The sequence below is a fragment of the Mycobacterium asiaticum genome (genome assembly GCF_001673635.1).
Classification (GTDB): Bacteria; Actinomycetota; Actinomycetes; order Mycobacteriales; family Mycobacteriaceae; genus Mycobacterium; species Mycobacterium asiaticum_C.
Genome location: NZ_LZMH01000082.1, coordinates 110,790 through 167,573 on the forward strand (window position 1 = coordinate 110,790; position 56,784 = coordinate 167,573).

Below are 56,784 nucleotides of genomic sequence, written 5' to 3' on the forward strand. Positions count from 1 at the left end.
GGGTCCTTGGTGCCGCGACGACCGTCGTGCTGGCCATTTTCTGCGCGCAGTGGGCACCGGCGATGGCGGCCAGCGCCGCGCTGGTCCTCCTGTTGGCCTGGCTCGTGCTCTATACGCGGGTAAGCGCACCGATCAACCGGGAACTCACGGCCGCCGCCGACACCGGTCGGCCGTTGGCGAACGGGCGTGTGCTGCAAGCGAAGTGGGATCGCATCATCGGTGCTCGTGCGACGCTGCAAGGCCTGGCGCTGGCCGCTCTGTGCGTGGCACTGACTGTCTGAGCAGCCCGATGTTTCAACTCAGGATCTACAGCCTGCGCTCACCAGAAGCCCTGCGGCGGTATGCAACCGTTCATTGGGCCCGGCACCTGGCGACCTTCGAAGCCTTCGGAGTGAGCACCCACGGCGTGTGGACGGAACGAAGCGGCGGCGCGAATCGCCTTGTCGCGCTGATCCGCTACCCGTCCGGCGCCGACCCCGACCAGGTAACGCGGGAGTGCATGAGCAGCCCCGAATTCGCCTCCGACCTGGCCGGTTTCGATCCCGACGAAATCATCGATGTCCAGTCCGTGCCGCTCGAACCGACAACCTTCTCACCGATGCGCTGACCACCTAGGAGTGCTCACCATGACCATCACCGCCTACACGCTCGCCGGCCTGATAGCGGCGGCCATCGTCTTCATCGGCGCTCGGTTCATTCTCGCGCCGCGCGTTGCCGCCGCCGGTTACGGCGTCCTCCCGGACCTCGGCCAACCCGGCGTCCGCGCCTACCTGAGCATCAAGGGCGTCCGCGACATCGCGTCGGGACTCTTCCTCGTCATCCTGATGGTTGCGGGCGCGACTCACTTGCTCGGCTGGATCATATTGGCCGCCACCATCATTCCGGTTGCGGACACATCCATCGTGCTCAACAACGACGGCTCGAAAGCGGTCGCCTGGGGAGTTCACGGGTCAACCGCCGCCGTCATGCTCGTGACCTCGGCGCTGCTCCTTATCGCCTGAAGCGATAGCGATTAGCATCGGCACACAGTAACCCGATGCGCTTGGGGGCCCGATGGCAGATCGTGCGGTACTCGAACTCCGCATTCACGGCATAAACAACACCAGCCCCGAGAGCATGCTCGACCTGCCCGGCGAAGACGTCGAGAAGTTCGCCGGCGACGCACTGGGCAGCTTCTGGCGTCCAAGATCACCTGGGGTGAACGCACCGACCCAACTCGAGGCCTACAGCTGGGGCGGTATGGCCCGCAGTTCGGTCGGTGGGGCCATGGGAATCGGCCGGATCGTGGGGGCAATCGCGAGGATCGGTTGGGCCCTGCTCATCCCGTTCGGTTTGGTGAACGTCGCGTATTGGTCCAGGAGATTCGATGACGGCCCCGATCCCGGCCAACGGCCGGGGCGCGACGGCTGGCGGCACGGCCGCGGCGCTGCCTCACTGCGCATCGCCGGACTGATGATGACACTGCTGCTCGCGGTGTCTGCAACGAGCATCGCGCTCGACCTCATCGGAGTACAGTGCTACGCAAGTGATTCCACCAGACTGTGCACGAACCTGCCGTCGCAACTCGACTTTCTGGGCAGCCTGACGCAGAGCCGCCGCCTTGCGGTTTTGAGCGTGGTGCCCGTCTTGTTGATCCTCGGATTGGCAATGCTGTCCGCAGTCACGCGGGTGCGCTACGAACAGCCCGACCCCTCAACACCAGAAAATTCGCGCAAGAAGCCCGAGGCGTCGGAAGTGACGACACCGAAGTGGCCCATCCTTTCCACCCAAGGTTTCTGGGCACACCGGGAAAGCACCAAGGTCACGTCGCGGATGCATGTCGCCGCGACGGCCACATTGATCGCCACTGGCACGGCTTTTCATGTCGCCTTCGGTCGTGGTGAGTCGTGCGGAAGCCGAGACAGATTTTTCAGTGCTGCGTGCCGACGAGAAGTCCTTCATGGTGACGGCACCGTCATCACCGAACTTGTGGTCGTCGCGATAGGCATCGCGATCCTGGCGTTCACGTTTTACAGCGTCGGCTTCAGATCCGATTGCGCAGCGGATGTTCCGAGGCGATCATCGCGTCGCTGGGTGCTGGACTGGGGTCCTGTCGTGATGGGCGCCGTCCTGTTCGTCGTGCAGGCGGCATTGCTGTGGCGTGACCAGCCCGACCCAAAACCGCGGCAGCTGCTCGGCGTCGCGTTCACACCGACCTTGTTACTCGCTGCCCTGCTGGGTTTGGCGCTGGCTGCGCTGCTGTGGCGTCCGAGTGTCAAGACGGCCTGGGATGGACTCCCCACGGCGCTGGGGCTCGGCTTCGCGAGCCTGGTCATCGTCTCGGGATACGCCAACAGCATTCGATGGTGGTTCCCGGTATGGCTCGGGGCGGCCGCTGTCGTGCTGGGTGTCCTGCTGGTGGTGCGACACATGGTGGCCGAGAAGTGCAAGCATGAAGCGTGGAACGGCGGCGGGCCGGGCGTGCTGCTGCTGACGGCAGCAGCCTTCGCCATGCTGCTGTCGAGCGCAGTGGTGACGGCCGCCGGCGACTGGCTCAACGGCAACAACTCCGCGAGCAACTTGGCCGACGGTGTGTCGGGTTCCGTGCCCGACCTTCAAGTACCCCTGCCCTACGTGTGGTCCGGCGCATCGGTGATACCGGTGATAGCTGGGATGTTCGCAGTCGGCACATACGCATTCGCCAGATCATGGCGGGGGCGAAAGGCGCTCGATTACGGGCAACCGATGACCGCTAACGCGGCCGGGTTTGCCGCCTTCGCGCAGCGCGCGGAGAGGTTCGTCGCAGCCCTGGCTGCCCTGAGCGCAATCGCGATGACGCTCACTCTGATTGCGTCGGTGCGAGCACTCACTCCGAAGCATTTCGGATCGTCCTGCCTCGCCACAACTCTGGACCGGTTGCTATCGATCGGCATGTGGGCACTCGCGGGGACGGGCGTCTTGGTGATCGGCCTTGCCGTCGGCGGTACCGCCGTGGGCGGTCGACCGTTGGGCCTCGTCTGGGACCTGATCTGCTTTCTGCCTCGCACGGGGCATCCCCTCGCGCCGCCCTGCTACGCGGAACGAGTGGTCCCCGAACTCGCCGCCCGCTGCGCGGACTGGTTCGAAAAGGACCGGGGTGAGAGAGCCATACTCTCCGCGCACAGCCTTGGTTCCGTGCTAGCGGTCGCGGTGATCCTGTCGCCCCGGTTGGACAATCACCGCGATCGGGTGGCATTGCTTTCATACGGCAGCCAGCTGCGCACATACTTCGGCCGGATATTCCCAGAACTATTGGGGCCAAGGGTGCTTGGGTGCCCGCCTTGCCTTTCTGCCGACTTGCGAACGCCTGACCCGTGGGCCAGGGAACGGTGCGCGGAACACGGACCGGCACCGGTGCCGGACCCTCGTTCGGTCCACGGACTCTTGGCGCCTGGGCCGCGGTGGCGCAGTCTCTGGCGCCGGACCGACTACCTCGGCTTTCCCGTGTGGACCTACGCCGAAGATGAGAACCCGGTCGATCGAGTGGCCGAGCGGGTGGTCAAGGTCGGCTATCTCTACGAAATCCAAACCCACAGTGGCTATCCCCGTACCGAGCAATACCGAAGCGCCCTTACCGAACTCAGCCGGGGCGCCAATGGGCCTTCAGGGCCGGCCGAGCCGGGCGCGGACCCTAGCTCGGCTCCGGCACCTCAGTAAGCCACCGGTTACGTCGCTCCTCCTGCGTCTGCTCCCACCACGGGGGCTGGCCGCGTTCGCCCAACGCGACCTTCGCCGCGTGCACACCCGCGCGGGCCCTCGGCTCCTGCGGTGTTCCCTTGGCGCGGCGCACTTCTCGACGCCATGCCATCAGAATCTTGACCAGCTCGGCCCGTCGATCCTCGGGGATCAGCGGATCGGTGGCCCGCCACCTACGGCCGTCGACGACGATGTAGCGCCCGTCAGCCGTTGTCTCTGGCACTCAACGACCCTACTCGGCTGTGGTGGAGTTGCTGAGCAGCGGAGGAACCCGCACACGAGCTAAGGCTAATGCGGGTACTTCTTGTTGTCGTACCCCGAGCTATATGCCACCGCGACGTGTTGACCAGTGAGGTCTTCAATTACGACGGCGCCGAGAGGTTGAACCTCATAATAAGTGCGAACTAGGCCCTGGGCGTCCGGGGCGGTGGTGCAGGGGCCGTTAGGGCATTGCCTCTTTACCGGCCACACAGCGAACGCGATCACCAGGATTGCCGCAACGGCGATCAAGGAAGCTTTGAGGTATTTCACGTAACGCTCTCCGACAAATCGATCCACTGAACAACGCGGCTGACAATGCAATGTCTTTGCTGATCGAATCTATCGGTTGCGGCGCAGCCTGTCACTCGTCTTCCTTGAGCTGGTACCGCACAATTTGCCAGACGGGAGACTTGCCGATCAAAGCGCGGTAAAATTCCAGGTCCCGTCGGAGGGAGACTTGCCGTGAAAATGTCGCCATTCGACTACCACCGACCGGACACGGTCGACGAGGCGGTCGCACTCCTCGAAACCTGCGGCGGGGACGGGAAAGTGCTCGCCGGTGGGCAGAGCCTCCTCCCGGTCCTGGCACTGCGGTTGACCCGTTTGGGCCATCTCATCGACATCGGCAGAGTGCAGAGCTTGCAGTCAATCGACATCGGCGACAGCGGCGTTGTCTCGGTTGGCGCGGCAGTAACTCATGCCCGCGTCGAGAGATCCGACGCCCTGGCCGCCGCCGCGCCGGCGGTAGTTGGGGCCATGCCATACATCGGTCATCGGGCGATTCGGAGTCGGGGAACGGTGTGCGGGAGTTTGGCCCATGCCGATCCGTCGGCCGAACTTCCTGCGGTTGCCCTGGCGGTCGGCGCGGAGATGATCGTGCGAGGCCCGACGGGACAGCGGACGGTCGATGCGGCTGACTTTTTCGAGGGTTATCTGTCGTCCGCGCTGGCCGAGGACGAGCTGCTCGTCGGGGTGCGATTCCCCGCCTGGCCACCACGCGCGGGATGGTCGGTGCTGGAGATCAGTAGGCGGCACGGCGATTTCGCGTTGGCCGGCCTGGTGACAACGCTCGTGGTCGACGACGCCGGATTGCTGCGGCGACCGGCGTTGTCTTACTTCGGGATAGCGAGCACTCCGGTTCGGGTCGTCGAGGCCGAGCAGCTGCTCGAAGGCAACCAGCCTGACTCGGCGCTGTTTGCGGAGGCGGCACACGTGGTGTCGGGCGCGTTGCGGCCGCGCGCCGATGATCACGCGTCGTCGGAGTACCGGGCGCATGTTGCTGGGGTGCTCACCCGGCGCGGGCTCGCCGAGGCCACAGAGCGCGCCACGGCACGGACTACCCAGCGGGCGGGTGTGTGATGCGGGAAATCACCTTGCGGGTCAACGGTCGCGACGAGCGCGCGGTGGTCGAGGGCCGCACGACCCTTGCCGAGTTGCTTCGCGACAACCTCGGGCTCACCGGCACCCACCTCGCGTGCGAGCACGGTGTTTGTGGGGCGTGCACGGTCGCGGTCGACGGTCAGCCCGTCCGTTCCTGTCTCATGCTGGCCATGCAGGCCGAGGGGGCGGCCGTCGAGACCGTCGAATCACTGAGCGACGGTGATGATATGGGGCTGATCCAGCGGGCGATGTGGGAGCGCCACGCGTTCCAGTGTGCCTTCTGCGCACCGGGATTCCTCATGACAGTGCGGTGCCTGCTGGCCGACAATCCGTCGCCGACGATGGCGCAGATCAAGCAAGAGCTCTCCGGAAACCTCTGTCGTTGCACGGGATACGCGTCGATCCTGGACGGTGTGGCCGAAGCCGCGACCAAGCTGGCTTCCAACGCAGGAGGTGTGAACGACGATGCGTGAACAGATCATGGGGCGATTCGTCGGCGCCCGGGTCCGCAGGGTTGAGGATCGCCGCCTGCTGCGCGGGCGCGGAAGGTATGTCGACGATGTCGTCGTCCCGGACATGGCCCACGCCGCGTTCGTCCGGAGTCCCTGGCCCCATGCCCTGATCCGCGGCATCGACATCACCCGCGCCGCAGCCCTGTCCGGGGTGTACGCGGTCTTCACTGGTCGCGACATGGCGGCGATGACCAATCCGCTGATGGGGATGTTCGCCTTCCCGGGTCTCTACGACCCGTGGCACTGGGCCCTGGCCGTCGACCGTGTTCGTTTGGTCGGGGATCCGGTTGCGATCGTGATAGCGACGTCACGCGCGGTAGCCGAGGACGCGGCTGAACTGGTCGACGTGGAATACGAAGAGCTGCAACCGATCGCAACGTTGGCCCACGCCCACGATCCCGGCCGGCCGGCGATTTGGCCGAAGGCCAACGGCAACGTCGTCTACACGGAGTCGCAGTCGTTCGGCGACGTCGAAGCGGCGTTTGCCGGGGCGGATCGAGTGATCAGCGAAACCTTCCGCCAGCACCGGCACGCCAACCAACCGATGGAGACCAGGGGCACGGTGGCCGAGATCGACGCCGACGGCAACCTCATGTTGCACGCGGCCCATCAGGCCGCGCACGCGTTCAAGTGGGCCATGGCAATGTGCCTGGCCCGTCAGCCGGTGTGGATGTCGGTCCGCGACCTGTTCCGCCAACGCGAACAGACCAAGGCGATCTTCACCGGGGCTCGCGAGTTCATCCGCAGCAACCCGGCGATGATGCAGGACACCAAGCAGATAATGCCGATCATGCTGCGTCAGATCGCTCGGGATCCGATGCGGATGGTCCACCTGAGCCGAACATTCTTGGGCTTGATGGCGACGCCGAAGGAACACCTCCCGCGCGTCGTTACCGGCGATATCGGCGGCGCATTCGGAGCGAAGACCACGGTGCTGCGCGAGGACATCGCCCTGGGCGCCGCCGCACTGCGACTTGGCCGATCGATCAAGTGGATCGAGGACCGCAACGAGCACCTCCTCGTCGGCGCGCAGGCTCGTGACGAGCGGGTCGCCGTAGAGGCTGCGGTGCGCAACGACGGGACGGTGCGGGGCCTGCGGGCCAAGCTCACGATGGACGGGGGTGCGTATCCGGGATTCCCCTTCGGTGCACCGATGTTCTGCCGCATCATCCAGACGATGTTCCCCGGCCCGTACCGGTTCGACGCAATGCAGTTCGATATCGAACTCGTCGCGTCCAACAAACCGACATACGTCGCCTACCGGGGCCCGTGGGCGGTCGAAACCTGGGTCCGCGAACGGCTATTCGATGTGATAGCTCGCGAGCTTGGGCTCAGCCGCGCCGAGATCCGGCTACGAAACATCGTCGGGCCCGACCTACTCCCGACCAAGATGATCACCGGCCCAATCCTCGATGTGCGCATGTCTGCCCGGGCGACGCTCGAAAAGGCTTTGGAAATCGCCGATTTCGAACACTGGGCAGAACACCAGGCGGCGGCGCGGGCACAGGGACGGCGCCTCGGCCTCGGGATCTCGACCTACATAGAGGCGGCTCCGGGTCCGCCCGGGTACATGGACTGCATCATGCCGGGCTTCTCCGTGTTCGCCGGCGGCGAGCCCATCCAGGCAGTCCTCGAAGCCGACGGCAATGTCACGGTCCACACCCGGCAAATACCCCATGGCCAAGGTCACGAGACGACGCTCGCGCAGGTAGCCGCCGACGAGCTCGGGGTCCCGGTGGAGGCAGTCCGAGTGCGCTACGGCGACACAGACTTCTCGCCGTTCGGGATCATGGGCACCGGCGGAAGCCGGTCGGCGGCGATGGCGGGCGGCGCGGTGGGCGTGGCAGCACATACGTTGCGTGAACACATTGTCGACATCGCCGCGGACCTGCTGGAGGCTTCGCCGGCTGACATCGTCATCGAAGACGGTGAGATTCACGTCGCGGGCGTCCCGGCGATGTCGCGGACCTTCCGAGAGGTCGCCGAGGAGGCGATGCGACGGGGCTCAAAAGGCGGCACAGTGAGCAACACCGACCGACTGGGCCGTGATGAGGCGATCCGGGTGCACCGAGACTGGAACGGCGGCGAAGGAGGATGGGCGCAGTCCACGCACGTGTGCTGGGTCGACGTGGACCTCGAAACCGGCCAGGTGAAGATTCCTCGCTATGCGGTCGTGGAGGACTGCGGCGAGATGATCAACCCCGCAATCGTCGAAGGGCAGATTCGTGGTGGCGTCGCGCAGGGCGTGGGCGCCGTGTTTTACGAGAAGACCACGTACGGCGAGGACGGGCAGCCGCGGTCGGGAACGTTCATGGACTACCTGATCCCAACCACTATGGAGATCCCCGAGATCGAGATCCACCACATCGAGACGCCGTCAGACATCGCCTACAACTATCGAGGCGTCGGTGAAGGGGGGATGATCGGCGCGCCGGCGGCGATCACGAACGCGGTGGAGGACGCATTGGCCGACCTCGGTGTCCGGATTACCGAACAGCACCTGCCGCCCACCAGGATCCTCGAGCTCGCGGGCGTCATCCCCGAACGTACGGACTAGCCGATGACCGCAATCAGCTCGTCCAATGCGTTCAGGTTGTGACCGCCGATGAATTCGTCGATGTGCGGTAATGCTGCGGCCATACCGCGGGCCAGGGGTGCATAACCCGGCGACGCCTTGAGCGGGTTGACCCACACCACCTTGTGCGCCACGCGCGACAGCCGCGCCATCTGTTCAGCGATCACGCTCGGGTCGCCCCGCTCCCAGCCGTCGGAGAGGATGACCACCACGGCGCCACGAGACATGCCCGGCATCCCCCACGCATTGTTGTAGTCGCGCAGGGTTTCCCCGAGTCGAGTGCCCCCAGACCAGTCGGGCACCGCCGCGCCAGCGCGCCGCAGCGCTTGCTCGGGGTCGCGCAACAACAACTCCCGCGTCAGCCGGGTTAGACGTGTTCCCAACGCGAAGGCCTCGACGCGACGGCGGCCGGCGACCGCGGCGTGCATGAACCGCAACAGTGCCCGGGAGTAGGCGTCCATCGAACCGCTGACGTCACATAGCAATACCAGCCTGCGGGGATGCTGGGTCGGCGCATTCCAGGCTCGGCGGATTGGTTCCCCACCGGTGCGCAACGCACGACGCACGGTAGCCCGGATGTCAGGTTGCGAGTGCCGCCGCCGCTTGGCGGGCCGGCGCCGCCTGCTGCGTCGCATCGCCGCCGTCGCGCGAAATTGGGCCATCAACCGCTGGGCATCGATAAAGTCTTTCGCGGTGTACTCGCCGAAGTCCTTGCTGCGCAATACTTCTACTGGGCTGTAGCGAACTTCGGTGGTGGACGGCGCGCTCGGCTGCTCGGCCGGGGTCTCTGAGTCGAGGTCGTCGTGACGGGCAACCGGGGCTTTGTGGAGCCAGAACGAACGGAATACCCGGTCGAAGGTGTCGATGTCCTCGGGACGCTTGACCAATACGGCACGCCCCGCCCAATACAGGGTGTCGCGGTCGGTCGGATCGATCTCGCTCAGGGCCGATACGAACAGCGCGACCGAGCCGCTGGGAACGGCCAACCCCTCGGCTCGGAGCCGGTGCGCGAACACCACCGTAAGCCGGTCCGCGTTGTCATACATCGTCGTCGGCGAGTCGCACTAAGGCGTCGAGCCCTGCCGCCCTTGCCTTTTCGATGTCTTCGCGATACTTCAACACCCAGCCGAGGGTGTGCTCGACCTCGGTGCGCGGCAATTCCGGCTCCCCCAGCGCAGCAAGCGCTCGTGCCCAGTCGATCGTCTCGGCCACTCCCGGGGGCTTGTAGAGGTCGAGGCCCCGCAGCTCCTCGACGGCTGCCGCGACCCGCCGCGCCAACCGCTCGCTCGCCTCGGGCACGCGCAGTCGTACGATGGCCACTTCCCGCTCGATGCCGGGGTGGTCGACCCAGTGATAGAGGCAGCGTCGTTTGAGAGCGTCGTGCAGGTCTCGGGTTCGATTGGAGGTCAATATCACCGTGGGCGGCACCTCGGCCGCGAACGTACCGAGCTCCGGCACCGTCACCGTGTAATCGGACATGATCTCCAGCAGGAACGCCTCGAACTCGTCATCGGCACGGTCGATCTCGTCGATCAGCAGCACCGGCGGCGGGCCGTCGCCGTTGGCGAGGGCTTGCAGGAGCGGTCGCCGAACCAGGAATCGCTCAGAGAAGAGTTCATCCTCGGCGGCAGCGACGGCCCGCGCACCGCCGGTTTCCGCGGCTTTCAGGTGCAGCAGCTGGCGGGCGTAATCCCATTCATAGACCGCCTGCGACACATCGATGCCTTCGTAGCACTGCAGGCGCAATAGCTTTGCACCGGACAAGCGTGAAAGGGTCTTGGCGACCTCGGTCTTGCCCGCGCCAGCCTCACCTTCGAGCAGCAACGGGCGCCCGAGCCGCACGGCCAGATGAATGGCGGTGGCCAGCCCGTCGTCTGCGAGGTAGCCGAAGCGAGCGAGATCAGCTTTGAGTTGGTGGACCGCGTCGGTCGTCACGGATGCACCTCCTGACACGCCCCGAACGAGCCGTCGCGCGGGTCCGCACTGCTGACTCTACGAAGCGGCGCGGCCCATTGCACGCTGTTTGCGGCGCCGATCATTCCCGTAGCGGTCGGGGACATCCCTTTCATCATCGCCATGGAGCCGAACGGTCTGGTCGGGCGCCTGCCGCATCACGCCGGACGCCGCCAAGCCCTTGACCCCCGACCACGTGAAAGGAGTGCGGGGCCAGCATGATCGCTGGTCCTGGTCACAACACAGATCAATCACGAAAGCGACTGTGCACGCAGGGTTTGTGGCGCGGCCAGCGCATACGCAAGGGGGATCTCCCAGTACCTGTATCGCCAGAGTCTCCCGGACGTCCGAAATGCCGGTCAGCCTGGTTGAGTCGGGGAGCCTGGTCGGCGCATGGCACCACTGAAGGAACGGAGACCAATGACGAACAACCAAACGACAACTCACACCGAGCTTTTCGATCTGAGCGGGAAGTGCGCACTAGTCACCGGCGGCACCAGAGGCATTGGGATGATGATCGCGGGTGGCCTTCTCCGCGCGGGCGCCCGCGTCGTCATCAGCTCACGCAAAGCAGACGCGTGCGCCCAGGCGCAGCGTTTACTGTCTGAATTCGGCGACGTTCAAGCAATCCCGGCCGACCTGTCCAGACAAGACGAGTGTCAACGCCTCGCTGATCTGGTCACGGTTGACTCGGACCGCTTGGACATCCTCGTCAACAACGCAGGAGCGATGTGGCGCGAACCGCTGGCGACGTTCCCGGACGAGGCCTGGGACATAGTGATCGACCTCAACCTCAAGTCACCGTTCTGGCTGGTGCAGGCGCTGCTCCCCGCACTTCGCAGGGCGGGCACCGCCGATGACCCCGCGCGAATCATCAACATCGGCAGTATTGCCGCCATCCACGTCGCCGCGTCGCCCAACTACTCGTACGCCAGCAGCAAGGCGGCACTGCATCAACTCACCAGAGTGCTTGCCAGAGAACTCGGCCCACAGCACGTCACGGTGAACGCGGTAGCACCGGGGGTGTTTCCATCGCAAATGATGGCATCCACCCTCGATGCCGTCGGCGACACGATCGCGGCGGGGGCTCCGCTGCGCCGGCTCGGCCGCAACGATGACATGGCGGGCATTGCCGTGTTTCTCGCCAGCCGAGCTGGGTCCTACCTCACCGGCACCATCATCCCGGTAGACGGCGGCGTCGCGACGACCGCAACGGGTACCCCCTAGACGTTCCGCGTGAATTCGCGGGGTACCCGCGGTGCCTCCCTCAGCCTGCCGGACACACTTACGGTGGGGAGATGGCCACGATGGATCTACGCGCCGACATCCGGGAGTTTTTGAGCTCGCGTCGCGCCCGTATCGCACCCGAGCAGGCGGGCCTTCCTGCTTACGGCGGCAATCGTCGGGTCAAAGGTCTGCGTCGCGAAGAGGTAGCGCTACTGGCAGGAGTATCAGTCGACTATTACGTGCGCATGGAGCGCGGTAGCCTCGCTGGTGCCTCCGATGGCGTGCTCAACGGGTTGGCCTCGGCGCTGCAACTCGACGAAGCCGAGCGCGACCACCTGTTCCACCTCGCGAGGCAATCCCGGGCACGCGGCGGCTCGCGGCGGCGCAGGCCTGCCGCGACGGTGCGCTCGACACTGCAGCAGGTACTCGACGCCTTCTCTGATGCGCCGGCCTGGATTCGTAACGGACGTTATGACGTACTCGCCATGAATCAACTTGCGCGTGCGCTGTATTCACCCGTGCTGGCCGACCCGCGACGACCCGCGAACACTGCGCGGTTCGTCTATCTGAATCCCGAGGCGGCCAGAGATTTCTTTGTCGATTACGATCAGCTTGCCGCTGACGCGGCCGCGAAACTACGTATGGAAGCCGGCCGAAATCCGCACGACGAGGAGCTGATAACCCTAGTCGGCGAACTGTCAACGTGCAGTGAGCTATTCCGGGAGCGGTGGGCATCTCAGGACGTGCGGCTGCAGCGCTCCGGGCGCAAGCGGGTGCACCATCCAATCGTGGGCCAGCTCGACTTGGACGTCGAATCCTTTGAACTGCCGGCGGATCCCGGCCTGCACCTCAACGTCTACACTGCGCCCGCGGGCACCCCGACCGCTGACGGTCTGGCGCTCCTGGCGTCGTGGGCGGCCACTCAACAGAGGCTGGCGACCGAGCTCGAAGCACCTAGCGGATAGTGTCAGGGCCAGCCTCGGCCACCCAGCCACAGCGGCGGTTCCTGGTCGTTGTACATGCTGTTGGGCCGCCATCGCTGTCTGTGCATCAGCCGACCGGCGTGGTGTTCGGCCACGTCCTTCAGGTACTCGACGTCGTCGCTGGTCCACGGGTGCTGGCCGGTGCCGTCCAACCACCATCTCGGTTGGCCGTCCTGCTCGTAGCGGGTTATCCGGTAGCGCCAGGCGACGTGCCTTCCCTTGGCGTCAAGCTGCCAGTCCAGCAGCCGCGGGCGGATGGCCTCGGGTGTCGGCTCGACGTATTCCCGAGGGTAGGTGATCCGGATCTCGGCGAACTCACCGCCCATGAATCAACTCTAGTGGAAGTGGCAATGTGCTGGAACGGCTTTCACCCGGCCCACACGTCCTCGACGTAATGGTCGGATTCGATGAGTCCGTTCAGCCACTGGCGGGCCTGACCGTCGTCGGCCCCCGTCCGCGCCCGATAGATGTCGAGGAACGAACCGCGCACGGCCGGCGCCATCCGCGCACCGTCACCGCACACATAGACGTGGGCGTCCTTGGCCGGGTCGCCCAACAGGTTCCACACGTCATCGGCGTCCGCGGCGATCCGGTCCTGGACGTAGCGAACACCGTCTTGCGGCGCGCGCGAGAACGCCGGGCGCATCTGCACGATGCCGATGGCTTCGGCCTGCTCGAACCGCTCACGGAAGATGTAATCGACCTCCGGGTCACGCACTCCGAAGAAGCAGAGCGCGGGCTCCACCGGGGCTCCCGCGCGCTGTGCGGCAAGTCGGTCACCCAGGAAACCCAGGAACGGTGCGACGCCGGTGCCGGCACTGACCAGGATGACGTTCTTGGCCGGATCGGCACCGGCCCGAAACGCCTGACGGGCCGGATCGACGCGGGCCCGGATCGTTTGTCCGGGTTGAACTGTCGCGAGGTAGTTGGAAGCGACCCCTTTGAACAGGCCGCGCCCGGATCGGGCCGGCGCGTCGAGCACACTGACGACCAGTCCTACCGTGCGTGGTGACAGCATCGACGACGATGCGATGGAATAGTGCCTCGGCACCATGGGGTCGAGCAGTTCCAGAAGCTCAGCACCGGTGAGCACGCAAGCCGGATACTCGTTGAGGCATTCCAGCACGCTGAGGGGGCAGCCGTCCGGGGCCTCGGCCAGTTCGGCGAGCCGTTGGTGTTCGGCAGTATTGCTGTTGGCCGCCGCGAGACGGCGTAATTGACTGCTGGTCACGGGTTTCTGCAGTTCCACGAAGTGGGTGAGCAGTTCCCGGACACTGACCTCCCGATCCAGTGCGATGAGTCGTCTTGAGCTGCGCCGAGGGTTGATCGCGAGCCGCAGTCCAGGGTCGAGGCCAAGTTGGGTCAAAACGGTGTCGACGACCTCGGGCGGGTTGTCGGCCATCACCGTGAGGTGATCACCGGTGCGGTAGTCGAGGCCGTCCGGAAGCTCTACGCGGACATAGGTTTTGGCTTGACCCAGCCCAGGGCTGACCAGTTCGGTTCTCTCGACGACGGTCATTGGGATCACCGCCGACCGCGCGTCCATCGCCGCCGTGACCGGTCCGATGATCCGGCGCAACTCGTAGAGCGGTTCGGCCCCGTCCGTGACCGGCGCGGCGTTGGGGTCACCAAAACGTTCGGCCAGCGCCGACCACAGTGCGGCGGCGAACTCCTCAATCGCACCGACCATGTCCCCCGAGGTATCGGCCGCGGCCAGCGGGACCAATCGGTTGGCGTGCAGCTCCCCGAGCCGCTTGTCGATGCGCCGCGGAACCGCCTGGTAGGTGTCTGCCCAGTTGTGGTCACCCACACCGAGGACCGCGACGTTGGGTGTCGGGTTCAGCGCGGTATCGGCGTCGAGCAGCCAGGTGAGGAAGGCCCGCGCATCGTCGGTCGGTTGTCCGTTGTAGGACGATGCGATGATCAGGATGGCCTCGGCTTCCGGGAAACCACCGACAGCGTCGTCGAGTGGCGCCACCGTGACACTGCATCCCAAAGCCGCTGCATCGCCGTCGAATTGACGGGCTAGTGCGCGGCAAGTGCCGAGGTTTGAGCCGTGCAGGATCGCGAGTCGGGTGCCGGCCGTGATCGCCGTTGGTTGTTGCGCTGTGCTCTGTGTACCGGCAGCAGCGCCGGGTGTGTCGGTCCTACGGTCCTGCGGGGTGCGCCGGAGGACATCGAGACGGAATCCAACCGCTCGGCGGCTGTTCGGAGTCTCCCACTGCGGCACATAGTGGTAGGTGTCGATGAGGCGGTAGCGATGGATAACCCGGGCCAGCGCCATGGCCGCCTCATGTAGCGCGAATTGCCGCCCGATGCATGATCGTGCTCCCGTTCCGAAGGGCTTGAACAACGCGCTCGGCCTGGCCGCCGAGCGTTCGGGAGCGAACCGGTCGGGATCGAACAGCTCGACGTTGTCGCCCCACTGCGGCTGGCGGTGCAATGCGCCGGTGAGCACCGTGACCGCCTCGCCGCGCTTGATCGGGTACTTGTCACCGATCACTGTGTCTTCCAGCGCCATTCGGTCGAAATGCAGCACCGGTGGGGATAGCCGCAGGGTTTCCTCGATGATCTGCCGCAAGTAGGTCAGCTTGCCGATGTCGTCGTAGCCCGGCAGATAGTCGTCGTTGGTTCCGAAAACGGTGTCCACCTCGGCCTGCACCCGGCGCAGCACGGCCGGATCACTGACGATGTTGTAGAGCGCGTTCGGCATCAACTCCGATGTGGTGAGCTGACCGGCGATCAGAAAGGTCAGGATCTGATTGCGGATGTTGTCGATCTCGAGCACGGGATTGCCGTCCGGATCCTGTTGCAGCATCAGCGCAAGCAGATCCTCGGACTCATGACCAACGAATCTGTGCTCGGCTATCAACCCGTCGATGAAGGTGTACAGCCTAGCCATTTCTTCGTTGAAGACCGGCGTTGGCGCGTCAAATGCCAACTCCCCCAGGGCTCTTGTAAAGCTCTGCGGGATCGGAGCCAGGCCGGAACACTCGAAGGAGTCAAACCGCGAACCGAATCCCGCGAGCGCCACGGTGTCCATGGCCAGCTTCTGCAGGTCATTGGACACATCCACCGGCCCTATTCCAACGCTGGCATCCCACCGGTCGATCAGCTTGCAGTTGATGTCCAGCATCGCGTCGTGATAGGCGCGCAAGCCGGCGTAACTGAAACCCGGCAGCAGGACATCATGGGCGCGTTGCCAATTGGGTTCGCCGTGGTAAGCCGTGAACAAACCGTCACCGGCCAAGGGCCTGACCCGGGCGAGAGTTGCCGTGAGGTTTTTGGCGAAGCGGCTTTCGTCGCACAGCTCTGTGACGAGGTCCAGCGAGCACGCGTAGAGCTTTCTTATGCCGCCGTTGAAATCCGCATAGAACAGCGGGCCGTGCAATTCACCGAGTAAGTCCACGGCCAAAGCGCGGGGCCGGCCGATCAATTTGTCCGGGCCGGGCAGGGACCCTTCCGCCGACGGGACGCCGGGAAGGTCCGGCGGCGCGGACACCTGAAACTCGCTCATGTCGGGCAGCATAGGTTTCGACGCGACGGCCTGGTTCGCGATCCGCGAATGTCTTCTGTCGCGCGGCCAACTACGTGGCAGGACCGCTTCGGCGCCTTTCCCCCGGATCCGCATTTCGACATGGAAGAAGGGGCTTCCTCACCCAGCGCGAGCAGGCGCAGAATCGCATAGAAACCGCGGGTTTCATGCGATTCTGCGTCTGCTCGCCGGGGAGAATTACAAGAAAAACAATGGCGAAAGCAGCAGTGCAAGAGCTACCGACGGCGCATCGGTTTGCACCTCGGTAATGATGCCGCCGACCTCAAATGGCATCGGAACGGTAACCGGTGCCTGGCCCGCAAATTGGCCTCCGAAAGTCACCGTCGCCGTCATGGGCTGGATAGGGGCCAGCACACCGCCGAAGGGAATGTTCAGCGCCAGCGACACACCCGGAACATTCGACGGCAGGGGTACCGAGACCAAGTTCTGGCCGTAGAGGAACGCGCTCCCGAGGTTGGGGCCGACGTCGCGAAGCGCGGAAATGGCCGCGTCCGAATTTCCCGCCAGCACCGCGTTGAAAAATGTTGTCCCGCTTTGCCCGAGCGCGCCCGCTGACGTTATCACCGGGCCGATGGCATCGAGCGGAAGCTCGATGCCATCGGCTTCGGCGCCGAGCAGCGCGCCCAGCAAGCCGTCGCCGTAGAACTGCGTGATTTCACTGGAGGCGGCGGCATGCGTGTTGACGATCTCGGTGCTCAGATAGGAGTTCGCGCCGGCGTTCAGCAGGTTGACGAACTGGCTGTGGTACGCCGCCACCTGGGCGCTGACGGATTGATATTCCTGCGCTTGGGTGTTCAGTAAGGAGGTGATTGCCGCCGATACCTCGTCAGCGGCCGGGGCCGACATCCCGACGATTGCGGTAGCCGCCGCGGCGTTGGCCGCGCTGATTGTCGAGCCGAGGTAATCCAATCCCTCGACCGCCTTGGCGATGATGTCGGGCACGACGTTGACAAACGACATAGCTGCCGTCGTCCTCTCTGTTGGTGTTGGCCTGCCTTTCTCCAACACTTCCTAGAGGGCGCCATTGGCTACCGATCCCAACGATGGCTGTCTCCGCGGTCACCCCGCTATGCGGGATCGGTGAAAACCGGTTTCTCCCCGGACATTCCGGCGACCACCGCCGCGATCTGGTTGGGCGTGCCGATCAGCCCGGTCTGCAGCACGGATTCGAGCTCGAGCGCGGCCGCGGCGTCGTTACTGACCCAGGTTTCGTCGTATAGGCGTTTGGCGGCGCGGATGGCGTCGGGTGACTTCGATGCGATCTCGCCCGCGAGCTCCTGCGCCGCCGACAGCGGATCCGCGGCCGTCCGGGTCACCAAGCCGAGCTCGGAACCCTCGCTGCCGGAAACGATGCGGCCAGTGAACGTCAGCTCTTTCGCGACGTCGATCGGCAGCACCCTCGGCAGCGTCTGCGTGATGCCCATGTCGGGGACCAGTCCCCACTTGATCTCCAGGATGCTCAGCCTCGCGTCCGGGGCAGCGATCCGGATGTCTGCGCCGAGCGCGATCTGCATGCCGCCGCCGAAGCAGTTGCCGTGGATCGCGGCAATGACCGGCGCCGGTACCAGCGACCAGTCATAGCTCACGCGTTGGGCGAGGTTGGCCGGGTGGTCCCCGTCTCGGGACAGCAGGACACCCGTGCCGCGTTCGCCGCTCATGAAACTTGCGACGTCCAAACCAGAGCAGAAGCTCTTGCCCTCGCCGTGCAGTACAACCGCGCGGACCGACGCGTCACCTGCCAGCTGCGCCGCGGCGCTCACCAAGCCTTCGAACATGGCTTGGTCGAGGGCATTGTGCTTGTCGGCGCGCACCATCGTCACCGTCGCCACGCCGTTGTCGGCAATCCGCACCCGGACTCTGTCTTCGCTCACGAGTAGCAATCTATCGCGGCGGCTTCAGCGCACCGACGCAAGAGTTCCGCAAGCCGTCGCGCGCACGCTGGCGTTACCGACCATTAGAGAGATCAGAACCATGAACGGACGAATCGCGGCATTGGCTTCCGCTGCGTTGGCTAGCTGTGGTTTGGGGCTGGCGGCTCCCGCCCAGGCTGGACCCCTACCGCCGCACACGTGGTGCCCAGGCAATTCCATGGTGTACTCCCGCTACGACATGTCGTCGGGGCCGGGGGTCGCCTACCAGTGGGACATGAACGTCTGCCACACGTGGTTCTGGGTGCAGAACTCGGCCGGCAACGTTCCATACAAGGGTGAGCTGCCAAGCGATGTGTGGGACGGCGAAAACCCGCCGCCCGTAAAACAGGATTCGTGCGACTTCTGCTGGTAGGCAACGGCTTTCAGTAACATCATCGGACCGCAATGCCGAATTGCGGAGCCGCCTGGGCTGGCGCCAGGAGACAGGGGCGGTTGCAGAGATGAACAAGACAACCTCATCTGGTCATACGCTATGGGGCGGCACGTAGAACGTGGTCGCCGGACCCGCCAGAGAGGAACACCCACATGAGCGCATCACCGACGGCGATCAACCCGGACGCGCCAGTGCTTGTCACCGGCGCCAGCGGTTACATCGGCAGCTGGATCGTCCGACTGCTCCTCGAAGCGGGACGCACGGTACACGGCACGGTGCGCAACCCGCAGAAGCCGTCAGGTTTGGAGCATCTGCACAAGCTCTCGGACGATCATCCCGGACGACTCCGACTGTTCAAAGCGGACCTGCTCGATGCCGGCAGCTTCGACGAGGCCATGGCCGGCTGCGAACTCGTCATGCACACCGCATCGCCGTTTCTGCTCTCCGGGTACAAGGATGCGCAGGAGGCGCTGGTGCGCCCGGCTCTGGAGGGCACCCGCAACGTGCTGGACTCGGTCAACCGCACGCATTCCGTCAAACGCGTGGTGCTGACCAGCAGCGTGGTGGCGATCTACGGCGATGCCTGCGAATCACGCGATCTTCCCGGCGGTGTCTTCACCCCCGAACACTGGAACACCACCAGCAGCGTCGACCACCAGCCGTACCCGTATTCCAAGACGGTCGCCGAGCGGGAGGCGTGGCGCTACGTCCAGGAGCAGGACCGCTGGGACATGGTCACCATCCACCCCGGCATGGTGCTCGGCCCCGCACTGACCAGTGCCAGCGACTCGGCCAGCTTGAGCACGATGAAGCAGTTCACCGACGGAACCCTGCTCACCGGAGCTCCCGCGTTGACCATGGGGGTGGTGGACGTGCGCGATGTGGCCGATGCTCACCTACGTGCCGGCTTCACCCCCGAGGCGCACGGCCGCTACATAGTTAACGCGGATTCGGTGACGCTGCTGCAGATCGGCAAGATCCTGCGTCGCCAGTACGGGCCGCTCTACCCGTTCCCCAGGACTACGGCACCCAAGGTGATGGTGAAGGCCGTCGCACCCGTTGTCGGGCTGACGCGGAAGTTCATCGACCGCAACGTGGGCTACCCACTGAAATTCGACAACAGCCGCAGCCGAGACGAGCTGGGACTGACGTATCGGCCCGTCGAGCAGACGGTCAACGAACACTTCCAGCAGATGCTCGATGACGGTGTGGTCCGGCGCCGGCCCGGGGGGCGCTGAGCGGCTGGATTGCGTACCTGATTACGGGGTAAACCCGTGACTCGCACCGACTCTCGAAGCCCGTGTAACGCGCTGTTTGTCTGCAATCAGCACTAGGTGGCGGGGCGGTAGCGCGCCTCGGCGAACGAGAACAAACCGTAGGCGAACAATCCGACGGCGATCAGCCAAAGGACCACCTGCCCCCAGCCCTGGCCGGCGAGTTCGGCCAACAGCCCGGACAATCCCTTGGCGTTCGTCGGGTCGAAAGTCAGGGCGGCGATGACGAAGAAGAACCCGACACCGATGGCCACCAGTCCACTGCCCACGTACCCGGCCCGCCCCAGCGCTTCGATGACCTTTCGCTTGTCCTGACTCAGCGCTCCGGTGCGCTTCATGAAGCCGCGGTTGATGGCGTGCTTGTAGATTTCATAACCACCGAAGCCGATTGCGGCGAGGCCGACGATCAGCACGATCCACCGTCCGCCGGGCAGGCCCATGACCACCCCGGCGGCATGCTGCTGGCCGTCGCCACCACCGCCACCACTGGGGACCGCGCCGGCATCGCCGCCCCAGTTCCCGATGAGGACAGACAGCGACGCCAGCGCCGCACCGCTGTAGAGAACGCCCTTGCCCGCGTACTTGGCCCGATCGCTGCCGTCCGACCCTTCGATCGGATCACCCGAGACGGCCTGGCTGAATTTCCACACCACCAACGCGATCAGAGCCACCGTCAAGGCGATCAGCAGGAACTTGCCGAAGGGCGCCTGCGCGACCGTTTGGATCGCCCCAGCCTTACTAGCGCCTTCCGAGGAGCCATCACCCATAGCTACCTTGATCGCAAGGAAACCCAGGAGCACGTACAGCGCTCCCTTGCCTATCAGACCGACCCGCGCCACTTTGGATCTGACGTCGCCCGCATGGCTTTGTGCACTGACAGTAGCTCTGCTCATCGCGTACTCGCCTTCGTCTAGTGGACCGCTGTGTAATAAGCAGTTACCCACCGCGGGGCCGGGCGATGCGCAAACGCGACCATTCATCTTTGGTCAGCGGTACACGAGCTTCGACGCGATGGAACGCGGTCAGCCCGTCGCGAGCGCCGGCCGAGCCTGCGATCTAGGCCGCCCCATCCTGCAGAGCGCTATGTCCCGGCGTCTCGTTCGGATGAACCACCTTCGCCCGGATCTCGCCCGGCAGCTCGCTCGCTCCGACGATTCTCAATGAGTTGCCCAATGACGCTGTCGGCGTCGCTATCGGGGAGCCCGAACTCCTCGCAGGCCGAGCGGATCTCGGCCTCGGTGAACATCGGCACGGGCTCCTTCTCCCCCCAGCCCCAGTTGGGTCGGTCGGTGTTCAACGGAACTTCACAGCCACCGATGGCTCCTTCGGATGTCGTGCGACTTTACGACCAAGATATGCGCCTGGTCTGCGTGAGGTCTTTTTGGGAGACTCCGCCCGCCGACGCCTCCCCTGCCCTGCCGATCGCGTACTGATAAAAGTTGTTCTACTGCGGCGAGCATGATCGCCCGACACGCTCGACGATGTCAGCTCTCGAAGGGAGCTCGATGAACTGGTACACCGGCAACGCCACTTACGACACCGTCGTGACGATAGGTCTGGCTATCGCGGCCTTGGTGATCATCGGCGGCTTGTTCCGGCAGAGTCCCTACGGCCGATTCGGGGCCACGGCGCGCGGAGTGAATCTGAATCCGAAGCTCGGCTGGTGGCTCATGGAAATACCCGCAACCGTGGTGTTCGGCATTTTCTACCTCATAGGGCCGTGCCGATTCGACGCCACACCGCTGGTGCTCGCGGCCATCTGGCTGATGCATTACGGCAACCGAGGTTGGTTCTTTCCATTGTCGATCAGACAGGTGCCAGGCAAACGCGGCAGCTTCAATATCGTCGTGCTCGCCTTCGGGATGGTGATCACCACGATGCACGGCTACCTCAACGGCGCGTTCTTCAGCCATGACTACAAACATCAGTACACCGTCGGTTGGTTGACCGATCCACGGTTTCTTGCCGGGCTGGTCGTGTACCTCGGCGGATTCATCCTCCTGGTCCGGTCGGAGTCGATCGTGCGCAACCTGCGCGATAAGGCGAACCCTGGCGCGACCGAGTACAAGATCCCGTACGGCGCGGGGTTCCGCTGCGTCACCAGCCCGGCATATCTGGGCGAGCTGATCGCGTGGGCCGGGTTCGCCCTGCTGACCTGGTCCCTGGCCGGGGTAATCATTTTGCTGATCACGGCAGGCAACTTGGTGCCGCGGGCGTTCGCCACTCACAAGTGGTATCAGGACAAGTTTCCCGATTATCCACCCGAGCGAAAAGCGTTGATACCCGGGCTGATTTGAATAGGTCGAAGCGGTCGTCACCCGCTTGACAACGCTGGATACGCGCTTGTCGGCCGTCAATCTGACAGAGTCAGAGGGCCAGTCCTGGTCGTAGCTACTTCACCTCAAGCAGGTCCACCACAAAGATCAGGGACTCGCCGGGCTTGATGACGCCACCGGCACCACGCTCACCGTAGGCGAGGTGGGCGGGGATGAGCAGCTGACGGCGACCGCCTACCTTCATGCCCTGCACGCCCTGGTCCCAGCCCTGGATGACCTGGCCGACGCCGAGTCGGAACGTCAACGGCTCACCGCGGTTATACGAAGCGTCGAATTCCTCGCCGGTGGAGTGGGCCACACCGACGTAGTGCACGACCACCGTGTTACCGGAGGTGGCCTCCGCGCCGTCGCCCTCGACCACGTCGGTGATGACCAGGTCGGTGGGCGGCTCCCCGCCGGGGAAATCGATCTCGGGTTTCTGTGCAGTCATGCTCACCACATTGGCAGATGCTCGCCGGTGGTGTTGCCGACGGGGTGGTTTCAAGAGAGCCGCTAGCGCGCCATCCTCGAAACATCGTCAGCCGCGCGGTCGGCGTGAGTGCCACGTGGTCGGCAGCCACGGTTGCAGTCCCCTGCGTGGCACTGGTGGAGCTGCCGGGAATCGAACCCGGGTCCTACGGCATTCCCTCAAGGCTTCTCCGTGCGCAGTTCGCTATGTCTCTGCTCGGATCTCCTGGTCACGCGAACAAGCCAGGATGACGATCCCAGTCGCTGTTGGTGTCCCGATGAGTCCCGCGACCGAACTCATCGGTGGATCCCTCTAAATGACGCCAGGGTCCGGGTCGAGGGCTTTCCCGGTCTGACGGACTTGCTGTCGCTTAGGCAGCGAGAGCGAAGTCGCGCTGAGTGTTCTCGGCGCTTAATTGGTTGCAACGACGCTTACGGTGGTCTCTTGCCTGCACCGGCACGCTTCCCTTGATTCGATGCGCGAAGTCGAAACCGTTCAGCCCCTCGCATCCCCGCCGAACTTCTCGGCAGGACAACCCATGGTACGCCCCTGCCAACGACGGGCAACGTATTTATCTTCCAGCATGTATCCAGCTAAGCCGAATGCCCCCGGCCTGGTGACCGGGGGCATTCGACAAGCCGTCGGGCGTGGGCCTGGCGGCGGCATCGAGGGCGATTTCTCTACCGAAGCCGCACGCTCGGCGAGCCGCAGGCTAGCTGATGCCGACGGCCTCCTTGGCAATCGCGGCGACGCGGGTCTGCGCAGCGGAGATGATGCGCTGCCGCTCCTTGTGCGCCTCTTCGTAAGCGATGATGACGCGGACGTCGCGCGGCGAGTCCAGATCCTTGATCGCGGCCACGGCGTCGTTGACGTTGAGGTCGTCGTAGTTCTTGATCGGCAACTCGCTGGCGTCCAGAACACCCACCGACTCGCGACCCGAGTGCAGCGCGTCCGCAGTGCGGTCCGCGCCCTCGTTGCGGGTGACTCGCTCCGCGGCCCGCAGCGCGGCGTTCTGCGACGCAGAGACGGCCTTCGCGGCGATCTCGCTGGCGTTGCCACCACGCTCGACCAACTCCTTGAACGCCGGACCCGCATTGCGCAGGGTCTCGACCGCACGGTCGATGCCGCGCGCCGACCAGGTCACCGGCAAGTTGACGAACTTCACCGCGGTGCCGGCGGCCATCTGTACCGGGGTGCGACGCAGGGCGGCCGGACCGCCCAGCGCGTCCTCGGCCAGCACGGTGGTCAGCCAGTCGACGGTGGCCGAGTGCGCGGTGATCAGGCGGGTAGCCAACGCCTCGACGTCCTTGTTCTTCGCGGCAACGGCCAGCGCCTTGGTGTAGCGGGCGCGGTCCAGCAGCTGGTCCTCGAGTGCCAGGTCACCCAGCAACGCCTCATCGAACGGCTCGGCCTGTTCGGTCAGCGCCTTGACCGCAGCAGCGGCGCGGCCCAGGAATGGACCGATCACATCCGGGTAGCCGCCCAGCTCCCGAATCGCAGACTGGATGGCCTCGGCACGCTCGCGACCGTTCTCAGCATTCTGCGTGAGCTCGCGGCGCACCGCCTCGGTGCGAGCCTGGGCCACACGGGTTTCGGCGATCTGAATTTCGGTGTTGGTGAGATCGAGCAGAGTGCGAAGCTGCGCGAGCAATCTGGTCGTATCCGGTGAAGTCATTATTGTTTGGCCTCCTAAGGCTTCCGTCGTGTAGTGGCGCGAAGCGCGCCTGTACTACTTCGGCTACCCATCCCCCTGGCCACATCAACATCTGCCGCGATCTTGTGACATAGATCGCTTTGCAGGGCGCGAGCAAACGAATTAGGCCGTCAGATCACGAAATTCAGATGCTTGACGATCCGGTCGGCCACGTCTTGATCACCCTCGAATGCGATGTCTTGGCTGCGCCGGGGGCACAACGGACGCCCGCCGGCAAGCCTGGTGAACTGCAGTGCATCGACGCGAATGGTCGTCGTCGGCTCCTGTCCGCCGAAGTCGTCCACCAACTGCGCGCGGCCGTTGACGGCGACCCGCATCTGCCGGGCCAACGGGCCGGTCAGGTCGATGAGGACCCGCGAACCGTCCGGGGTCCCCGCGCGCTTGCCCACGACGAACCCCATCGATGTCGCGATTTCCGCGAGAGACAGTCGCGCCGCGGGCCCGATCAGATCTTCGTCGGTCGACGGTCGCTCCAGGCCGACGCGGATGTCCTGTTCGTGCATCCAGCAATCGAACACCCGGATCCGCATGAACCGCCCGTAGCTGTCGGGGCCGGCGGGAGTGACGCCTACCGCGTTCCACTCGTCGAGGGACATGTCTTCGAGCACTTTGCGGCGCGTTCCGGTCACCTTGCGGAACCGCTCGAGCACGGCGGCACCGGTCTGGTTGCTCAGATGCCGTACCCAGCACTCGTTCATCACGCCGATGTCATTGCGCACGTGATCGAGCGCCGCCACGTCGATGTCGGGTGCGGGCGGGCTGATGCCCTGCAGGAACGACTCGGTGCCGATGATGTGTGACACGACGGCCTGCACGTCCCAGCCGGCCAGCGCGCTGGGCGCCCGCCAGTCGGCCTCGGACAACCCGCCCAGCAATTCATCGAGTTGATCCCACACCGTGAACAGGCCCGTCAGGACTTCGGACTTATCGAGCAGCGTTACCGGACGGTCAGCCATGTTCGGATAGTAGGCCTTTCGGTCAGCCCATACCCTTGGCTCGGCGCCCGAGTTCCCTGATCACCTCACGCTGGGCGTCGCGGCGGGCCAAGTCCTGGCGTTTGTCGTGCGCTTGCTTGCCGCGGGCCAAAGCCAGCTCGACCTTGACCTTGCCGTCGTAGAAGTACATCGACAACGGCACCAGCGCGTAGTTGCCCTCGCGGATTTTGCCGATCAGCGCGTCGATCTGGCGCCGGTGCAACAGCAGCTTGCGGTTGCGTCGTGGCTCATGGTTCGTCCAGCTGCCGTGCCGGTACTCCGGGATGTGCACGTTGCGCAGCCAGATCTCGCCGTCGTCGACCGTGGCGAACGCGTCGACCAGCGAGGCGTGCCCTTCGCGCAGGCTCTTGACCTCGGTGCCCTGCAACGCGACACCGGCCTCGAAGACCTCGAGGATCGAGTAGTTGTGCCGCGCCTTGCGATTGCTTGCGATGATTTTCCGGCCGTCGCCGCGCGACTTGGTCGCCACCGCTACCGCCGGATGTAGATGCGCAGCGTCGCGTACGCGGTCAACCCCGACATCGCCACGCCGAGCAACAGCAGGATCGGCGAGATATAGAGGATGTCGGCGTAGTCGACCCTGGCGATCAGGTTGGCTTGATAGAACTCGTTCAGCGCATTGTCCAAGAACAATGCCCTCACCAGGATCAGGCCAGCGATCGCAATGCCGACACCGATAGTTGCCGCGAGCGTCGCCTCCACCAGGAACGGCAGCTGGGTGTACCAGCGACTCGCGCCGACCAGCCGCATGATGCCGATCTCGGTGCGACGGGTGTAGGCCGCGACCTGAACCATGTTGGCGATCAACAGAATCGCCCCGACCGCTTGGACCAGAGCGACGGCGAAGGCCGCATTGCTCAGCCCGTTCAGCACGGCGAACAGCCGGTCGATCAACTCCTTCTGGTTCAGCACCGACTGCACACCGGGCTGGGGCGGCGGCCCCATCATCTCGGCGTCAAAGTCCTTGTGCTGCTCGGGGTTGTTGAGCTTGACGATGAACGACGCCGGGAAGGAGTCCTTGCCCGCCACGTCCTTGTACTGCGGGAACTTGCGGATCGCGTCGTCATAAGCCTGCTGACGGTTCAGGAACCGCACCGACTTGACGTCCTGTCGCTTCTCGATCTTCTCCCGCAGCGCCTTGCACGGATTGTCGCTACAAGTCGGATCGTTGGCGGAGACATCGTCGGTCAGGAACACCTGCGTCTCGACCCGGTCCAGGTAAATGGCCCGAGAGTTCTCGGCCAGCCGCACTACCAGTAATCCGCCACCGAACAGACCGATCGAGATGGCCGTCGTCAGGATCATCGCGATCGTCATGGTGACGTTGCGACGAAATCCGGTGAGGACCTCGTTGAGTAGGAATCCGAAGCGCACTTAGCGATCCATCCCGTAGACGCCACGCTGTTCGTCGCGAACCAGCCTGCCCAGTGACAACTCGACCACACGCTGGCGCATCGCGTCCACAATGTGATGGTCGTGCGTCGCCATCAGCACGGTGGTCCCGGTGCGGTTGATCCGCTCCAACAGATCCATGATGTCCTTACTGGTGTCTGGGTCGAGGTTGCCGGTGGGCTCGTCGGCCAGCAGCACCAGCGGCCGGTTGACGTACGCGCGGGCGATCGCCACCCGCTGTTGCTCACCACCGGACAGTTCGTGCGGCAATCGGTTCGCTTTGCCCGACAGGCCGACCGTTTCGAGCACTTCGGGCACCACCCGGTTGATCGCGTCGGTGCGCCGGCCGATGACCTCCAGCGCGAAGGCCACGTTGTCGTACACCGTCTTCTGCTGCAACAGCCGGAAGTCCTGGAAGACGCACCCGATCACCTGACGCAGCTTCGGCACGTTGCGGCCGCGCAACTTGTTGACGTGGAACTTCGACACCCGGATGTCGCCGGATGTCGGTGATTCCGCCGCCAGCAGCAGCCGCATGAACGTCGACTTGCCCGAACCCGACGGACCGATGAGGAAAACGAACTCACCCTTGTCGATCTTGACGTTGATGTCATCCAAGGCCGGACGGGCCGACGATTTGTACTGCTTGGTGACATGTTCCAGGGTGATCATCACGGCACGCCAGTGTAGCGGGGTGTTTCGCTGAGCCGCGAAACTCAGCGGCCGGGAGCCGGCAAACCGGGCAGCGGGGGCGGCGCCGGTGATGGGTTCGGACTGGGCGTTGACGTCGGCGTGCAGAACGGCGGGATGCACGGCAACTGGATCAACGGCGTGGTTGTCGTTGTGGTGGTGGTCGGCGGCGGCGTCGTTGTGGGGGTCGGTGTGCGCGTCGGAGTGGGCGTGGGCGTCGCGTTGTTGGGCTGTTGCACCCGGGTGCGCGGCACCCAGGTGTAGTTGGGGTCGGGCACGAATCCCGGCGGGACCACCTGAGACGGCGGCGTAGTGCTCCGCGGCTCCTCGCGTGGGCTGTAGGTCTCGTAGGTCCACCACAGCGCGAGGAACGCGACGATCAGCACCAGCGTCGACGTACGGACGCGGCCGCCGAACAGGTGGCTGGGTGCGCGCCGCTCCTCTTTGTCGCGGCGCTTGTGCAGCAGGTTGAGGTCCAACTTCATCGCTGCGCCACCGAACCCTTGTCCGCGCCGGTCTCCTCACTGCGCTCGGTGTCGGGAACGCCGCCGTCATCGACGACGCCGACCGTGGCATCGGCGGCGGTGACGATGCCGGCGCGGGCCAGGGCGCGAATGACCAGCACCCGCAACTGTCGCCCGGCCTCGAACTGCTTGCCGGGCAGCGTGCGCGCAACCAGGCGCAGGGTGACGGTGTTGAGTTCGATGCTCTCCACACCCATCACGGTCGGGGCATCGAGCAGCAACTCGCCCAGCACGGCGTCATCGCGGGCGTGCTCACACTCCTGGTGCAGGACCTCGTTGACCCGGTTCAGGTCGGCGCTGGTCGAGACCGGAATGTCGACCACCGCGCGCGCCCAGTCCTTGGACAGGTTGATCGTCTTGACGATCGAGCCATTGGGAATGGTGAACAGCTCACCGTCCGACGATCGGAGTCGGGTGACCCGCAGCGTCACGTTCTCCACGGTGCCGCGCGCCTCGGCCGCGATGCCGGAGACCGTCAGCGACACCAGGTCACCGAAGCCGTACTGCCGCTCGACGATGATGAAGAACCCCGACAGCAAGTCCTTGACCAGCTGCTGGGCGCCGAAACCCAGGGCGGCGCCGACGACGGTCGCGGGCGCGACGAGCCCGCCCACCGAGAACTGCAGCACGTTGCTGATCTGCATGATCACCACGATCGAGATCAGCACGATGGACACCCACGAGATCACCGACGCCACTGCTTGTCGGTGTTTGGTGGCCTCCGAGCGCACCAGCGCGTCGCTCTCAGTGAAGCCCTCGTCCAGTGAGCGGGTCACCCGTTGCGCAACCCAGTTGACGAACCTGGCGGCAAGCACCGCGGCGATGACCAGCATCGCGATCCGCAGACCCCGAGTAATGATCCACTCACCGATCTGGCCGCGCCAGAAGTCATGCCACCGCTGCGCCGCGGAGGCGATACCAAAGGCAGGGCCCGATAAAAGCACAGTGTTAGTCGTCATCTTTCCTGTTGCGCCACCGGATCCCTGCTTCCAGGAACCCGTCGATGTCTCCATCCAGTACGGCCGCAGGATTGCCTACCTCGTACTCGGTGCGCAGATCCTTGACCATCTGGTAGGGGTGCAGCACGTATGACCGCATCTGGTTTCCCCACGAGCTGCCGCCGTCGCCCTTCAAGGCGTCGAGCTCGGCGCGTTCCTCAGAACGCTTACGCTCCAACAACTTTGCCTGAAGTACCCGCAACGCCGAAACCTTATTCTGCAATTGCGACTTCTCGTTCTGGCAAGTGACGACGATACCGGTTGGGATGTGGGTGAGTCGAACCGCCGAGTCGGTGGTATTGACCGATTGGCCGCCCGGCCCACTCGATCGGTAGACGTCGACGCGGATGTCGCCTTCCGGGATGTCGATGTGGTCGGTGGTCTCCACCACCGGCAGCACCTCGACCTCCGCAAAGGAGGTCTGACGTCGGCTTTGGTTGTCGAACGGGCTGATCCGCACCAGCCGGTGGGTGCCCTGTTCCACCGACAGCGTGCCGTAGGCGAACGGCGCATGCACGGCGAAGGTGGCGCTCTTGATGCCGGCCTCTTCCGCATAAGAGGTGTCGAACACCTCGACCGGGTATTTGTGCTGTTCAGCCCAGCGGATGTACATCCGCATCAGCATCTCGGCCCAGTCGGCGGCGTCCACACCGCCGGCACCTGAGCGGATTGTGAGCAACGCCTCACGTTCGTCGTACTCGCCGGACAGCAAAGTGCGCACTTCGGTGGCCTCGATGTCGGCCCGCAACGACTTGAGTTCGGCGTCGGCTTCGGCCAGCGCATCGTCGGCGGCGGCGCCCTCTTCCTCGTCGGCCAGCTCGTAGAGCACCGGCAGGTCATCGAGGCGGCGGCGCAGTTCCTCGATACGGCGCAACTCCCCTTGCGCATGGGACAGTTCGCTGGTGACCCGCTGGGCGCGGTTCTGGTCGTCCCACAGCTTGGGGTCCGACGCTTCCTGTTCGAGCTTATCGATTCGACTCTTCAGACCGTCGACGTCCAGTACCCGTTCCACCGTGGTCAGGGTCGCGTCAAGGGCGGCGATATCTGCTTGACGGTCAAGTTCCACAGGCGCCCACGTTACCGTCAGCACCGTCTAGCATCAGAAACCATCAGTCGCACCCCCGGCTGCGACGCCCAGCCCAACGCGTCGCAACCGGCACGAATAGAAGGTCGGTATGCGTCCCTACCACGTCGCCATCATCGGCTCCGGTCCCTCGGGATTCTTCGCCGCCGCTTCCCTGCTCAAGGCCGCCGACGCGTCCGACGAGCTGGACGTGGCCGTCGACATGCTCGAGATGCTGCCCACCCCGTGGGGGCTGGTACGTTCCGGCGTGGCGCCCGACCACCCCAAGATCAAGTCGATCAGCAAACAGTTCGAGAAGACCGCCGCGGACCCGCGGTTCCGCTTTTTCGGCAACGTCGTCGTGGGTGAACACATCGAGGCCGTCGAACTCGCCGAGCAATACGACGCGGTGATCTACGCCGTCGGCGCGCAGTCGGACAAACCGCTCAACATTCCCGGTGAGGACCTGCCCGGCAGCATCTCCGCAGTCGACTTCGTGGGCTGGTACAACGCGCACCCCCATTTCGAGGAAAAGACACCGAATCTGTCCGGCGCCCGCGCGGTCGTGGTCGGCAACGGCAACGTGGCGATTGACGTTGCCCGCATCCTGGTCACCGATCCCGACGTCCTGGCGCAAACCGACATCGCCGACCATGCGCTGGAGTCGCTGCGGCCGTGCGGGGTCGACGAGGTGGTGATCATCGGCCGCCGCGGTCCGCTGCAGACGGCGTTCACCACGCTGGAGTTGCGTGAACTCGGGGAGCTCGAGGGTGTCGACGTGATCGTCGACCCGGCTCAGCTGGAGAACATCACCGAAGAGGAAGCCGAGGCGGCGGGCAAGACCACCAAGCTAAACATCAAGGTGCTGCGGGGCTACGCCGAACGCGCACCGCGCCCCAACCACCGCCGGATCGTGTTCCGTTTCTTGACCTCACCGATCGAGATCAAGGGCGGGGAGCGGGTCGAAAGCATTGTGCTGGGCCGCAACGAGCTGGTCACCGACGAAAGCGGATGGGTGTCGGCCAAGGACACCGGCGAGCGCGAGGAACTGCCGGTGCAACTCGTCGTCCGCTCGGTCGGCTACCGCGGCGTGCCGACCGCGGGCCTGCCGTTCGACGAGAAGCGGGGCACCATCCCGAACACGGACGGCCGCGTGGACGGCAGCCGCAATGAATACGTGGTCGGCTGGATCAAGCGCGGCCCTACCGGGGTGATCGGCACCAACAAGAAGGACTCGCAGGACACCGTCGACACGTTGCTCGCGGACCTGGCCGGCGCCGCCCTGTCGGACTTCCCCGCCGACCACGGCGACCGGCTCGCCGACTGGCTGGCCGAACGGCAGCCCAAAGTGGTCACCTCGGCGCACTGGGAGGCCATCGACCGGTTCGAGCGCGCGGCCGGCGAGCCGCACGGCCGGCCCCGCGTCAAGCTGCCCAACCTGGCCAAACTGCTGCACGTCGGACACGGCTGATCAGGGGTCGAATAACACCCCGGGGTTGAGGATCCCGGCCGGGTCCAGCGTGTGCTTGACCGCCCGCAGCGCCGCGGCGAACGGGCCGGGACGTTGCCGGTCATACCAGGGCCGGTGGTCGCGACCGACCGCGTGGTGGTGGGTGATGGTCCCTCCCGTGGCGCTGATCGCTTCGGAGACAGCGGCTTTCATCTCGTCCCACTGTGCGTCCAGGGATCCCCACCGGCCCGCGGCATAGATCCCGTAGTAGGGGGCGGGGCCGTCGGGATAGACGTGGGTGAACCGGCAGGTCACCACGCCGGCGCCGCAGACCCCCTCGATCGCGGCGCGGGCGGCACCGGTCACCGCGGCATGCAAGGTCTCGAATCCGTCCCAGGTGCAAGCGGTTTCGAAGGTCTCGGCGATGACGCCGCGACGCGCAAGGGCGTCCCGTTGGTAGGGCATGCGCAGGAACGCCGAGCGCCAGCTCTCCGAGGCGTCGACGGAACCCGCTTCTGCACTTTCGGAGTCGCGGTTACGGCGGGCGATGACGGTGCCGCCGTGGTCGGCGGCGATCTCGACGGCCCGGTTGAGCCACGGATCTATCGGGTGGTCCGCGGATTCGAAAGCGAGCACCAGCAATCCACCACCGACCGCGGTGCCCGCGTTCAATAAAGCCTCGGCCGGATCCAGCAGTCGGCAGTTCGCCGGGAACAGCCCGGCCTGGGCGATGACGCGGGTAGCGGTGACCGCGGCGGTCCAGTCCTGAAACGCCACCGACGCGGTTACCTGCCAGCGGGGCCGGTTCTGCAGCCGCATCCACGCCTCGGTGATGACGCCGAGGGTGCCTTCAGAGCCGACGAAGAGCCGATCCGGAGACGGCCCGGCACCCGAACCCGGCAGCCGACGGGATTCGCTGACCCCGGCCGGAGTGACCACCCGCACCGATTCGGTCAGATCGTCGATGTGGGTGTACAGGGTGGCGAAGTGCCCGCCGGCGCGGGTGGCGAGCCAACCGCCGAGGCTGGAAAAGGCGAACGACTGCGGAAAGTGGCGCAACGTCAGGTTGTGCCGGCGCAACTGGTCCTCGATCCAGGGCCCCAGTGCGCCAGCCTGGATCCGGGCAGCCCGACTGACCTGATCGACCTCGATCACCGCGCTCATGGCGCTGACGTCCAGCGTGATCGCCGGCGCCTCGAAGCGGGGTTCCACACCGCCCACCACGGAGCTGCCCCCGCCGTACGGAATGACCGAAATCCGTTCGCGAGTGCACCAATCCAGCACGTCGATGACGTCCTGTTCGCGGCGCGGCCGCACGATCAGGTCCGGAACATGGTCGAGTTTGCCCTGCAGATTGCGGGCGACGTCGCGAAATGCTTTGCCGCGCGCGTGACCCGCCCTATCGATGACCTGACTCGAGCACAGCGCCGCCAATGTTGCCGGCGGTGTGATCCGCGGGCCGGGCAGCCCAAGCGCACCGGGATCCGGCGGCCGGTGGTCAGTGAGGTCGTGACCGGGCAGCATCGCCGCCACGCGGGTCACCAACTCGTCCATCTCCTGCTGCGTGAGGGCCTGTTCGAGCGTGCCCCACCCCCACCACGAACGCATACCGGTGGGTCAGCGCTTGAGAACGACGAAGGCCCCGAAGGCGACCAGCAGCGCCAGCGCCAGCATGATGCCCCAGCCGGCACCGGCGAATATCCAGGTGACGGCGATCAGGGCCAGAAACGGGGACGCCGCGAAAAGCGCGATTCCCGGGTTCTGCCTGATCACTGCCAGCGCGCTCTTGGCCCGGATCGGGTCGATTTCCTTGCCTGCCATTCGTTCAGAATGCCAGGTGAGCGGCACAATGCAAGCCGGTCAAGCCGATCGGCGAGGATGAATGCGACAAGCCGAGAGGGGTGGCACCAAATGACCATCACTACCGACGAGCGCGCCGAGCTCCAGACGGCGGTTCGCGACCTGTTGCACGACCGCTGTACCGAGGCCGACGTACGGCGGGTCATCGGCACCGACGAGGGATTCGACCGCGAACTCTGGGGACTGCTGGCCGGGCAAGGTGTCACCGGCGTATTGGTCGACAGCGCATCCGGAGGCGTCGGCCTGGGCCCACTCGAGGTCGAGGCGATTGCCGAGGAGATCGGCGCGGCGCTGCTTCCCTCGCCGTGGTTGTCCAGTTCGGTGCTGACCGTCGCATTGATTCAGGCGGCCGGTTCCGAGGACGACAAGCGCCGGCTGCTCCCCGGTCTCGCGGACGGCACCAAGATCGGGACGGTCGCCAGCACCGGTCCGCGGGGCACCTGGACCGCGAATGACGTTGCGGTACAAGTTGATACCTCGGGTGTGTTGTCGGGCAGCGCCCACTACGTGACCTGGGGGCACGTCGCCGACGTCGTACTGGTGGCAGCCGACACGGGAGACGGCATCGGCGTATTCGAAGTGGCTCCGGATGCCGCAGGACTAACCCATTGCGCTGAAACGGTTTTCGATCCCACCGTGCGACTGTCGACGTTCACCTTCGACAACACTCCCGCGCGACGGCTGGGCACCGCGGGCTGGGGAGCCGTCCAGGAAGCGCTGGACATGGCCGTGCTTGCGCTCTCCGGTGAACAGGTCGGCGGCTCCCGCCGGATCTTCGACATCACCGTCGAATACCTCAAGACACGCATCCAATTCGGCCGGGTGATCGGCAGTTTCCAGGCACTCAAACACATGGCCGCCGATCTGCTGCTGGAAAACGAGTCGGCGATGTCGGCCGCCCACCATGCGGCCGCGATGATGGCGGCGCGGAGCGACAAGGCCGAGGGCGCGCTGGCGTTGGCCGGATTCGTGTGCGCCGAGACCTATGAGTCCACCGCCATGCAGGCCATTCAGATGCACGGCGGCATCGGCTTTACCTGGGAGCACCCCGCGCACCTGTTTGTGCGCCGGGCGCGTACCGGCATGCAATTGTTCGGCCCCTCGGCGGTATACCGGGAACGCTACCTCGTTTCGAAAGGCGCCTGACATGTCATTGCCCACTGTCGAGGAACTGCGTTCGGAAGTCCGGGACTGGCTGCAGCAGAACTGGACGGGACTGCCCAAACATGACGACCCGTGGAGCAGTTCGCCGGAACGCATCGCCTGGCTGCAGCGGGTCCTGGACGCGGGATACGCGGTACCGACCTATCCCACCGAATGGTTCGGCCGCGGGTATCCCAACGATCTCGCAGCTCACATCCGGCGGGAGTTCACCGCCGTCAAGGCGCCCGGGGCGGGGCAGGACAAATACAACATTGCGGCCAACACGATTCTGAAGCTTGGCTCAGCCACGCTGAAGCAACAACTGCTGCGGGATTTCCTGACCGAGCGGGCCCGCACTTGCCTGCTCTACAGCGAGCCCGGCGCGGGTTCCGATCTCGCGGGTGTACGCACCACGGCGGTGCGCGACGGCGACCACTGGGTGGTCAACGGGCAGAAGGTGTGGACGTCGGGCGCGCAGACCGCGGAGTACGCGCTGCTGATCGCCCGCACCGACTGGGACGCACCAAAACACAAGGGACTCAGCTTTTTCCTGCTGCCGATGAAGCAACCGGGGATCGACGTCAGGCCGCTGGTCCAGATCACCGGCGAGTCCCATTTCAACGAGGTGTTCATCACCGATGCGCTCGTGCCCGACGACCATCTGCTCGGCGCCGAGGGCGGCGGCTGGCGCGCGTTGCAGACCGCACTGGCCTATGAACGGTCCATCATGGGGGACACCGGCCGCGCCTCGCGCAATCGGTCACGGGCGGATGACCTGATCGCACTGGCGCGCGCGCACGGCCGGCTCGATGATGCCGCGGTCCGGCGTTCGCTGACGGAGGTGTTGGCCCTGCGAGAACTCAACGCGCTCAACAACGCCCGCGCCAAGGCCAGCACCGAGCAGGGGACGTCCAGTTCGATCATGTCGCTGGGCAAGCTGGCGATGTCGCGGATCCTGCACGCCGAGGCGCGGCTGAAGACCGAGCTGATCGGCGCGGCGGCGCTACTGGCCGGCCGGGACAACCCGGAGTCCGACGACGTCAATTTCCTTGCGCTGAACGCGTTTTTCACCTCGATCGGTGGCGGCACCGACCAGATCCAGCGCAACATCATCGGGGAAAGAGTCCTCGGTCTGCCCAAGGAACCAGAAGCCGACCGCGATATCCCCTTCCGCCAAGCCCGCCGGAATTGACCGCACACGCCGCGCCCGGTGAGGACCGAAGTCCCTATCGGTCCGCAACGGACCTCCGTAACGTCGTAGTCGTGGACAAGAACGTGCTGCAGAACGCGGTGCTGTTGGCTTGCCGGGCACCGTCGGTGCACAACAGCCAGCCGTGGCGCTGGGTGGCCGAGGGCAACGAGGTGCACCTGTTCGTCGATCGCAGCCGAACCGTGCCCGCCACAGACGATTCCGGACGCGAAACGCTGATCAGTTGCGGTGTGGCACTGGATCACCTCCGCGTCGCCATGACCGCCGCGGGCTGGCGCGCGGGCACCGCCCGCTTCCCCAACCCCAACAATCGCGATCACCTGGCCACGCTCGAATTCAGGCCGATCGACCAGGTCACGGCGGCCCAACGCGATCGCGCGGGCGCCATCCTGCAGCGCCGCACCGATCGGCTGCCGTTCGACCGACCCGTCTACTGGAACCAGTTCGAAACGGTGCTGCGCAGCACCCTCGACGACGAGGCCGTGACCCTGGACGTCCTCGACGACGAGAAACGACCGCGCCTGGTGCAGGCGTCCCAGCTCAGCGAGGCACTGCGCCGCGACGATGCGTCCTATCATGCCGAACTCGATTGGTGGACTTCGCCCTTCGTGTTGTCGGACGGCATGCCGCCGTCCGCGCTGGCGTCGGACAGCGAGCGGCTGCGGGTGGATGTGGCCCGGGACTTTCCGGTGCGCGGTCACCAGGACCGGCGCCCCGAAATCGCGACGGACTGGTCGAAGATCCTGGTGCTGTCGACGCCGGAGGACACCCGCGCCGACATCCTCAGATGTGGTGAAACACTTTCCAAGGTGCTGCTGGAATGCACCATGGCCGGAATGGCGACCTGCACGCTGACCCACCTGATTGAAGCGAGCGGCAGCCGTGACATCGTGCGCGACCTGATCGGTGGGCGCGGCGAACCCCAAGTTCTGATCCGCGTGGGGATCACGCCGGTGATGGAAGCGATCGAGCCCCCGACACCACGCCGACCCTTGGACACCGTCCTGGAATTCCGCGAACCGTCACGAGAAAGGTGACCCCATGACCGACGAGCCGATCACCGTCTTATCCGAAAGCGAGAGTTGGGATCTGCTGGGCACCGCCGCGCTCGGCCGGCTGGTGACCACCTTCGCCGGGGAACCGGAGATCTTCCCGGTCAACTACGTGGCGCAGAACCGCACCATTCTGTTCCGAACTGCCGAAGGCACGAAATTGTTCTCGGCGGTGGGCAACCACACCGTGCTCTTCGAGGCCGACGACCACAATGTCGCCGAAGGTTGGAGCGTGATCGTGCGCGGCCGCGCGCGGTTGCTGAAAACCGACGCCGAGATCGAAGAAGCCGACCGCGCCGGTCTCTACCCGTGGACGTCGACACACAAATCCAACTACGTGCGCGTCACCCCGACCGAAATCACCGGCCGCCGCTTCGTATTCGGTCCCGAGCCGGACCGCAACGAGACCGTCGCTTGATTGTCACCGGGTGATCAGCGCGTCGAGTTCGTGGGCGTCGGTGCCGGTGAGCCGGCGATGCATCGCCCAGGCAATGCGCCCGGCCTGTACCTTGGCGCGTTCGGCGGCCGGACCGGCGTACATCTCGTCGACGGTCTCCCGCCACAGCGTCAACCAGCGGACGAAGTGGCTGGCAGCCAACGGCGTTCGCCGGTGGATGTCGCGATGCGCCGCCAGCGCGCTGCCCCGATAGCGGCCGGCGCGGAACAGCACGGTCTCCCAGAAGTCGCACATGGTGGGTAGATGATCGTCGAGTCCGGTGGCCCGCAGTTGTTCGAACGGCGCGTATAGGACGGCGTCGTGCAGCGCCCGGCCGTAGAAGCGGTCCAGCAGTGCCGCCACATCGGCGCGGCCGACCAGATCGGCGCGGGTTGCCTCACGCATCGTCACACCACCAGCGACAGCGGTCCCCGCGTCGGAGGGTTCCTGCGCCGCTTACTGATTCGTACCAGGCGGGCCACCGCGTTTTCGATCCCCCGGGCCAATTGGTCGACATCGGCGGCCACCTCGTAGTCGGCGAGAATGCCGAAGTACAGGTAATCGGCATAGCTGAGCATCGCCACACCGGTCCGCAGGTCCAAAGCCAGCGGCGGCACCGGGTACACCCCCACCACTTCCTTGTTCATGAATCGCAGCGGTCGGCGTGGCCCGGGCACATTGGTCGCGACCGTCACCACGCTGCGCTGCGGCAACCGCATCAGCAAGCCGACCGTCCAGGCCGTCAACACGAACGGGATCCGGTTACTCAGGGACAGCAGCACATTGCCCGCCTGTCGTTGGCCGCTGGACTTCACCCGGCGCAACCGGGCGTGCACGGTGCGCAACCGCTGCACCGGATTGTCCTCATCCACCGGAAGGCTCGGCAGCATCAGCGACACGCGGTTGTCGGTCTTGTCGGATGCGTCCGCAGACCGGACCGAAACGGGCACCAATGTCCGCAACGAATCCGCCAGGGGCTGCTGGCCGCGTTCGATCATGATATTGCGGTAGCTCTCGGTGATCGCCGCCAGCGCAACGTCATTGACGGTGACCTGAAAGGTCTTGGCGACCAGGTCGATATCGGCCATCGCGACCCGGGCGCCGCTGAACCGGCGCAGGTCACTGAGCGGGCCGGTCAGCGCAGACGACGCCGGGCTGAGCAGGCCGGCGGCGAGTTCGCCCGCACCCTGCGCGGCCCGGACGATGCCGGCCGTCACGGCGGCTGACGCGTTGATCAGCCCGCCGAGCAGCGACGTGCGCTCGGACACAGGCTTTTCGGGTTCGTGGGCGGCTCGTACGTGATCGGCGAAACTTGCCACGCCGTCGTCGCACAAGCCGGTCAGCATGTGGGTGGCCGCGATGCCATCAGCCATGCAGTGGTGCACTTTGGTCAGCATCGCCCAGCGGTCGTCGGCGAGCCCTTCGATAACCCACACCTCCCACAAGGGTCGATCCCGGTCCAGACGCCTTGCCATCACATCGGCGATCAGCCCGAACAATTCGCGATCGCCGCCCGGCTGTGGCACTGCTGCGCGGTGCACGTGCCGTTCGAGATCGAAGTCGGGGTCGTCCACCCAGTCCGGTGCCCCGAAGTCCAACGGATGCAGCCGCAGACGCTGCCCCAGCCGCGGACAGCTGCCGATCCGTTGGGCGAAGGTTGACATCAACGTTTTCTGCTCGGGCACCGGTCCTTCGATGACGGCGATCCCGCCGATGGCAAGGCTGACCCGCGGATTGGTGTCTTCGGCTTTGAGGAATCCGGCGTCCAGCGTGGTCAGGTGCTCCATGGGTATCACTATTCGCGGGCGGGATCGGCCAGAGCAGGGCCAAAAGTCCCACGCTGCCAGGGCTTACTGCCCTGCCGCAGCGCCGGCCGGTGAACGATCCTGGAAGGCATGACCACCGTCATCGATAGAAAGGGCCCGGCACCGATGAGCGCCCAATTCCCGGATGCCGGCACGCTGCGGACGGTCCTGACTCTAACCACCCGCGCGCCCTCGATCCACAACACCCAACCGTGGCGCTGGCGGGTCGGCAGCGCGCGGTTGGACCTGTTCACCGAACCCGACATGCAGTTGCGCAACACCGACCCGGACGGCCGCGACCTGATCATCAGTTGCGGGGTGGCGCTGCACCACTGCGTCGTCGCGCTGGCCTCAATGGGCTGGCACGCCAAGATAAGTCGTTTCCCCGACGAGACCGACCCCCGCCACCTGGCCACCATCGAAACCGTGCCGCTGAACCCCGATCCGGCCGACATCGCCCTGGCCGCGGCCATCCCGCGGCGGCGCACCGACCGGCGCGCCTACAGCTCGTGGCCGGTGCCGGGCGGCGACATCGGGCAGATGGCGGCCCGAGCGGCTCGCGCCGGGGTCATGCTGCGCCAGGTCGAAGCGCTGGACCGAATGCGAGACATCGTGGCGCGCGCCGTCCTCGACCATGCCTCCGACGACGCCTACATGCGCGAACTCACCACCTGGAGTGGGCGTTACGGTGCGGTAGCGGGCGTTCCGGCGCGTAGCGCGCCGCCGTCGGAGCCCACTGCCCCGATCCCCGGTCGGCTGTTCGCCGGGCCCGGCCTGGCCCAGCCGTCCGGCATCTCCCCGGCCGACGACAGCGGCGCCATCCTGGCCCTGGGCACCGATCGGGACGACCGGCTGTCCCGGCTGCGGGCGGGCGAGGCGACCAGCATCGTTCTGCTGACCGCCACCGCCATGGGGCTGGCGTGCTGTCCGATCACCGAGCCCCTCGAACTTCCCCAGACGCGTGACGCGGTGCGGGCAGATGTGTTCGGCGGCAGCGGTTTCCCGCAGATGCTGTTGCGGGTGGGCTGGGCTCCGATCAACGCCGATCCGCTGCCGGCGACGCCCCGGCGTGCGCTGGATCAGGTCGTCGAATGGCCCGCCTCGCTATTGGAGGAGCGGCGCTGACCAGCGCAGCAATGTTCCACCGGCGGGCGCCTTCTCGAATGCGAACTCACCGCCCACCTCCTCGGCCCGGCGCCGCAGGTTCGTCAGGCCGCTGCCGGTGAACTCACCGGGCATCCCGCACCCGTTGTCGCTGACCTCGATGCACAGGTCGTCCTCGACCCGAATGCGCACCGTCAACGTGCTGGCGTGGGCGTGCCGGGCGGCGTTGCTGACCGCCTCCCGCACCACCGCCTCGGCATGATCGGCCAACGAACTGTCGACCACCGACAACGGACCGATGTACTGCACCGTGGTGCGCAACCCCGAGCCGGCGAACTGCCCCACGGCCGCATCGATGCGCTGCCGCAACCGGGTGATGCCCTGCGCGGCGCCGTGCAGATCGAAGATGGTGGTCCGGATTTCCTGGATGACCGCCTGAAGGTCATCCACCGCCTCCGAAAGGCGTTGCTGCACTTGCGGTTCGCGGGCCCGGGCCACCGCGCCCTGCAGCGACAGACCCACCGCGAACAACCGCTGAATCACGTGGTCGTGCAAGTCCCGGGCGATGCGGTCGCGATCGGTCATGACGTCGAGTTCACGCATCTGGCGTTGTGAGGTCGCCAACTGCAGGGCCAGCGCGGCCTGGTCGGCGAACCCGGCCATCATCTCGAGTTGTTCGTCGGTGAACGAACCAGGACTGCCGGCGCGCAACACCACGACGACCCCGGCCACGGTCTCGCCGGTACGCAGCGGCAACACCAGCACACCGTCGGCCGCCCCCTCGATGCCCGGCAGGTCCAACTGGTCGATCTGGCGCGGCACGCTGTTGGCGAATACTTCGCCCAGCGGGGTCCCGGTAATCGGGATGATCTGGCCGGCAACCGGTTTCGTCGCCACCCCGACCGTCTCGATAACCAGCAACTCGGCCAATTCGGCGGCCGGTGTGCTCTGGTCGAGCGGAACGGCCACCAAGGCGGCGTCGGCGGCGGTCAATTTGACCGCCTGCTCACCGACGAGCCGGAACACAGTAGTCGGCTCGGTGCCGGACAGCAGTTCGGTCGCGATGTCGCGAGTTGCCTCGATCCAGGATTGCCGCGCCTTGGCCTGTTGGTAGAGCCGGGCATTGGCGATGGCGATGCCCGCCGCGGCCGCCAGCGCCTGCACCAAGACTTCGTCGTCGTCACTGAACGCTTGACCGTTGAGTTTGTCGGTGAGGTACAGGGTGCCGAACGCTTCGTCACGGACCCGAACCGGCACCCCGAGGAACGTGCGCATCGGCGGATGGTGCGGCGGGAAACCCACCGAGGCCGGGTGCAGTGAAATATCATCCAGGCGAAGAGCTTTGGGCTCGTCGATCACCACACCGATGACGCCCAGCCCCTCGGGTAAATGCCCGATGCGGCCGACGGTTTCCTGATCGATGCCCTCGTGGATGAATTGCAGCACCCGGTTGTCCCGGTCGTGCACCTCCAGCGCGCCGTAGCGCGCGTCGACGAGGATCGTGGCCGAATGCACGATCGTGCGCAGTGTTTCGTCGAGTTCGAGTCCCGACGTCACCACGAGCATCGCGTCGAGCAAACCGTCCAGGCGGTCGCGTCCCTCGACGATCTGCTCCACCCGGTCCTGCACCTCGACCAGCAGTTCGCGCAGCCGCAGTTGGGAGAGCGTGTGGCGCAGCGGTCCCAGGCCCGCGTCTTCGGTTGTCATCGCCACTCACTCGATGGCCGTGTTCGCTTCAACTCCGTTGCGAATACGGCTGCTTGGGTCCGCCGCTCCATGCCCAGCTTCGCCAGCAGCCGGGACACATAGTTCTTCACGGTCTTCTCGGCCAAGAACATCCGGTCCGCGATCTGTTTGTTGGTCAGGCCCTCGCTCAGCAGACCGAGCAGCGTGCGCTCCTGTTCGGTGAGGCCCGACAACGGGTCGGGTTTCTCGGTGGCGTCGCGAAGCCGCGACATCAGGGCGGCCGCGGCGCGATTGTCCAGCAGTGACCGCCCAGCGCCGACATCCTTGACCGCCCGCGCGAGTTCCATCCCCTTGATGTCCTTGACGACGTACCCGCTGGCACCGGCCAGGATCGCATCCAGCATCGCCTCGTCCGAGGTGTACGACGTCAGGATCAGGCAGCGCAGTTCGGGCATGCGAGACAGCAGATCTCGGCACAGTTCGATGCCGTTGCCGTCGGGCAGGCGGACATCGAGAACGGCCACATCCGGGTTCGCCGCCGGGATGCGGGACATCGCTTCGGCTACCGAGCCAGCCTCACCGACCACGTCGAGCTCGGGATCGGCGCCCAGCAAGTCGATCAGGCCGCGCCGCACCACCTCGTGGTCATCGACCAAGAAGACTTTTACCAAAGCACCACTCCTGACCAGCACCCTACAAGTTGGCGCACCGCACCGTAAGTACCGAGGACCCCGCGTTGTAGACGCTGCAGACCTGCGCGGCGTAGGCGTCGGTGACGAAAAGCTGGCCCGGTGCGCCTTGATCGGCCATGTACCGGAAACCGTGCCCGCGCACGATGGCAGGCTCGACGCGCACGTCCGGGTACAGCCGGGTCCAGCGAGCCAGACGCCGGTCCAATTGTGCTTGCGCACCGCCATTTTGAGCACCGGCGCCCGCCTGGACCGAGATCGCGCGCAACGGAACCTTGCGCAGCCGGGCCTCGTCGAATGCGTGTCGCAGCACGGCTCCATTGTCCACTTCCGCGACGACGCTGCTGACCCGCGGTTCGGCGACGCCGTCAGGTGAGCGGTGGATGACCGCGACCGGGCACAGCGACGATCCGGCGAGTGCGCCGGCCACGGAGCCCTGCCCGCAGCGGGCGTGATCCAGGCCGATCGAGCCGACGCAGATCATCAGCGCGGTTCTGGATTCCTGCAACAACTTGGCCAGCGGCTTGCCCCACAGGACTTCGGTTTCGACCTCGACATACCGGCCCGCCGACTCGACCGCCCGGTAGGCGTCGTAGAGGGCCGAGCGGGCCGCGGCCTGAGGCGCTTCGATACCGCCGGCCCCGTCGGCGTGCGCGGCATCGACCACATAGACCAGTCGCAGCGGGACCTCGCGCTCGGCGGCCTCGTCGATGGCCCACAGCGCTGCATCCAGTGCCGCTTTGGACCCGTCGATACCGACGACGATTGCTGGACGTGACTCGCGGTGGCCCATCTTGGCCTCCTTACTTCGATCCCGTTCTATGCGTCCCACGCTATTGGCCGGCCAAACCGCCGCCCAGAGGCGATGGTCCCGGGATCAGGGCCATAAGTCCCTATTGACAAATAGCGTTGTAAAAATAACGTTGCGGGCGCACCAGGTGAAAGCGCGTACCTGGTGAGCATGCCCTGAGAGGAGTCCCTCCGATGGCCCTTCAAGAAGTCTCTGAATCGCCTGATCCCGGCCACCCCTCGTCGGAGCCCCTGATCGGCAAAGGATGGATTCAGGGCGTCGCCCTGGTGATGATTTTTGGATTCTTGGTGATGGGGATCCTGGCATACCGGACCTACACGGCGGCCATGCCGATGCCGGACAAAGTCGTCACCGAGACGGGCCAGGTTTTGTTCACGCACGGCGACATCACGAAAGGCCAGGAGCTCTACCAGGCGCGCGGCCTGATGGAGTACGGATCGGTGCTGGGGCACGGGGCGTACCTGGGACCCGACTACACCGCCGACTACCTTCGGATGGCCGCCGACGACGTTGCCGGTCAATTCCAGGCCGAAGGCGTCACCGAACCGCGTCAACGGGTGGTCACCGAATTCCGCACCAACCGCTACAACGCCGACACCAAAACGCTGGTGTTCACCAATCGCCAGGCCGCTGCATTCGGACGAATCCAGGACCATTACGCGGCGACTTTCGGGGAGAACTCGACGAAATACGGCTTGCTGCCGCAATTGATCACCGATAAGACGCAGATCCGTCAGCTCACCGCATTCTTCGCCTGGACCGCGTGGGCGGCCGCGGCCGAACGACCCGGTCACAAGTACAGCTACACCAACAACTGGCCGGCCGAGCAACGCGTCGACAACGGCCCGACCGCGTCGGTGATCGTATGGTCGGCGCTGTCGCTGATCGCCCTGTTGGGCGGCATCGGCGTCATGTTCGCCGTCTACGGACGCTGGAGCCAGAAGGTGGGCTGGCACGGCGCCGAGACATCCACCCTGTCGTTCCGCCAGCCCGGCACGGTGAGCCTGACTCCCGCACAACGCGCTTGCATTTGGTTCTTCGCCGTTGTCGCGGTGCTGTTCCTGCTGCAAACGTTGCTGGGCGCGGCGGCCGAGCACTACCGGGCCGATCTGTCGACGTTCTTCGGCATCGACCTGGCCCGCGTACTGCCCTACAACCTGGCCCGCACCTGGCACCTGCAGTTGGCTCTGTTTTGGACCGCGGCGGCCTTCCTGGCGGGCGGAATATTCCTGGTGCCGTTCATCGCTCGCCGCGAGCCGAAACGCCAGGCGCTGCTGGCCTACGTGCTGCTCGGGGCGGTTGCGGTGGTGGTGTTCGGCTCGCTGATCAGCGAGGCGCTGTCCATTTACGGCGTGATCCCCGAGGGCGGGTTGTTTTCCCAGCAGTGGGAGTATCTCGACCTGCCGCGACTGTGGCAGATCCTGTTGATCGTCGGGATGTTCGTGTGGATCGCGATCATCTGGCGCGGCATGCGTGCCCGGCTCAAGGGCGAGTCGAAGATGAATATGCCGTGGCTGTTCTTCTTCTCCGGGCTGGCAATTCCGGTGTTCTACACGGTGGGTCTGCTGGCCGGCAGCGACACCCATTACACGGTGGCCGACTTCTGGCGGTTCTGGGTGGTGCATCTGTGGGTCGAGGACTTCCTCGAGCTGTTCACCACGGTGATGGTGGCCTACATGTTCGTGCTGCTGGGCGTGGTCCGCGAGCGGATCGCCCTGGGCGTGATCTTCCTGGACGTCATCCTGTACTCCGCGGGCGGCGTCATCGGCACCATGCACCATCTGTACTTCTCCGGGACTCCGGTGGAGCACATGGCGCTGGGTGCGTTCTTCTCGGCCGCCGAGGTCATTCCGCTGACCTTCCTGACCGTCGAAGCATGGGCGTTCCTGCAGCTGGGCGCGCGCCAACAGACCGGCGACGCGAACCCCTTCCCGCACCGCTGGGCGGTCATGTTCCTTGTCGCCGTTGGCTTCTGGAACTTCCTGGGCGCCGGCATCTTTGGTTTCCTGATCAATCTTCCGGTGGTGTCCTACTACCAGATCGGCACCGCGCTGACGGCCAATCACGGTCACGCGGCCATGATGGGCGTCTACGGAATGCTGGCCGTGGGGTTGGCAATGTTCGCGTTCCGCTACGCGATACCGGCCACCAAGTGGCCGGAGCGGCTGGCCCGAATCTCCTTCTGGTGCATGAACATCGGCTTGGCGTGGATGGTCTTCGTCACGCTGTTGCCACTCGGCGTGCTGCAGTTGTTCCATTCGGTCAATGACGGCTACTTCGAGGCACGGTCGCTGGGCTACATCACCAAACCCGGCAATGCGGTGCTGGAATGGCTGCGGATGCCCGGTGACATCATCCTGATCGTCGGCGGTGTGCTGCCGTTCGTCTGGATCGCGTGGACCGCGCTGCGCCACTTCCGTTCCGGCACCACGGTCGAGGAACTGCCCGAGCACCCGCTCTACACCGAGAACACCGCGGCCCGGCCGGCGCCGGCGAAGGACTGACCGGTGGCCCCGCCCGACACTGCGGTATGGCTGATCGCCGGGTACTCGCTGATCCTGGTGGCCCTCGGGTGGTGCTTCGATGCGATGGCCCGGCATGCTTCGGCGCGCGCGGCGGCATGGCGCACCGGACAATTCCGCTACCGCCCCGACCACGACGCCTGGGTATGTCCGCAGGATCACTGGATGTGGCCGACCTCCTTCGACCCCAAGCACCGGGTGATGCGCTACCGGGCGCTCCCGGTGGTGTGCAACAGTTGTCCGGTCAAGTCGACCTGCACCACTTCGGATCACGGCCGCGAGATCAGCCGTGACATCGATCCCTGGCCGCATTCCGAGGCCGGACGTTTTCACCGCGGAATCGCCTGCAGCGTAGCGGCTTTCGGGATCGTGTTGCCAATGGCGACGCTGGCCGCCAACCATTCGGCGGCGGATGCGCTGGTGCTGACCGGCACCGTGGCGGTCGTCGTCCTGTTCGGGCTGCCGCTGGCCCGCCACCTGTGGAACACCCCGGCCAACGCGCCGGATCACCTGCCGCACCGCACCGCCATCGAGGACCAGGTGGCCGCCGCGATCGACCGCTATTCCACCCGCTGGGGCGGATGGGAAGGCAAGGAGGAGAAGACGAAATGACCGGTGTGGTGATTGGGGCGGTCGGCATCGCTGTGCTGGCGCTGCTGGCGGTGCTCTCGTTGACGGTGTTGCGTGAGTACGAACGTGGGGTGGTGTTCCGGATGGGTCACGTCCGCCCGTTGTACCGACCCGGCCTGCGATTGCTGATTCCTCTGGTGGACCGGATGATCCGGGTCGACCAGCGGCTGGTGACGCTGACCATTCCACCGCAAGAAGTGATCACCCGCGACAACGTGCCGGCCCGGGTCAACGCGGTGGTGATGTTCCAGGTCACCGACCCGCTGAAGGCGATTCTGGCGGTAGAGAACTACGCGGTGGCGACGTCGCAGATCGCCCAGACGACGCTGCGCTCGCTGCTGGGGCGGGTCGACCTGGACACCCTGTTGGCCCACCGGGAGGACCTCAACAGCGATCTGCGCACGATCATCGAGAAGATGACCGAACCCTGGGGTGTGCAGGTGCGGGTGGTGGAGATCAAGGACGTCGAGATTCCCGAGTCGATGCAGCGCGCGATGGCCCGCGAAGCCGAGGCCGAGCGCGAGCGTCGCGCGAAAGTGATCAATGCACGCGGTGAGCTGCAGGCCTCCGAAGAACTGCGAGAGGCCGCCGAGACGCTGTCCAGGAGCCCAGCGTCGCTGCAGTTGCGTTATCTGCAGACGCTGCTGGAGTTGGGTGCGGATCAGAACTCGACGGTGGTGTTCCCGCTGCCCGTCGACATCATCACACCGTTTCTGCGCAATCCGGACGCGTTAGCGGATCTGCGGGCGGCCAAGAACTCCCATTGACGCCGTTAGTCTTCGAACGGCTGCGGCGCGTCCGGCGGCTCGGACGGAGCGAATCGCCAGTTGTCCGGGTTCTTCGGGGAGTACACGACGGGCAACTGCTGGCCGGTGGCCGGCCGGGGTGCATCGTCGCCGACGACCAGGCGTCCATACACGGCGTGCTCATTCACGGTGGGCCCGTTGATCACCCCGGAGATGGTGACGAACTGCTGCCCGGAGGCGTCGGGCGGACCCGAGGTGACACCGGTCACCAGCAGCGTTCCGCTGGCCAGGGCGCCCCGCGGCCCGGGCTTGATGAACCGCGGCGCCAGAAAGACGACAAGCACCGCCACCAGCAGAAGCAGCACCATGAATTCCCACACATGTCCATGGTAGGACTGCTGGCATGAGTCACCCGGATTCGACGGATTTGCGGTTCGCGCTGGCCCTGGCCGACCGGGCGGACGCGGTGACTCGCGCCCGGTTCGGTGCGATCGACCTGCGCGTCGAGACCAAGCCCGACCTGACCCCGGTGACCGACGCCGACCGCGCCGTGGAAAGCGAACTGCGCGACGTGATCGCCGCCGAGCGGCCCGGCGACAGCGTGCTCGGCGAGGAGTTCGGCGGCACCGCAACAGTCGCCGGCCGGCAGTGGATAATCGATCCCATCGATGGCACCAAGAACTTCGTCCGCGGGGTGCCGGTGTGGGCCAGCCTGATCGCACTGCTGCAGGACGGCGTCCCGACCGTCGGTGTGGTGAGCGCCCCGGCGCTGCAGCGACGGTGGTGGGCGGCCGGCGGTCAGGGCGCCTACGCATCGGTCGACAACGGACCGGCCCGTTTGTTGTCGGTTTCGGCCGTGGCACAACTGGATTCGGCGAGCTTGTCGTTTTCCAGCTTGTCCGGCTGGGCGCAGTTGGGCCTGCGCGAGCGCTTCATCGAACTGACCGATGCGGTCTGGCGGGTGCGCGCGTACGGCGACTTCCTGTCCTACTGCCTGCTGGCCGAGGGCGCCGTCGACATCGCCGCCGAACCCGAGGTATCGGTGTGGGACCTCGCCGCCCTCGACATCCTGGTCCGCGAAGCGGGCGGGAGATTCACCGCCATCGACGGCGACCCAGGACCGCACGGCGGCAGTGCCGTGGCGACCAACGGTCTGCTGCATGAACAGGTATTGAGCGCCTTGGAGTTGGGTGTGAATTAGGCAACACGGCCCTATCTATCTTACTCCGGAGTAAGATACGGTTGTACACGCAACGCCCCAACGACCGAGGCTGCCGATATGACCGACACCGCTCCTAAACCCACCCGCAAGCGCCGCAAAGGTCGTGGCGAACAGGCCGCGATCGGGATGCAGCCACACAAGCGAACCGGCGTAGACGTCGCCATCGCCCTGATCACGCCAATCGTCGGCCAGGAATTTCTGGACAAATACAACCTGCGTGGTCCGCTCAACCGCAGCCTGCAGTACGGCACCAAGACGCTGTTCTCCACCATGGGCGCCGCCAGTCGGCAATTCAAGAAGGTGCAGAGCCTGCGCGGCGCGCCGACCCGGCTCAAGTCCAGCGGCAAGGACTACTTCGACCTGACACCCGACGACGACCAGCAGATGATCGTCCAGACCGTCGAGGAATTCGCCGCCGAGATCCTGCGGCCCGCCGCCCACGACGCCGACGACGCCGCCACTTATCCCTCGGGTCCCTCCGGCTTACTCGCCAAAGCGGCCGAACTCGGCATCACCGCGATCAACATCCCCGAGGAGTTCGACGGCATCGCCGAGCACCGGTCGGCGGTGACCAACGTGCTGGTGGCCGAGGCGCTCGCGTACGGCGACATGGGGCAGGCGTTGCCGATCCTGGCACCCGGTGGCGTGGCCTCGGCGCTGGTCCACTGGGGTAGTGCCAATCAGCAGGACACCTACCTCAAGGAGTTCGCCGGCGAGAAGGTGCCGCAGGCCTGTGTGGCTATTGCCGAGCCTCATCCGCTCTTCGATCCGACGCGGCTGCGCACCACCGCGGTGCGGACCCCGTCGGGTTACCGGCTGGACGGCGTCAAGTCCCTGGTACCGGCCGCTGCCGACGCCGAGCTGTTCATCATCGCCGCCCAGCTCAACGGCAAGCCCGCGCTGTTCATCGTGGAATCGTCCAGCCAGGGCCTGAGCGTAAGGCCGGACCCCAGCATGGGTATCCGCGCCGCGGCCCTGGGACAGGTCGAACTGAACGGCGTGACCGTGCCGCTGCACGCCCGGCTGGGCGAGGACGAGGCCACCGACGACGACTACTCCGAAGCGATCGCGCTGTCGCGTCTGGGCTGGGCCGCGCTCGCGGTCGGAACCTCGCACGCGGTGCTCGACTACGTCGTCCCCTACGTGAAGGAACGTGAGGCCTTCGGCGAGCCGATCGCCCGCCGTCAGGCAGTGGCTTTCATGTGCGCCAACATCGCCATCGAGTTGGACGGGCTGCGGCTGATCACCTGGCGCGGCGCCTCCCGCGCCGAGCAGGGCCTGCCGTTCGCCCGCGAGGCGGCGCTGGCCAAGCGGCTCGGTTCGGACAAGGGCATGCAGATCGGCCTCGACGGGGTGCAGCTGCTGGGCGGCCACGGTTTCACCAAGGAACACCCGGTCGAACGCTGGTACCGCGATCTGCGGGCGATCGGCGTCGCCGAGGGCGTAGTGGTCATCTAGGTTTCGAGCGAACGAAAGAACAGTCATGGCAATCAATTTGGAGCTACCCCGCAAACTGCAAGCGGTCGTCACCAAGACGCACCAGGGCGTTGCGGAGCTGGTGCGGCCCATCGCCCGCAAGTACGACCTGCGCGAACACGCCTACCCGGTCGAACTCGACACCCTGATCAGCCTGTTCGAGGGCGCGTCGGAGTCCTATAGCTTCGCCGGCGCGGGTGAACTACGTGGTGCCGAGAACAAAGAAGACAACCACAACGGCGCCAACATGGCCGCGCTGGTGCAGACCCTGGAGGCCAGCTGGGGTGACGTCGCGATGATGCTGTCCATCCCCTATCAGGGCTTGGGCAATGCGGCGATTTCCGCCGTGGCCACCGAGGAGCAACTGGAACGTTTGGGCAAGGTATGGGCAGCCATGGCCATCACCGAGCCGGGGTTCGGCTCCGACTCGGCGGCGGTGACGACGACCGCCAAGCTCGACGGCGACGAATACGTGATCAACGGCGAGAAGATCTACGTAACGGCCGGTTCGCGCGCCACCCACATCGTGGTGTGGGCCACCCTGGACAAGACGCAGGGACGCGCGGCGATCAAGTCGTTCATCGTGCCCCGTGAGCACCCCGGCGTCACGGTGGAACGTCTCGAGCACAAGCTCGGCATCAAAGGATCCGATACCGCCGCTATCCGATTCGACAATGCCCGCATTCCGAAGGAAAACCTGCTGGGCAATCCGGAAATTGAAGTCGGCAAAGGCTTTTCCGGCGTGATGGAGACCTTCGACAACACGCGGCCGATCGTGGCCGCGATGGCGGTCGGCATCGGGCGGGCCGCGCTGGAGGAGATCCGCAGGATCCTGGCCGAGGCGGGAGTGGAGATCGACTACGACCGGCCCGCGCAGGTGCAGAGCGCGGCGGCCGCCGAATTCCTGCGGATGGAGGCCGACTGGGAGGCCGCCTATCTGTTGTCGTTGCGAGCCGCCTGGCAGGCCGACAACAACATCCCGAACTCCAAGGAAGCGTCGATGAGCAAGGCCAAGGCCGGCCGGATGGCCAGTGACGTCACGCTCAAAGCCGTCGAATTGGCCGGCACTACCGGCTATTCCGAGCAGACCCTACTGGAGAAATGGGGACGGGACTCCAAGATCCTGGACATCTTCGAGGGCACCCAACAGATTCAGCAGCTGGTGGTGGCCCGCCGCCTGCTGGGCCTGTCGTCCGCCGAACTCAAGTAACCCCGCGCGAGCAGACGCGAAAGCGCCCCAAAATGGCCATTTTGGGGCGCTTTCGCGTCTTTTCGCGGGTCGGCGATCGCGACATTGCCGATGCCGCATGTCGAGCACACCGTCGCCGAAGCGGTACGGGCATTGGACGATCTGCACGCTGACGGTGGCGAAACTGTTCGCGGGCGGGCTGACCAGCTATGCCGGCTTGGACGACGCCGCGCGGACAGCCATTGAGCGCGACAACGCGCTCGAATTGTTCCCCCGGCTCAGCCGAGCTCCGGTGGCGGATCGACCTCTTCGTCGGGCGACAGCAGATCCAGCTGCCACCACTGCACATCGTGCCACGCACCCGCTTTCCAGCCGACTCGCCGATAGAGACCGGCCGGCTGGAAACCGAACGCTGCGTGTAACGCATTGCTGGCTTCGTTGGGTTGGGTGATGCCGGCGAACGCGCGCCGGTAACCCCGACGCGCGAGGCGACTCAGCAGTTCCGTGTACAGCAGCCGCCCACCGCCCGCGCGCAACCGATCCGGGTTGAGATACACACTGGTCTCGATGGACCACCGATACGCTGCGCGCGGATTGAATTGCTGCGCATAGGCATAACCTGCCACTGATCCGTCGACCTCGAGCACCAGCCACTCGTATTTCTCGCGGGCGGCAGCGATGCGGTTCGCCATCTCTTCGGCAGACGGGACTTCGGTTTCGAAGGTGATCGCGGTGTCCAGCACATACGGGCGGTAGATCTGGGCACACGCGGCCGCATCGGCGGCGACTCCCGCGCGAACAGGCATCAGCCGGCGACGGCGTCCAGCTGGGCGCGCGTGTCTTCGTCGAGCTCGATATCCGCGACGGCCAGATTCTCCTCCAGGTGCCGCACCGAAGACGTGCCCGGGATCAGCAACACGTTGGGCGCCACGCTGAGCGTCCACGCCAGCGCGATCTGTGCCGGAGTGCGACCAAGCCGTTCCGCGGTGCTGCGCACCAGCTCATTGCCGAGCACCGGATTGTTCGGACCGGTGAAGGCCGCTCCCAGCGGAAAGAAAGGCACGAAAGCTATTCCACGCGAGACACATTCGTCCAGTACGGGCGTCGACGCCCGGTGCACCAGGTTGAAAGCGTTCTGCACGCAGACGATTTCGGTGCCTTCCAGCGCGTGCCGCAGATGTTCGACGGTGATTTCGCTGAGTCCGATCCCCCCGATCAGCCCGTCGTCGCGTGCGGCGATCAGGGCCGCCAGCTGGTCATCGAAAAGCTGGTCCGGCGCCTCGCTTTCGAACAGCCGCAGGTTGACCGCGGCCAGCTGATCCACCCCGAGCGTGCGCAGGTTGGCTTCCAGGTCGCGGCGCAGATCGGCCGGGTCGGACAGCGCCAACCAGGCGCCCTGGTCGTCGCGACGCCCACCCACCTTGCTCACCAGAGCCAAGTTCTCCGGGTACGGATACAGCGCCTCGCGAATGAGCTCGTTGGCGACGTTGGGCCCGTAGAACTGCGCGGTATCGATGTGGTTGACACCGAACTCCACCGCCCGCCGCAGCACCGCGATCGCCTCGTCGTGGTCACGCGGCGGGCCCATCACGTTCGGGCCGGGGAGTTGCATTGCCCCGAAACCGATCCGGGCAACCGAATAGCGACCGAGTGGGAATGGGTTCATGAGGTGAGATTAGCGTCGAACCATGCAAACCTTCCACGCGCTGTTGGCGCGGCAAGACGGCGACGTGATCACCACGTCGATCGAGACACTCGAAGAATCCGACCTGCCACCCGGCGAAGTCACCGTCCGGGTGTTGTATTCGAGCGTCAACTTCAAGGACGCGCTGGCGGTGACGCCCGGCGGCGGCGTGGTACGCAGTTACCCGGTAGTGCCGGGCATTGACCTGACCGGTGAAGTCGTCGACTCGCGTTCGCCGGACTTCGCCGTCGGAGACGCCGTCGTCGCCCACGGCTACCAGATCGGCACCGGTCAGCACGGCGGCTATGCCGAATACGCCCGGCTTCCCGCCGACCAGGTCGTCCCGCTGGGCCCGCTGAGTCCGCGCGAGGCCGCCGCGATCGGGACGGCGGGCTTCACGGCGGCCATGAGTGTGCAGGCCCTGATCGACTGGGGGATCAAGCCCGACGCCGGACCGATCGTCGTCACCGGCGCATCCGGCGGTGTCGGCACCGTCAGTGTCGATCTGCTGGCGACGGCCGGCTACCACGTGGTCGCCTCCAGCGGCAAGCCCGCCGCCGAAGAGCTCTTGAAATCGCTTGGCGCGGCTGAAGTTATCGGCAGGCTGCCGGCGGATCCGGATGCCAGGCCGCGGCCGCTGGCCAAGACGCGCTGGGCCGGCGGGGTGGATTGTGTGGGTGGGGCCACCCTGGCCGACGTGCTCAGCGCCGTCGACTACCGCGGCGCGGTGGCGGCCAGTGGACTGACCGGTGGCGCGGCGCTGAACACCACCGTGATGCCGTTCATCCTGCGCGGTGTGGCCCTGTTGGGCATGGATTCGGTGCAGTTGCCGATCGGTCCGCGACGCGAGATCTGGGCGCGGCTGGGAGGGCAGTTGCGGCCCCGCCAGCTGGACGCGATCACCACCGAAGTCGACGTCAAGGACGTGGTCGGCGTGCTTGACCAGTTGCGTGCCGGGACGTTCACCGGGCGGGCCGTCGTGCGGGTTGCGGGTGGCTTTTGAACCGGAAGTAGGGTGTCGGGATGCGCGCAGCACGGGTGACTCAGCTGGATGGTCCGGACTCGATCGAGGTGGCCGAAATCGACGAGCCCACCGGTGACGGTGTGGTTGTCGACGTGCATGCCGCCGGGGTGGCCTTCCCGGACGCGTTGCTGACCCGCGGTCTCTACCAGTACCGACCCGACCCGCCGTTCGTGCTCGGCGCGGAAATCGCCGGCGTGGTGCGGTCGGCCCCGGACGGGGCGCACGTGCAGCCCGGCGACCGGGTCCTCGGCCTGACCATGCTCACCGGCGGAATGGCCGAGGTCGCCGTGCTCGCACCCGACCGGTTGTTCAAGCTGCCGGACAGCGTCAGCTTCGAGGCCGGCGCCGGTGTTCTGTTCAACGACTTGACGGTGTACTTCGCGCTGGCCGTCCGCGGCCGGTTGCAGCAGGGCGAAACGGTGCTGGTGCACGGCGCGGCCGGCGGCATCGGCACGTCCGCGCTGCGGTTGGCGCCGGCCTTGGGGGCATCCCGCGTCATCGCCGTGGTCAGCTCCGAGGAAAAGGGCCAGATCGCCACCGCGGCAGGGGCCACCGATGTGGTGCTGGCCGACGGGTTCAAGGATGCGGTCAAGGAGTTGACCAGTGGGCGGGGCGTCGACATCGTGGTGGACCCGGTTGGGGGCGACCGCTTCACCGATTCGCTGCGCTCCCTCGCCCCGGCCGGGCGGCTGCTGGTCATCGGCTTCACCGGTGGCGAGATACCGACGGTGAAGGTAAACCGGTTGCTGCTCAACAATATTGACGTGGTCGGTGTCGGCTGGGGCGCCTGGGCCGGCAGGCATCCCGGTGCGCTCGAGGAGCAATGGGCGGCACTCGAAGAATTGTTCACCTCCGGCAAGTTGTCCCCTCCCGAGCCGGAGGTCTTCCCGCTGGACGAGGCGGCGGCGGCGGTGGCGTCGCTGGAGAACCGCAGCGCCAAGGGCAAGGTCGTGCTGCGCGTCCGCTGACTCCGGACTCGCGCCAACGGCCTTGTGCCCGACTAAAAGAAAAAGTAATGTCACTTTTAGTTTTATAACGGCGAACCCCCGGAGTCAGTCATGGAATCCTTCATCCACCTGCGCAAAGGCCGGACTCCGCGGCGTGTCCACGCCGACCTGGACGGCCTCAAAGACGACGAACTTGGGCGCGGTGGCTTTACCGGGCGCACGGCCAACCTCTACCGCCGCCACGATCCCACCGCCTTCCGCGCGGTCGGTCCGCTGCGCCCGGTCGACGTCCTGGCCGACCAGCTCAAGCCCAGCGACGCCACCGATGCGGCCGGCGGCCCGCTGCTGATGTTCAGCAACGCCGACTGCCGGGTGTTGCTGAGCCGCCGGCACGAGGAGATGCCGTTCTACACCCGGCACATCGACGGGGACCTGCTCTGTTTCGTCCACCAGGGCGCCGGCCTACTGCAGACCGAGTTCGGGCCGCTTCGCTACCGCAACGGCGACTGGATCTACCTCCCCAAAGCCTGCACGTGGCGCCAGCTACCCGAGAGTGAGACGACGCTGCTGATGATCGAGGCGACCGACGAGTTCCGGGTGCCCCCGCCGGGCGCCCTGGGCCGGCATTTCCCTTTCGACCCCGCGCAGGCCACCATCCCCGAACCCGTCCCCATCGAGGACGACGGACGCGACGAGTACGAGGTGCGGCTCATCCACCGGGATGTCCAGGGTGACGGGTCGACAACGCTGTACTACCAACACAATCCGATCGATGTCGAAGGCTGGCGCGGCGACAACTTCGCCTTCACCTTCAACATCGACGACTACAACGTCGTCACCTCCGACAGCGTGCACCTGCCGCCGACGGTGCACATGTTCATGCAGGCGACCGGTGTCTACGTGATGAACTTCCTGCCGAAGCCCGCCGAAGGGGTGGCCGGCACCGAGCGAACACCGTGGTATCACCGCAACGTCGACTACGACGAAATCGCGTTCTTCCACGGCGGTTCGCTGTATGGCATCCCGATGCCGCCGGGCCTGATCTCCCATGCACCGCAGGGCGTTCACCACGGCGCGCCGGAGAAGGCACGCGAACGGGCACGCCGCAAGTTCGACGACTATCAGCGGGTGGACTGGCAGGTCATCGCGATCGACACCCGCCGCCGCCTGACACCATCACCCGAAGTACTGGCACACGACCTGGGACAGCACCAATGAAGCAAGCCGTCAAACACGACTACGACCGCATCCCGTATCTCGTTGCGTTCCAGAACGATTCCGGTGTGCGCGATGTGTACGGCGGGCTCGCCGAGATCACCGTGCTGGAAAGCTACCTGCTCAAGCCCAAGGACCACCCGTCGGACACCGTGCTGGTGTTCATGCATCCCATCGGCGGCGGTGCGTACCTGCCGATGATCAATGCGCTGGCCCGGGCCGGCCACCACGTCATCTACTGCAACAGCCGATTCCGCGGCACCGACTCGACCCTGCTGATGGAAAAGGTGGTTGAAGACCTCGGCGAGTGCATCAAGGACGCCAAGAACAGACTCGGCTACCGCAAGGTGGTATTGGCCGGATGGAGCGGTGGCGGTTCGCTGTCAGTGTTCTACCAACAGCAGGCCCAGCACGCCACCGTGACTTCCAGCCCGTCCGGCGACGGCCCCGACCTGACGGAGCTGGACCTGCCGGCGGCGGACGGCATCGTGTTGCTGGCGGCGCACATCAGCCGGCACGGCACCCTGACCGAGTGGCTGGACGCGTCGATCCTGGATGAGGCCGACCCGACCAAGCGCGATCCCGAACTGGACCTCTACAACCCGGACAACCCCAATCAGCCGCCCTACAGCCAGGAGTTTCTGGAGCGCTACCGGCAGGCACAGATCGACCGCAACCGCCGCATAACGGCTTGGGTGCGCGACAAGCTGGCCGAGCTGAAGGCGGCGGGCCGGCCCGACGACGAGTTCTGTTTCGTCGTGCACGGCACCATGGCCGACCCCCGCTGGCTGGATCCCACGGTCGACCCCAACGAGCGCACGCCCGGCACCTGCTATCTGGGTGACCCGCAGGTGGTGAACATGAGCCCGGTCGGCCTGGCGCGCTACTCGACACTGCGCGGCTGGTTATCGCAGTGGAGTTACGACGACGCCCGGGGCGACGGCGTGGCATGCGGGAAGGACCTTGCCATCCCCGCGCTGGTGA

Annotated in this window: 55 protein-coding genes and 1 other RNA gene (2 of these 56 running past the window's edge); 28 read left to right on the forward strand and 28 right to left on the reverse strand. The window is 65.8% G+C overall.

Features of this window, described 5'->3' with window-relative positions; genetic code table 11:
* The 4 genes in view from A5645_RS24450 to A5645_RS24465 are tightly spaced (at most 52 nt apart) and all read left to right on the forward strand, a layout consistent with a single transcriptional unit that may run on beyond the window.
* A protein-coding gene (locus A5645_RS24450; RefSeq protein ID WP_065131362.1) for a DUF1772 domain-containing protein crosses the window boundary here: on the forward strand, positions 1–281 show its 3' portion. The gene continues 193 nt to the left of window position 1, outside the view; only the last 281 of its 474 coding nucleotides appear in the window; its start codon lies off the left edge, out of view; it ends in the stop codon at positions 279–281.
* A gap of 8 nt (positions 282–289) precedes the next feature.
* Positions 290–607, forward strand: coding sequence for an NIPSNAP family protein (locus tag A5645_RS24455; protein WP_065131363.1), 318 nt, complete (start codon positions 290–292; stop codon positions 605–607).
* A gap of 19 nt (positions 608–626) precedes the next feature.
* Positions 627–1,001 carry a DUF4267 domain-containing protein gene (locus A5645_RS24460; protein WP_065038155.1) on the forward strand — a complete coding sequence of 125 codons (375 nt, stop codon included), beginning with the start codon at positions 627–629 and terminating at the stop codon, positions 999–1,001.
* Between the two features lie 52 nt (positions 1,002–1,053).
* Entirely contained in the window at positions 1,054–3,675 is a 2,622-nt protein-coding gene (locus A5645_RS24465) for a hypothetical protein (protein ID WP_065131364.1), read from the forward strand.
* Here A5645_RS24465 and A5645_RS27405 read toward each other — a convergent pair.
* Positions 3,650–3,937 carry a hypothetical protein gene (locus tag A5645_RS27405; protein ID WP_081288546.1) on the reverse strand — a complete coding sequence of 96 codons (288 nt, stop codon included), beginning with the start codon at positions 3,935–3,937 and terminating at the stop codon, positions 3,650–3,652. The two genes, A5645_RS24465 and A5645_RS27405, sit on opposite strands and share 26 nt — an antisense overlap.
* Before the next feature lie 506 nt (positions 3,938–4,443).
* Between A5645_RS27405 and A5645_RS24475 the strand changes: the two genes are divergently transcribed.
* Genes A5645_RS24475 through A5645_RS24485 form a run of 3 tightly spaced genes read left to right on the forward strand, consistent with a single transcriptional unit; the run spans position 4,444 to position 8,424 of the window.
* Positions 4,444–5,334: an FAD binding domain-containing protein gene (locus A5645_RS24475; RefSeq protein WP_065038092.1), complete on the forward strand. Its 891-nt coding sequence runs from the start codon at positions 4,444–4,446 to the stop codon at positions 5,332–5,334.
* Positions 5,334–5,828, forward strand: coding sequence for a (2Fe-2S)-binding protein (locus A5645_RS24480; protein WP_065038091.1), 495 nt, complete (start codon positions 5,334–5,336; stop codon positions 5,826–5,828). The genes A5645_RS24475 and A5645_RS24480 overlap by 1 nt, the downstream gene beginning before the upstream one ends.
* Positions 5,821–8,424, forward strand: a complete 2,604-nt coding sequence (locus tag A5645_RS24485) for a xanthine dehydrogenase family protein molybdopterin-binding subunit (RefSeq protein ID WP_065038090.1) — start codon at positions 5,821–5,823, stop codon at positions 8,422–8,424. Before A5645_RS24480 ends, A5645_RS24485 begins: the two co-directional genes overlap by 8 nt.
* Here A5645_RS24485 and A5645_RS24490 read toward each other — a convergent pair.
* Positions 8,421–9,488 carry a vWA domain-containing protein gene (locus A5645_RS24490; RefSeq protein WP_065038089.1) on the reverse strand — a complete coding sequence of 356 codons (1,068 nt, stop codon included), beginning with the start codon at positions 9,486–9,488 and terminating at the stop codon, positions 8,421–8,423. The two genes, A5645_RS24485 and A5645_RS24490, sit on opposite strands and share 4 nt — an antisense overlap.
* Positions 9,481–10,377 (reverse strand): AAA family ATPase, encoded by an 897-nt coding sequence (locus tag A5645_RS24495; RefSeq protein ID WP_081288547.1) that lies wholly within the window; start codon positions 10,375–10,377, stop codon positions 9,481–9,483. Before A5645_RS24495 ends, A5645_RS24490 begins: the two co-directional genes overlap by 8 nt.
* Positions 10,378–10,815: 438 nt before the next feature.
* Between A5645_RS24495 and A5645_RS24500 the strand changes: the two genes are divergently transcribed.
* Together A5645_RS24500 and A5645_RS24505 are read left to right on the forward strand one after the other, a co-directional pair.
* The gene (locus A5645_RS24500) at positions 10,816–11,622 is read left to right on the forward strand and encodes an SDR family oxidoreductase (protein ID WP_065131365.1); all 807 of its coding nucleotides are present in this window, start codon (positions 10,816–10,818) and stop codon (positions 11,620–11,622) included.
* Positions 11,623–11,693: 71 nt separating this feature from the next.
* Complete coding sequence (locus A5645_RS24505) at positions 11,694–12,587, forward strand: helix-turn-helix transcriptional regulator (protein WP_065131366.1); 894 nt, start codon at positions 11,694–11,696, stop codon at positions 12,585–12,587.
* A gap of 2 nt (positions 12,588–12,589) precedes the next feature.
* Here A5645_RS24505 and A5645_RS24510 read toward each other — a convergent pair whose 3' ends face one another.
* From A5645_RS24510 to A5645_RS24525, 4 genes are all read right to left on the reverse strand, one after another.
* Complete coding sequence (locus A5645_RS24510) at positions 12,590–12,931, reverse strand: hypothetical protein (RefSeq protein ID WP_065131367.1); 342 nt, start codon at positions 12,929–12,931, stop codon at positions 12,590–12,592.
* A 41-nt stretch (positions 12,932–12,972) separates the two neighbouring features.
* Positions 12,973–16,122, reverse strand: a complete 3,150-nt coding sequence (locus A5645_RS24515; RefSeq protein WP_065131409.1) for a bifunctional cytochrome P450/NADPH--P450 reductase — start codon at positions 16,120–16,122, stop codon at positions 12,973–12,975.
* A 216-nt stretch (positions 16,123–16,338) separates the two neighbouring features.
* Complete coding sequence (locus tag A5645_RS24520; RefSeq protein WP_172830602.1) at positions 16,339–17,103, reverse strand: PE family protein; 765 nt, start codon at positions 17,101–17,103, stop codon at positions 16,339–16,341.
* Positions 17,104–17,228: 125 nt separating this feature from the next.
* On the reverse strand, positions 17,229–18,032 hold the full coding sequence (locus A5645_RS24525) for a crotonase/enoyl-CoA hydratase family protein (RefSeq protein WP_065131369.1): 804 nt from the start codon (positions 18,030–18,032) through the stop codon (positions 17,229–17,231).
* A gap of 100 nt (positions 18,033–18,132) precedes the next feature.
* Between A5645_RS24525 and A5645_RS27410 the strand changes: the two genes are divergently transcribed.
* Together A5645_RS27410 and A5645_RS24535 are read left to right on the forward strand one after the other, a co-directional pair.
* Entirely contained in the window at positions 18,133–18,444 is a 312-nt protein-coding gene (locus tag A5645_RS27410) for a hypothetical protein (protein WP_081288548.1), read from the forward strand.
* Positions 18,445–18,617: 173 nt separating this feature from the next.
* On the forward strand, positions 18,618–19,703 hold the full coding sequence (locus A5645_RS24535) for an SDR family oxidoreductase (RefSeq protein ID WP_216638340.1): 1,086 nt from the start codon (positions 18,618–18,620) through the stop codon (positions 19,701–19,703).
* Positions 19,704–19,795: 92 nt separating this feature from the next.
* Here A5645_RS24535 and A5645_RS24540 read toward each other — a convergent pair whose 3' ends face one another.
* A complete protein-coding gene (locus A5645_RS24540; RefSeq protein ID WP_172830603.1) occupies positions 19,796–20,632 on the reverse strand; it encodes a DUF1206 domain-containing protein in 837 nt (278 codons plus the stop codon).
* 612 nt (positions 20,633–21,244) lie between these two features.
* Between A5645_RS24540 and A5645_RS24550 the strand changes: the two genes are divergently transcribed.
* Positions 21,245–22,036 (forward strand): phosphatidylethanolamine N-methyltransferase family domain-containing protein, encoded by a 792-nt coding sequence (locus tag A5645_RS24550; RefSeq protein ID WP_065131372.1) that lies wholly within the window; start codon positions 21,245–21,247, stop codon positions 22,034–22,036.
* Between the two features lie 94 nt (positions 22,037–22,130).
* On the opposite strand, the gene A5645_RS24555 is transcribed toward A5645_RS24550, so the two are convergent.
* From A5645_RS24555 to prfB, 10 genes are all read right to left on the reverse strand, one after another.
* A complete protein-coding gene (locus A5645_RS24555) occupies positions 22,131–22,505 on the reverse strand; it encodes an FKBP-type peptidyl-prolyl cis-trans isomerase (RefSeq protein ID WP_065131411.1) in 375 nt (124 codons plus the stop codon).
* Between the two features lie 153 nt (positions 22,506–22,658).
* Positions 22,659–23,026, reverse strand: a transfer-messenger RNA (tmRNA) gene (gene ssrA, locus A5645_RS24560).
* A gap of 209 nt (positions 23,027–23,235) precedes the next feature.
* Complete coding sequence (locus A5645_RS24565) at positions 23,236–24,198, reverse strand: hypothetical protein (protein ID WP_065036506.1); 963 nt, start codon at positions 24,196–24,198, stop codon at positions 23,236–23,238.
* Between the two features lie 149 nt (positions 24,199–24,347).
* Positions 24,348–25,193 (reverse strand): maleylpyruvate isomerase family mycothiol-dependent enzyme, encoded by an 846-nt coding sequence (locus A5645_RS24570; RefSeq protein WP_065036505.1) that lies wholly within the window; start codon positions 25,191–25,193, stop codon positions 24,348–24,350.
* Positions 25,194–25,215: 22 nt separating this feature from the next.
* Positions 25,216–25,701, reverse strand: coding sequence for an SsrA-binding protein SmpB (smpB, locus tag A5645_RS24575; RefSeq protein ID WP_065036504.1), 486 nt, complete (start codon positions 25,699–25,701; stop codon positions 25,216–25,218).
* Positions 25,702–25,703: 2 nt separating this feature from the next.
* Entirely contained in the window at positions 25,704–26,606 is a 903-nt protein-coding gene (gene ftsX, locus A5645_RS24580; protein ID WP_065036503.1) for a permease-like cell division protein FtsX, read from the reverse strand.
* Positions 26,607–27,296 carry a cell division ATP-binding protein FtsE gene (gene ftsE, locus A5645_RS24585; RefSeq protein WP_065036517.1) on the reverse strand — a complete coding sequence of 230 codons (690 nt, stop codon included), beginning with the start codon at positions 27,294–27,296 and terminating at the stop codon, positions 26,607–26,609.
* A 44-nt stretch (positions 27,297–27,340) separates the two neighbouring features.
* The gene (locus tag A5645_RS27415; protein WP_081288550.1) at positions 27,341–27,799 is read right to left on the reverse strand and encodes an Rv3103c family proline-rich protein; all 459 of its coding nucleotides are present in this window, start codon (positions 27,797–27,799) and stop codon (positions 27,341–27,343) included.
* Positions 27,796–28,797, reverse strand: a complete 1,002-nt coding sequence (locus A5645_RS24590; protein WP_081288551.1) for a mechanosensitive ion channel family protein — start codon at positions 28,795–28,797, stop codon at positions 27,796–27,798. The genes A5645_RS27415 and A5645_RS24590 overlap by 4 nt, the downstream gene beginning before the upstream one ends.
* Positions 28,787–29,902, reverse strand: coding sequence for a peptide chain release factor 2 (gene prfB / locus A5645_RS24595; RefSeq protein WP_065036502.1), 1,116 nt, complete (start codon positions 29,900–29,902; stop codon positions 28,787–28,789). Before prfB ends, A5645_RS24590 begins: the two co-directional genes overlap by 11 nt.
* A 109-nt stretch (positions 29,903–30,011) precedes the next feature.
* On the opposite strand from prfB, the gene A5645_RS24600 reads away from it, so the two are divergent.
* On the forward strand, positions 30,012–31,370 hold the full coding sequence (locus A5645_RS24600) for an FAD-dependent oxidoreductase (protein ID WP_065036501.1): 1,359 nt from the start codon (positions 30,012–30,014) through the stop codon (positions 31,368–31,370).
* On the opposite strand, the gene A5645_RS24605 is transcribed toward A5645_RS24600, so the two are convergent.
* The gene (locus A5645_RS24605) at positions 31,371–32,957 is read right to left on the reverse strand and encodes an FAD-binding oxidoreductase (protein ID WP_065131373.1); all 1,587 of its coding nucleotides are present in this window, start codon (positions 32,955–32,957) and stop codon (positions 31,371–31,373) included.
* 9 nt (positions 32,958–32,966) lie between these two features.
* Positions 32,967–33,170 carry a hypothetical protein gene (locus A5645_RS24610; protein ID WP_036353626.1) on the reverse strand — a complete coding sequence of 68 codons (204 nt, stop codon included), beginning with the start codon at positions 33,168–33,170 and terminating at the stop codon, positions 32,967–32,969.
* A gap of 90 nt (positions 33,171–33,260) precedes the next feature.
* Between A5645_RS24610 and A5645_RS24615 the strand changes: the two genes are divergently transcribed.
* The 4 genes from A5645_RS24615 (at position 33,261) to A5645_RS24630 (ending at position 37,032) form a co-directional block, all read left to right on the forward strand.
* Positions 33,261–34,355 (forward strand): acyl-CoA dehydrogenase family protein, encoded by a 1,095-nt coding sequence (locus A5645_RS24615; protein WP_065131374.1) that lies wholly within the window; start codon positions 33,261–33,263, stop codon positions 34,353–34,355.
* A 1-nt stretch (position 34,356) separates the two neighbouring features.
* On the forward strand, positions 34,357–35,544 hold the full coding sequence (locus tag A5645_RS24620; protein ID WP_065131375.1) for an acyl-CoA dehydrogenase family protein: 1,188 nt from the start codon (positions 34,357–34,359) through the stop codon (positions 35,542–35,544).
* 83 nt (positions 35,545–35,627) lie between these two features.
* Positions 35,628–36,599: an Acg family FMN-binding oxidoreductase gene (locus A5645_RS24625; protein ID WP_065131412.1), complete on the forward strand. Its 972-nt coding sequence runs from the start codon at positions 35,628–35,630 to the stop codon at positions 36,597–36,599.
* 4 nt (positions 36,600–36,603) lie between these two features.
* Positions 36,604–37,032: a pyridoxamine 5'-phosphate oxidase family protein gene (locus A5645_RS24630; RefSeq protein ID WP_065036497.1), complete on the forward strand. Its 429-nt coding sequence runs from the start codon at positions 36,604–36,606 to the stop codon at positions 37,030–37,032.
* Between the two features lie 3 nt (positions 37,033–37,035).
* Here A5645_RS24630 and A5645_RS24635 read toward each other — a convergent pair whose 3' ends face one another.
* Positions 37,036–37,455, reverse strand: coding sequence for a group III truncated hemoglobin (locus A5645_RS24635; RefSeq protein WP_065036496.1), 420 nt, complete (start codon positions 37,453–37,455; stop codon positions 37,036–37,038).
* A gap of 2 nt (positions 37,456–37,457) precedes the next feature.
* On the reverse strand, positions 37,458–38,837 hold the full coding sequence (locus A5645_RS24640; RefSeq protein WP_065131376.1) for a WS/DGAT/MGAT family O-acyltransferase: 1,380 nt from the start codon (positions 38,835–38,837) through the stop codon (positions 37,458–37,460).
* 144 nt (positions 38,838–38,981) lie between these two features.
* On the opposite strand from A5645_RS24640, the gene A5645_RS24645 reads away from it, so the two are divergent.
* Positions 38,982–39,980: an Acg family FMN-binding oxidoreductase gene (locus A5645_RS24645; RefSeq protein ID WP_065131377.1), complete on the forward strand. Its 999-nt coding sequence runs from the start codon at positions 38,982–38,984 to the stop codon at positions 39,978–39,980.
* Here the strand turns inward: A5645_RS24645 and A5645_RS24650 are convergent.
* The 3 genes from A5645_RS24650 to A5645_RS24660 are packed head-to-tail and all read right to left on the reverse strand — an operon-like array spanning position 39,960 to position 43,127.
* The gene (locus A5645_RS24650) at positions 39,960–41,666 is read right to left on the reverse strand and encodes a GAF domain-containing sensor histidine kinase (protein WP_065131413.1); all 1,707 of its coding nucleotides are present in this window, start codon (positions 41,664–41,666) and stop codon (positions 39,960–39,962) included. The two genes, A5645_RS24645 and A5645_RS24650, sit on opposite strands and share 21 nt — an antisense overlap.
* A complete protein-coding gene (gene dosR / locus A5645_RS24655; RefSeq protein ID WP_065036513.1) occupies positions 41,663–42,316 on the reverse strand; it encodes a hypoxia response regulator transcription factor DosR/DevR in 654 nt (217 codons plus the stop codon). Before dosR ends, A5645_RS24650 begins: the two co-directional genes overlap by 4 nt.
* Before the next feature lie 22 nt (positions 42,317–42,338).
* Complete coding sequence (locus A5645_RS24660; protein WP_065131378.1) at positions 42,339–43,127, reverse strand: universal stress protein; 789 nt, start codon at positions 43,125–43,127, stop codon at positions 42,339–42,341.
* A 191-nt stretch (positions 43,128–43,318) separates the two neighbouring features.
* On the opposite strand from A5645_RS24660, the gene A5645_RS24665 reads away from it, so the two are divergent.
* From A5645_RS24665 to A5645_RS24675, 3 genes are read left to right on the forward strand one after another with little or no spacing between them, the layout of a single operon-like run.
* Entirely contained in the window at positions 43,319–45,649 is a 2,331-nt protein-coding gene (locus A5645_RS24665) for a nitric-oxide reductase large subunit (RefSeq protein ID WP_065131379.1), read from the forward strand.
* Between the two features lie 3 nt (positions 45,650–45,652).
* On the forward strand, positions 45,653–46,279 hold the full coding sequence (locus tag A5645_RS24670) for a hypothetical protein (protein ID WP_065131380.1): 627 nt from the start codon (positions 45,653–45,655) through the stop codon (positions 46,277–46,279).
* The gene (locus tag A5645_RS24675) at positions 46,276–47,064 is read left to right on the forward strand and encodes a slipin family protein (protein WP_065131381.1); all 789 of its coding nucleotides are present in this window, start codon (positions 46,276–46,278) and stop codon (positions 47,062–47,064) included. Before A5645_RS24670 ends, A5645_RS24675 begins: the two co-directional genes overlap by 4 nt.
* A 5-nt stretch (positions 47,065–47,069) precedes the next feature.
* Here the strand turns inward: A5645_RS24675 and A5645_RS24680 are convergent, their stop codons facing one another.
* Complete coding sequence (locus A5645_RS24680) at positions 47,070–47,423, reverse strand: hypothetical protein (protein ID WP_065036489.1); 354 nt, start codon at positions 47,421–47,423, stop codon at positions 47,070–47,072.
* Between the two features lie 23 nt (positions 47,424–47,446).
* Here A5645_RS24680 and hisN point away from each other — a divergent pair, with 23 nt between their 5' ends.
* From hisN to A5645_RS24695, 3 genes are all read left to right on the forward strand, one after another.
* The gene (hisN, locus tag A5645_RS24685) at positions 47,447–48,244 is read left to right on the forward strand and encodes a histidinol-phosphatase (protein WP_065131382.1); all 798 of its coding nucleotides are present in this window, start codon (positions 47,447–47,449) and stop codon (positions 48,242–48,244) included.
* Between the two features lie 78 nt (positions 48,245–48,322).
* On the forward strand, positions 48,323–49,723 hold the full coding sequence (locus A5645_RS24690; protein ID WP_065036487.1) for an acyl-CoA dehydrogenase family protein: 1,401 nt from the start codon (positions 48,323–48,325) through the stop codon (positions 49,721–49,723).
* Positions 49,724–49,748: 25 nt separating this feature from the next.
* Positions 49,749–50,951, forward strand: coding sequence for an acyl-CoA dehydrogenase family protein (locus A5645_RS24695; protein ID WP_065036486.1), 1,203 nt, complete (start codon positions 49,749–49,751; stop codon positions 50,949–50,951).
* A gap of 257 nt (positions 50,952–51,208) precedes the next feature.
* On the opposite strand, the gene A5645_RS24700 is transcribed toward A5645_RS24695, so the two are convergent.
* Together A5645_RS24700 and A5645_RS24705 are read right to left on the reverse strand one after the other, a co-directional pair.
* Complete coding sequence (locus A5645_RS24700; RefSeq protein WP_065131383.1) at positions 51,209–51,736, reverse strand: GNAT family N-acetyltransferase; 528 nt, start codon at positions 51,734–51,736, stop codon at positions 51,209–51,211.
* Positions 51,736–52,596 (reverse strand): oxidoreductase, encoded by an 861-nt coding sequence (locus tag A5645_RS24705; RefSeq protein WP_065131384.1) that lies wholly within the window; start codon positions 52,594–52,596, stop codon positions 51,736–51,738. The genes A5645_RS24700 and A5645_RS24705 overlap by 1 nt, the downstream gene beginning before the upstream one ends.
* Positions 52,597–52,618: 22 nt before the next feature.
* On the opposite strand from A5645_RS24705, the gene A5645_RS24710 reads away from it, so the two are divergent.
* The 4 genes from A5645_RS24710 to A5645_RS24725 all read left to right on the forward strand — a co-directional run.
* Complete coding sequence (locus tag A5645_RS24710) at positions 52,619–53,617, forward strand: oxidoreductase (protein WP_065131385.1); 999 nt, start codon at positions 52,619–52,621, stop codon at positions 53,615–53,617.
* 20 nt (positions 53,618–53,637) lie between these two features.
* Positions 53,638–54,606 carry an NADPH:quinone oxidoreductase family protein gene (locus A5645_RS24715; protein ID WP_065036482.1) on the forward strand — a complete coding sequence of 323 codons (969 nt, stop codon included), beginning with the start codon at positions 53,638–53,640 and terminating at the stop codon, positions 54,604–54,606.
* Positions 54,607–54,696: 90 nt separating this feature from the next.
* Positions 54,697–55,803 carry a homogentisate 1,2-dioxygenase gene (locus tag A5645_RS24720; protein ID WP_065131386.1) on the forward strand — a complete coding sequence of 369 codons (1,107 nt, stop codon included), beginning with the start codon at positions 54,697–54,699 and terminating at the stop codon, positions 55,801–55,803.
* Positions 55,800–56,784, forward strand: partial view of an alpha/beta hydrolase gene (locus A5645_RS24725; protein ID WP_065131387.1) — the 5' portion only. 203 nt of this gene lie beyond the right edge of the window; 985 of the gene's 1,188 nt are visible here — the first part of the coding sequence; it begins with the start codon at positions 55,800–55,802; its stop codon lies beyond the right edge, outside the window. Before A5645_RS24720 ends, A5645_RS24725 begins: the two co-directional genes overlap by 4 nt.

Coding starts and splice junctions, on each gene's coding strand:
- A5645_RS24455 (WP_065131363.1), top strand. CDS start 290: ATGTTTCAACTCAGGATCTACAGCCTGCGCTCACCAGAAGCCCTGCGG.
- A5645_RS24460 (WP_065038155.1), top strand. CDS start 627: ATGACCATCACCGCCTACACGCTCGCCGGCCTGATAGCGGCGGCCATC.
- A5645_RS24465 (WP_065131364.1), top strand. CDS start 1,054: ATGGCAGATCGTGCGGTACTCGAACTCCGCATTCACGGCATAAACAAC.
- A5645_RS24475 (WP_065038092.1), top strand. CDS start 4,444: ATGTCGCCATTCGACTACCACCGACCGGACACGGTCGACGAGGCGGTC.
- A5645_RS24480 (WP_065038091.1), top strand. CDS start 5,334: ATGCGGGAAATCACCTTGCGGGTCAACGGTCGCGACGAGCGCGCGGTG.
- A5645_RS24485 (WP_065038090.1), top strand. CDS start 5,821: ATGCGTGAACAGATCATGGGGCGATTCGTCGGCGCCCGGGTCCGCAGG.
- A5645_RS24490 (WP_065038089.1), bottom strand. CDS start 9,488: ATGTATGACAACGCGGACCGGCTTACGGTGGTGTTCGCGCACCGGCTC.
- A5645_RS24500 (WP_065131365.1), top strand. CDS start 10,816: ATGACGAACAACCAAACGACAACTCACACCGAGCTTTTCGATCTGAGC.
- A5645_RS24505 (WP_065131366.1), top strand. CDS start 11,694: ATGGCCACGATGGATCTACGCGCCGACATCCGGGAGTTTTTGAGCTCG.
- A5645_RS24510 (WP_065131367.1), bottom strand. CDS start 12,931: ATGGGCGGTGAGTTCGCCGAGATCCGGATCACCTACCCTCGGGAATAC.
- A5645_RS24515 (WP_065131409.1), bottom strand. CDS start 16,122: ATGAGCGAGTTTCAGGTGTCCGCGCCGCCGGACCTTCCCGGCGTCCCG.
- A5645_RS27410 (WP_081288548.1), top strand. CDS start 18,133: ATGAACGGACGAATCGCGGCATTGGCTTCCGCTGCGTTGGCTAGCTGT.
- A5645_RS24535 (WP_216638340.1), top strand. CDS start 18,618: ATGAGCGCATCACCGACGGCGATCAACCCGGACGCGCCAGTGCTTGTC.
- A5645_RS24540 (WP_172830603.1), bottom strand. CDS start 20,632: ATGAGCAGAGCTACTGTCAGTGCACAAAGCCATGCGGGCGACGTCAGA.
- A5645_RS24550 (WP_065131372.1), top strand. CDS start 21,245: ATGAACTGGTACACCGGCAACGCCACTTACGACACCGTCGTGACGATA.
- A5645_RS24555 (WP_065131411.1), bottom strand. CDS start 22,505: ATGACTGCACAGAAACCCGAGATCGATTTCCCCGGCGGGGAGCCGCCC.
- A5645_RS24565 (WP_065036506.1), bottom strand. CDS start 24,198: ATGACTTCACCGGATACGACCAGATTGCTCGCGCAGCTTCGCACTCTG.
- A5645_RS24570 (WP_065036505.1), bottom strand. CDS start 25,193: ATGGCTGACCGTCCGGTAACGCTGCTCGATAAGTCCGAAGTCCTGACG.
- ftsE (WP_065036517.1), bottom strand. CDS start 27,296: ATGATCACCCTGGAACATGTCACCAAGCAGTACAAATCGTCGGCCCGT.
- A5645_RS27415 (WP_081288550.1), bottom strand. CDS start 27,799: ATGAAGTTGGACCTCAACCTGCTGCACAAGCGCCGCGACAAAGAGGAG.
- A5645_RS24590 (WP_081288551.1), bottom strand. CDS start 28,797: ATGACGACTAACACTGTGCTTTTATCGGGCCCTGCCTTTGGTATCGCC.
- A5645_RS24600 (WP_065036501.1), top strand. CDS start 30,012: ATGCGTCCCTACCACGTCGCCATCATCGGCTCCGGTCCCTCGGGATTC.
- A5645_RS24605 (WP_065131373.1), bottom strand. CDS start 32,957: ATGCGTTCGTGGTGGGGGTGGGGCACGCTCGAACAGGCCCTCACGCAG.
- A5645_RS24610 (WP_036353626.1), bottom strand. CDS start 33,170: ATGGCAGGCAAGGAAATCGACCCGATCCGGGCCAAGAGCGCGCTGGCA.
- A5645_RS24615 (WP_065131374.1), top strand. CDS start 33,261: ATGACCATCACTACCGACGAGCGCGCCGAGCTCCAGACGGCGGTTCGC.
- A5645_RS24620 (WP_065131375.1), top strand. CDS start 34,357: ATGTCATTGCCCACTGTCGAGGAACTGCGTTCGGAAGTCCGGGACTGG.
- A5645_RS24630 (WP_065036497.1), top strand. CDS start 36,604: ATGACCGACGAGCCGATCACCGTCTTATCCGAAAGCGAGAGTTGGGAT.
- A5645_RS24635 (WP_065036496.1), bottom strand. CDS start 37,455: ATGCGTGAGGCAACCCGCGCCGATCTGGTCGGCCGCGCCGATGTGGCG.
- A5645_RS24640 (WP_065131376.1), bottom strand. CDS start 38,837: ATGGAGCACCTGACCACGCTGGACGCCGGATTCCTCAAAGCCGAAGAC.
- A5645_RS24645 (WP_065131377.1), top strand. CDS start 38,982: ATGAGCGCCCAATTCCCGGATGCCGGCACGCTGCGGACGGTCCTGACT.
- A5645_RS24650 (WP_065131413.1), bottom strand. CDS start 41,666: ATGACAACCGAAGACGCGGGCCTGGGACCGCTGCGCCACACGCTCTCC.
- A5645_RS24660 (WP_065131378.1), bottom strand. CDS start 43,127: ATGGGCCACCGCGAGTCACGTCCAGCAATCGTCGTCGGTATCGACGGG.
- A5645_RS24665 (WP_065131379.1), top strand. CDS start 43,319: ATGGCCCTTCAAGAAGTCTCTGAATCGCCTGATCCCGGCCACCCCTCG.
- A5645_RS24675 (WP_065131381.1), top strand. CDS start 46,276: ATGACCGGTGTGGTGATTGGGGCGGTCGGCATCGCTGTGCTGGCGCTG.
- hisN (WP_065131382.1), top strand. CDS start 47,447: ATGAGTCACCCGGATTCGACGGATTTGCGGTTCGCGCTGGCCCTGGCC.
- A5645_RS24690 (WP_065036487.1), top strand. CDS start 48,323: ATGACCGACACCGCTCCTAAACCCACCCGCAAGCGCCGCAAAGGTCGT.
- A5645_RS24695 (WP_065036486.1), top strand. CDS start 49,749: ATGGCAATCAATTTGGAGCTACCCCGCAAACTGCAAGCGGTCGTCACC.
- A5645_RS24700 (WP_065131383.1), bottom strand. CDS start 51,736: ATGCCTGTTCGCGCGGGAGTCGCCGCCGATGCGGCCGCGTGTGCCCAG.
- A5645_RS24705 (WP_065131384.1), bottom strand. CDS start 52,596: ATGAACCCATTCCCACTCGGTCGCTATTCGGTTGCCCGGATCGGTTTC.
- A5645_RS24710 (WP_065131385.1), top strand. CDS start 52,619: ATGCAAACCTTCCACGCGCTGTTGGCGCGGCAAGACGGCGACGTGATC.
- A5645_RS24715 (WP_065036482.1), top strand. CDS start 53,638: ATGCGCGCAGCACGGGTGACTCAGCTGGATGGTCCGGACTCGATCGAG.
- A5645_RS24720 (WP_065131386.1), top strand. CDS start 54,697: ATGGAATCCTTCATCCACCTGCGCAAAGGCCGGACTCCGCGGCGTGTC.